52 protein-coding genes, 1 pseudogene and 1 riboswitch (2 of these 54 running past the window's edge) are annotated in these 56,235 nt (G+C 73.1%); of the genes and pseudogenes, 23 read left to right on the top strand and 30 right to left on the bottom strand.

Annotated elements, in window-relative coordinates; translation table 11 throughout:
• Window positions 1–396, bottom strand: the 5' portion of a protein-coding gene (locus ABZ354_RS16970; protein WP_358657387.1) for a C40 family peptidase. Its footprint begins 78 nt before the window's first position; 396 of the gene's 474 nt are visible here — the first part of the coding sequence; it begins with the start codon at window positions 394–396; its stop codon lies off the left edge, out of view.
• Between the two features lie 3 nt (window positions 397–399).
• Window positions 400–612, bottom strand: a riboswitch (cyclic di-AMP (ydaO/yuaA leader).
• A gap of 1,511 nt (window positions 613–2,123) precedes the next feature.
• Here ABZ354_RS16970 and ABZ354_RS16975 point away from each other — a divergent pair.
• Window positions 2,124–3,722: an alpha/beta hydrolase gene (locus ABZ354_RS16975; protein WP_358657389.1), complete on the top strand. Its 1,599-nt coding sequence runs from the start codon at window positions 2,124–2,126 to the stop codon at window positions 3,720–3,722.
• Window positions 3,723–3,825: 103 nt separating this feature from the next.
• On the opposite strand, the gene ABZ354_RS16980 is transcribed toward ABZ354_RS16975, so the two are convergent.
• The 5 genes from ABZ354_RS16980 to ABZ354_RS17000 all read right to left on the bottom strand — a co-directional run bounded on the left by ABZ354_RS16980 (window position 3,826) and on the right by ABZ354_RS17000 (window position 10,275).
• On the bottom strand, window positions 3,826–4,563 hold the full coding sequence (locus tag ABZ354_RS16980; protein WP_358657391.1) for a lysophospholipid acyltransferase family protein: 738 nt from the start codon (window positions 4,561–4,563) through the stop codon (window positions 3,826–3,828).
• Window positions 4,564–4,754: 191 nt separating this feature from the next.
• Window positions 4,755–7,340 carry a SpoIIE family protein phosphatase gene (locus ABZ354_RS16985; RefSeq protein ID WP_358657392.1) on the bottom strand — a complete coding sequence of 862 codons (2,586 nt, stop codon included), beginning with the start codon at window positions 7,338–7,340 and terminating at the stop codon, window positions 4,755–4,757.
• Between the two features lie 251 nt (window positions 7,341–7,591).
• Entirely contained in the window at window positions 7,592–8,809 is a 1,218-nt protein-coding gene (gene rocD, locus ABZ354_RS16990) for an ornithine--oxo-acid transaminase (protein ID WP_358657394.1), read from the bottom strand.
• Window positions 8,806–9,636 carry a dimethylargininase gene (ddaH, locus tag ABZ354_RS16995; RefSeq protein WP_358657396.1) on the bottom strand — a complete coding sequence of 277 codons (831 nt, stop codon included), beginning with the start codon at window positions 9,634–9,636 and terminating at the stop codon, window positions 8,806–8,808. Before ddaH ends, rocD begins: the two co-directional genes overlap by 4 nt.
• Before the next feature lie 123 nt (window positions 9,637–9,759).
• Window positions 9,760–10,275 (bottom strand): Lrp/AsnC family transcriptional regulator, encoded by a 516-nt coding sequence (locus tag ABZ354_RS17000; protein ID WP_358657398.1) that lies wholly within the window; start codon window positions 10,273–10,275, stop codon window positions 9,760–9,762.
• Between the two features lie 112 nt (window positions 10,276–10,387).
• Between ABZ354_RS17000 and ABZ354_RS17005 the strand changes: the two genes are divergently transcribed.
• From ABZ354_RS17005 to ABZ354_RS17020, 4 genes are read left to right on the top strand one after another with little or no spacing between them, the layout of a single operon-like run.
• Window positions 10,388–11,149 (top strand): LytTR family DNA-binding domain-containing protein, encoded by a 762-nt coding sequence (locus ABZ354_RS17005; protein ID WP_358657400.1) that lies wholly within the window; start codon window positions 10,388–10,390, stop codon window positions 11,147–11,149.
• A gap of 12 nt (window positions 11,150–11,161) precedes the next feature.
• On the top strand, window positions 11,162–11,521 hold the full coding sequence (locus ABZ354_RS17010; protein ID WP_358657402.1) for a hypothetical protein: 360 nt from the start codon (window positions 11,162–11,164) through the stop codon (window positions 11,519–11,521).
• 10 nt (window positions 11,522–11,531) lie between these two features.
• Window positions 11,532–13,259 (top strand): cation acetate symporter, encoded by a 1,728-nt coding sequence (locus ABZ354_RS17015; RefSeq protein ID WP_358657403.1) that lies wholly within the window; start codon window positions 11,532–11,534, stop codon window positions 13,257–13,259.
• Window positions 13,256–14,458: a histidine kinase gene (locus tag ABZ354_RS17020; protein ID WP_358657405.1), complete on the top strand. Its 1,203-nt coding sequence runs from the start codon at window positions 13,256–13,258 to the stop codon at window positions 14,456–14,458. The genes ABZ354_RS17015 and ABZ354_RS17020 overlap by 4 nt, the downstream gene beginning before the upstream one ends.
• 99 nt (window positions 14,459–14,557) lie before the next feature.
• Here ABZ354_RS17020 and ABZ354_RS17025 read toward each other — a convergent pair whose 3' ends face one another.
• The 5 genes from ABZ354_RS17025 to ABZ354_RS17045 all read right to left on the bottom strand — a co-directional run bounded on the left by ABZ354_RS17025 (window position 14,558) and on the right by ABZ354_RS17045 (window position 19,061).
• The gene (locus tag ABZ354_RS17025) at window positions 14,558–14,725 is read right to left on the bottom strand and encodes a hypothetical protein (protein WP_358657406.1); all 168 of its coding nucleotides are present in this window, start codon (window positions 14,723–14,725) and stop codon (window positions 14,558–14,560) included.
• A gap of 89 nt (window positions 14,726–14,814) precedes the next feature.
• Window positions 14,815–15,777, bottom strand: coding sequence for a cytochrome c oxidase assembly protein (locus tag ABZ354_RS17030; RefSeq protein WP_358657408.1), 963 nt, complete (start codon window positions 15,775–15,777; stop codon window positions 14,815–14,817).
• An 81-nt stretch (window positions 15,778–15,858) separates the two neighbouring features.
• The gene (locus ABZ354_RS17035) at window positions 15,859–16,884 is read right to left on the bottom strand and encodes a 6-phosphofructokinase (protein ID WP_358657410.1); all 1,026 of its coding nucleotides are present in this window, start codon (window positions 16,882–16,884) and stop codon (window positions 15,859–15,861) included.
• Window positions 16,885–17,075: 191 nt separating this feature from the next.
• Window positions 17,076–17,804, bottom strand: a complete 729-nt coding sequence (locus ABZ354_RS17040) for a glutamine amidotransferase (protein ID WP_358657412.1) — start codon at window positions 17,802–17,804, stop codon at window positions 17,076–17,078.
• A gap of 18 nt (window positions 17,805–17,822) precedes the next feature.
• Window positions 17,823–19,061, bottom strand: a complete 1,239-nt coding sequence (locus ABZ354_RS17045; protein WP_358657414.1) for a MurT ligase domain-containing protein — start codon at window positions 19,059–19,061, stop codon at window positions 17,823–17,825.
• Between the two features lie 170 nt (window positions 19,062–19,231).
• On the opposite strand from ABZ354_RS17045, the gene def reads away from it, so the two are divergent.
• The gene (gene def, locus ABZ354_RS17050) at window positions 19,232–19,771 is read left to right on the top strand and encodes a peptide deformylase (protein ID WP_358657416.1); all 540 of its coding nucleotides are present in this window, start codon (window positions 19,232–19,234) and stop codon (window positions 19,769–19,771) included.
• A gap of 44 nt (window positions 19,772–19,815) precedes the next feature.
• Here the strand turns inward: def and ABZ354_RS17055 are convergent, their stop codons facing one another.
• Complete coding sequence (locus ABZ354_RS17055; protein ID WP_358657418.1) at window positions 19,816–20,448, bottom strand: TetR family transcriptional regulator; 633 nt, start codon at window positions 20,446–20,448, stop codon at window positions 19,816–19,818.
• A gap of 170 nt (window positions 20,449–20,618) precedes the next feature.
• On the opposite strand from ABZ354_RS17055, the gene ABZ354_RS17060 reads away from it, so the two are divergent.
• Complete coding sequence (locus ABZ354_RS17060) at window positions 20,619–21,845, top strand: acyl-CoA dehydrogenase family protein (protein WP_358657420.1); 1,227 nt, start codon at window positions 20,619–20,621, stop codon at window positions 21,843–21,845.
• A gap of 3 nt (window positions 21,846–21,848) precedes the next feature.
• Here ABZ354_RS17060 and ABZ354_RS17065 read toward each other — a convergent pair whose 3' ends face one another.
• The 3 genes from ABZ354_RS17065 to ABZ354_RS17075 are packed head-to-tail and all read right to left on the bottom strand — an operon-like array spanning window position 21,849 to window position 24,665.
• Window positions 21,849–22,370, bottom strand: a complete 522-nt coding sequence (locus tag ABZ354_RS17065) for a cupin domain-containing protein (protein ID WP_358657422.1) — start codon at window positions 22,368–22,370, stop codon at window positions 21,849–21,851.
• Window positions 22,371–22,377: 7 nt separating this feature from the next.
• Window positions 22,378–23,592, bottom strand: coding sequence for a cytochrome P450 (locus ABZ354_RS17070; protein ID WP_358657424.1), 1,215 nt, complete (start codon window positions 23,590–23,592; stop codon window positions 22,378–22,380).
• Complete coding sequence (locus ABZ354_RS17075) at window positions 23,589–24,665, bottom strand: type III polyketide synthase (RefSeq protein ID WP_358657426.1); 1,077 nt, start codon at window positions 24,663–24,665, stop codon at window positions 23,589–23,591. The genes ABZ354_RS17070 and ABZ354_RS17075 overlap by 4 nt, the downstream gene beginning before the upstream one ends.
• A 256-nt stretch (window positions 24,666–24,921) precedes the next feature.
• Between ABZ354_RS17075 and ABZ354_RS17080 the strand changes: the two genes are divergently transcribed.
• Window positions 24,922–25,620 carry a transcriptional regulator gene (locus tag ABZ354_RS17080; protein WP_358657427.1) on the top strand — a complete coding sequence of 233 codons (699 nt, stop codon included), beginning with the start codon at window positions 24,922–24,924 and terminating at the stop codon, window positions 25,618–25,620.
• Window positions 25,621–25,854: 234 nt separating this feature from the next.
• Here the strand turns inward: ABZ354_RS17080 and ABZ354_RS17085 are convergent, their stop codons facing one another.
• The 6 genes and pseudogenes from ABZ354_RS17085 to ABZ354_RS17110 form a co-directional block, all read right to left on the bottom strand.
• The gene (locus ABZ354_RS17085) at window positions 25,855–26,382 is read right to left on the bottom strand and encodes a DUF488 domain-containing protein (RefSeq protein WP_358657429.1); all 528 of its coding nucleotides are present in this window, start codon (window positions 26,380–26,382) and stop codon (window positions 25,855–25,857) included.
• Between the two features lie 98 nt (window positions 26,383–26,480).
• Window positions 26,481–27,716: a vanadium-dependent haloperoxidase gene (locus ABZ354_RS17090; RefSeq protein WP_358657431.1), complete on the bottom strand. Its 1,236-nt coding sequence runs from the start codon at window positions 27,714–27,716 to the stop codon at window positions 26,481–26,483.
• Window positions 27,717–27,961: 245 nt separating this feature from the next.
• Entirely contained in the window at window positions 27,962–28,198 is a 237-nt protein-coding gene (locus ABZ354_RS17095) for a DUF6213 family protein (protein ID WP_358657433.1), read from the bottom strand.
• 25 nt (window positions 28,199–28,223) lie between these two features.
• On the bottom strand, window positions 28,224–29,609 hold the full coding sequence (locus ABZ354_RS17100) for an NADP-dependent succinic semialdehyde dehydrogenase (protein ID WP_358657435.1): 1,386 nt from the start codon (window positions 29,607–29,609) through the stop codon (window positions 28,224–28,226).
• A 141-nt stretch (window positions 29,610–29,750) separates the two neighbouring features.
• Window positions 29,751–30,221 carry an NUDIX domain-containing protein gene (locus tag ABZ354_RS17105; protein ID WP_358657437.1) on the bottom strand — a complete coding sequence of 157 codons (471 nt, stop codon included), beginning with the start codon at window positions 30,219–30,221 and terminating at the stop codon, window positions 29,751–29,753.
• 92 nt (window positions 30,222–30,313) lie between these two features.
• A pseudogene (locus ABZ354_RS17110) lies at window positions 30,314–31,828 on the bottom strand (ATP-dependent DNA ligase); the annotation flags it as partial.
• 363 nt (window positions 31,829–32,191) lie between these two features.
• On the opposite strand from ABZ354_RS17110, the gene ABZ354_RS17115 reads away from it, so the two are divergent.
• The 6 genes from ABZ354_RS17115 to ABZ354_RS17140 all read left to right on the top strand — a co-directional run bounded on the left by ABZ354_RS17115 (window position 32,192) and on the right by ABZ354_RS17140 (window position 37,678).
• Window positions 32,192–32,770, top strand: a complete 579-nt coding sequence (locus ABZ354_RS17115) for an XRE family transcriptional regulator (protein ID WP_358657439.1) — start codon at window positions 32,192–32,194, stop codon at window positions 32,768–32,770.
• 150 nt (window positions 32,771–32,920) lie between these two features.
• Window positions 32,921–33,895, top strand: a complete 975-nt coding sequence (locus ABZ354_RS17120; protein ID WP_358657441.1) for an NADPH:quinone oxidoreductase family protein — start codon at window positions 32,921–32,923, stop codon at window positions 33,893–33,895.
• Window positions 33,892–35,073, top strand: coding sequence for an acyl-CoA dehydrogenase family protein (locus ABZ354_RS17125; protein WP_358657443.1), 1,182 nt, complete (start codon window positions 33,892–33,894; stop codon window positions 35,071–35,073). Before ABZ354_RS17120 ends, ABZ354_RS17125 begins: the two co-directional genes overlap by 4 nt.
• A complete protein-coding gene (locus ABZ354_RS17130) occupies window positions 35,070–36,257 on the top strand; it encodes an acyl-CoA dehydrogenase family protein (protein WP_358657445.1) in 1,188 nt (395 codons plus the stop codon). Before ABZ354_RS17125 ends, ABZ354_RS17130 begins: the two co-directional genes overlap by 4 nt.
• Window positions 36,258–36,473: 216 nt before the next feature.
• Window positions 36,474–37,337 carry a phosphatidylinositol-specific phospholipase C/glycerophosphodiester phosphodiesterase family protein gene (locus ABZ354_RS17135; protein WP_358657447.1) on the top strand — a complete coding sequence of 288 codons (864 nt, stop codon included), beginning with the start codon at window positions 36,474–36,476 and terminating at the stop codon, window positions 37,335–37,337.
• A 146-nt stretch (window positions 37,338–37,483) separates the two neighbouring features.
• On the top strand, window positions 37,484–37,678 hold the full coding sequence (locus tag ABZ354_RS17140; protein WP_358657449.1) for a hypothetical protein: 195 nt from the start codon (window positions 37,484–37,486) through the stop codon (window positions 37,676–37,678).
• A gap of 19 nt (window positions 37,679–37,697) precedes the next feature.
• Here the strand turns inward: ABZ354_RS17140 and ABZ354_RS17145 are convergent, their stop codons facing one another.
• The 5 genes from ABZ354_RS17145 to paaI form a co-directional block, all read right to left on the bottom strand.
• On the bottom strand, window positions 37,698–38,867 hold the full coding sequence (locus ABZ354_RS17145; RefSeq protein WP_358657494.1) for a phosphodiester glycosidase family protein: 1,170 nt from the start codon (window positions 38,865–38,867) through the stop codon (window positions 37,698–37,700).
• 474 nt (window positions 38,868–39,341) lie between these two features.
• The gene (locus ABZ354_RS17150) at window positions 39,342–39,920 is read right to left on the bottom strand and encodes a hypothetical protein (RefSeq protein WP_358657451.1); all 579 of its coding nucleotides are present in this window, start codon (window positions 39,918–39,920) and stop codon (window positions 39,342–39,344) included.
• 181 nt (window positions 39,921–40,101) lie between these two features.
• Window positions 40,102–41,610 (bottom strand): carboxylesterase family protein, encoded by a 1,509-nt coding sequence (locus tag ABZ354_RS17155; protein ID WP_358657452.1) that lies wholly within the window; start codon window positions 41,608–41,610, stop codon window positions 40,102–40,104.
• Window positions 41,611–41,892: 282 nt separating this feature from the next.
• Window positions 41,893–43,248 (bottom strand): phenylacetate--CoA ligase PaaK, encoded by a 1,356-nt coding sequence (gene paaK, locus ABZ354_RS17160; protein ID WP_358657454.1) that lies wholly within the window; start codon window positions 43,246–43,248, stop codon window positions 41,893–41,895.
• Window positions 43,245–43,676, bottom strand: a complete 432-nt coding sequence (gene paaI / locus ABZ354_RS17165) for a hydroxyphenylacetyl-CoA thioesterase PaaI (RefSeq protein WP_358657496.1) — start codon at window positions 43,674–43,676, stop codon at window positions 43,245–43,247. Before paaI ends, paaK begins: the two co-directional genes overlap by 4 nt.
• Before the next feature lie 296 nt (window positions 43,677–43,972).
• On the opposite strand from paaI, the gene paaA reads away from it, so the two are divergent.
• From paaA to ABZ354_RS17195, 6 genes are all read left to right on the top strand, one after another.
• On the top strand, window positions 43,973–44,959 hold the full coding sequence (gene paaA, locus ABZ354_RS17170) for a 1,2-phenylacetyl-CoA epoxidase subunit PaaA (RefSeq protein ID WP_358657455.1): 987 nt from the start codon (window positions 43,973–43,975) through the stop codon (window positions 44,957–44,959).
• Window positions 44,956–45,258, top strand: a complete 303-nt coding sequence (paaB, locus tag ABZ354_RS17175) for a 1,2-phenylacetyl-CoA epoxidase subunit PaaB (RefSeq protein ID WP_358657456.1) — start codon at window positions 44,956–44,958, stop codon at window positions 45,256–45,258. The genes paaA and paaB overlap by 4 nt, the downstream gene beginning before the upstream one ends.
• A gap of 32 nt (window positions 45,259–45,290) precedes the next feature.
• Window positions 45,291–46,223, top strand: a complete 933-nt coding sequence (paaC, locus tag ABZ354_RS17180) for a 1,2-phenylacetyl-CoA epoxidase subunit PaaC (protein ID WP_358657457.1) — start codon at window positions 45,291–45,293, stop codon at window positions 46,221–46,223.
• Window positions 46,217–46,807 carry a 1,2-phenylacetyl-CoA epoxidase subunit PaaD gene (paaD, locus tag ABZ354_RS17185; RefSeq protein ID WP_358657458.1) on the top strand — a complete coding sequence of 197 codons (591 nt, stop codon included), beginning with the start codon at window positions 46,217–46,219 and terminating at the stop codon, window positions 46,805–46,807. The genes paaC and paaD overlap by 7 nt, the downstream gene beginning before the upstream one ends.
• Complete coding sequence (gene paaE, locus ABZ354_RS17190; RefSeq protein WP_358657459.1) at window positions 46,807–47,946, top strand: 1,2-phenylacetyl-CoA epoxidase subunit PaaE; 1,140 nt, start codon at window positions 46,807–46,809, stop codon at window positions 47,944–47,946. Before paaD ends, paaE begins: the two co-directional genes overlap by 1 nt.
• 223 nt (window positions 47,947–48,169) lie before the next feature.
• Window positions 48,170–48,952, top strand: a complete 783-nt coding sequence (locus tag ABZ354_RS17195) for a DUF899 family protein (RefSeq protein WP_358657460.1) — start codon at window positions 48,170–48,172, stop codon at window positions 48,950–48,952.
• A 24-nt stretch (window positions 48,953–48,976) separates the two neighbouring features.
• On the opposite strand, the gene ABZ354_RS17200 is transcribed toward ABZ354_RS17195, so the two are convergent.
• On the bottom strand, window positions 48,977–49,594 hold the full coding sequence (locus ABZ354_RS17200) for a TOPRIM nucleotidyl transferase/hydrolase domain-containing protein (RefSeq protein WP_358657462.1): 618 nt from the start codon (window positions 49,592–49,594) through the stop codon (window positions 48,977–48,979).
• A gap of 312 nt (window positions 49,595–49,906) precedes the next feature.
• Here ABZ354_RS17200 and ABZ354_RS17205 point away from each other — a divergent pair, with 312 nt between their 5' ends.
• Entirely contained in the window at window positions 49,907–50,734 is an 828-nt protein-coding gene (locus ABZ354_RS17205) for an SAM-dependent methyltransferase (protein ID WP_358657464.1), read from the top strand.
• 163 nt (window positions 50,735–50,897) lie between these two features.
• On the opposite strand, the gene ABZ354_RS17210 is transcribed toward ABZ354_RS17205, so the two are convergent.
• From ABZ354_RS17210 to xylB, 3 genes are all read right to left on the bottom strand, one after another.
• Window positions 50,898–51,146, bottom strand: coding sequence for a hypothetical protein (locus ABZ354_RS17210; RefSeq protein WP_358657466.1), 249 nt, complete (start codon window positions 51,144–51,146; stop codon window positions 50,898–50,900).
• 58 nt (window positions 51,147–51,204) lie between these two features.
• The gene (locus ABZ354_RS17215; protein ID WP_358657467.1) at window positions 51,205–52,413 is read right to left on the bottom strand and encodes an ROK family transcriptional regulator; all 1,209 of its coding nucleotides are present in this window, start codon (window positions 52,411–52,413) and stop codon (window positions 51,205–51,207) included.
• Between the two features lie 190 nt (window positions 52,414–52,603).
• Window positions 52,604–54,043 (bottom strand): xylulokinase, encoded by a 1,440-nt coding sequence (xylB, locus tag ABZ354_RS17220; protein ID WP_358657469.1) that lies wholly within the window; start codon window positions 54,041–54,043, stop codon window positions 52,604–52,606.
• A 180-nt stretch (window positions 54,044–54,223) separates the two neighbouring features.
• On the opposite strand from xylB, the gene xylA reads away from it, so the two are divergent.
• Complete coding sequence (xylA, locus tag ABZ354_RS17225) at window positions 54,224–55,387, top strand: xylose isomerase (protein ID WP_358657471.1); 1,164 nt, start codon at window positions 54,224–54,226, stop codon at window positions 55,385–55,387.
• Window positions 55,388–55,832: 445 nt separating this feature from the next.
• Window positions 55,833–56,235 carry the 5' end (the start) of a Gfo/Idh/MocA family oxidoreductase gene (locus tag ABZ354_RS17230; RefSeq protein ID WP_358657473.1) on the top strand. 644 nt of this gene lie beyond the right edge of the window, so the window shows 403 of its 1,047 coding nt (coding positions 1–403); its start codon is at window positions 55,833–55,835; its stop codon lies beyond the right edge, outside the window.

The following is a 56,235-nucleotide window of genomic DNA, read 5'->3' on the forward strand; positions in this document are numbered from 1 at the left end:
CCAGATCCTGTTCCCGCCGGCGTAGATGCCGACGTGGTAGATGTAGCGGCCGGAGTGGAAGAACACCAGGTCACCGGCCTTGCGACTGCTCGCGGAGATGTGCCGGGTCCGGTTGTACTGCTGGGCCGCCGTACGCGGAAGTTTCTTGCCGGCCTTCCGGTACGCGTACAGCGTGAGCCCCGAGCAGTCGAACCTGTGCGGGCCCGTGGCGCCCCAGCGGTAGGGGGCGCCCTTCTTGGAAGCGGCGATCCGGAGCGCCTTGTGGGCCGAGGAGGCGGCGACCGCCTCGGAGCCGGCGCCCGGGATCACGAGGGAACCGATCACGACGGAGAGGGTGAGGGCCGAGGCCGTACCGGCCCGGACCAGGAGAGACGGGACACGATTGAGCGCGGTCATGCGCAACCCTTCGTCAGCCGCCTGTGAAGGATGACCTGTCGGATTCGGGCTGGCGAAGTAGCCCGGCCGCTGCTGCGGCTTCACCCCAAGGGCTGCTCGGAACGGCTGTCGTGCCGGTCCGGCGGCCCGTCGTGCTCGGGTCCTCCACTCCTGCCGATCCATCCTCTTCTGTCGACCGGGCATCCGGGCGGCGGCAGGATTCGGCGTCCGCCCGGACCGCCCCGCCGCGGTGGCGGGGGCTTGTCGTCAGTGAAGGATCTTGACCGTCGGCAGTATGAATATCCCCATGCGCAGGGCTTTGTGGCGTTGATCACCCTTCGCCCATTCGGGTGGACAGAGGGGTCTCGGAGTCCTTCGTCCATTACCTCGACGAGCCCCGGACCAGCGGCGGAGCACCGCTCGGCGCCCGCACGCCCCACGCCGGCGCGCAACTGCGCCGGGCCCGGAAAAGGACGCGCGTCTACGCCGACAGGGGGTACGCCGTTCGGCCCGTTTCACCCCCGGCCCTACGTGCGGTCCGACCCGCCGGAGTCCCGTCACCCGGGGGCGCGGCAACCGCCGGACTGCGGCGGAAGGGTGACCCGGGCGGTGCGTCGCCCGCCGTCCAGCACCCGCGGCGCGGGGCCGGGGCACCACCGGCAACCGCGGCGGGGGCAGCGCCGGGGGCCTACCCTCCGCACCGGGCCAAGCCGCACCTGCCGCCATGGCTCGGCGTCGTCGGCGTCGCCGGGTCCGGCGCGAACCCGAGGTTGGCCGGACCCTTGGTGCCGGCGTCGTCCGCCCCTGCGCCGGCGAGCGCTGGCGCAACGGCACCGGCGGCAGTGGCCAACGAGCCGAGCAGCTCGCTGGCCACGCGCATCACGAATCCGCGGCGACCCGAAGAGTTCCCCCCGGGCCCAAGGGTCGCCGGCCGGGCCGCCGCGGGCCCTCCTGCGGCAGCCGCTCGCCCTCCGCAGCCTCCACTGCCCTGTCCGGCCCGGAAAGTCTCTCCGCGGGCAGCAGACGCGCCCCTGTCACCTCCCCGGGAGGCTCGATCGCGGCCGGTCCCCTGCCCAGTACTCGACGTGTCACAGGGTGATCATTCCGCAGCATGGGCGCGTCGGGGCGAAGAACAACGAAGGCCCGCCACCGGTGAGCGAACGTCACCCCGTGTGCGAGCCCGCGTCGTCGCGACCGCGGCTGCCTTTGCCCGTCGCCTCCTGGCCGTGTGAGATCCCCTCACCGCTGAGAGGATCGCGGGAGGATCGGCCGGACAAAGGACCTTCGGGGCAGTCGGCGGCCACCCCCGGTCCGGCCTCCCGCCCATCCGTGCCGGTTGTCGTCGGGCGGCGGGCCCCAGGCACTGCCGGGGCGCGGCCCAGGATTCTGGCAGCGGTGCAGCGGCGCTTTCCCTCCCGCGGGGCCGGAGGACTTGGACGTCATCTCGGCAGCGACTTCGGCCGAGGGCATGGGACCGGGCACCTTCGGCACCGGAAGGTCGACGTGGGCTCTGACGGGCACGGACTGCCTGTGAGTGCTGGGGAGCTTCGGCACCGGAACGTTGGCCTCGGCCTCGGACGCGGCGGGTCCGGCCTGCGGAACACCCGCTGCCTCGGGTGGCTTTCCGACGAACGGACCTTTCGTTCCGTTTATCGGATTGGCAAAGAAGTCCCTTGACCCCTGTTCCCGGAGATCGCACAGCCGCGAGGATCCCCGTACCCAATCGCAAGAATGTACGGGAGACCCACTTGAGGAAGAGAAAACTGAACCGGCGGGTGACCGTCTTGGGTTCGGCGGGTGCGCTCGTCACCGCCACACTGCTGGCCGGGGCCGTCACGGCACCCACGGCCAGCGCGAGCCCGGCCGGTTTCGGCCAGGACCGTGAGGCCCGGGGCGCCGCCCTCGCGGCGGCGCGCGCGGCGCACACCGGCATCGACTGGCAGGACTGCCCCGCCGACTGGGGGCTCGAGAAGCCCATCCAGTGCGGCTGGGTCACCGTCCCGCTCGACTACGCCAGGCCGAACGGCAAGCAGATCAAGCTCGCCGTCGACCGCATCGGCAGCACGGGCACGAAGGCCGAGCGCCAGGGCGCCCTCATCTACAACCCGGGCGGCCCCGGCGGCTCCGGCCTGCGCTTCCCGCGCCGGGTCACCACCAAGAGCGCGGTGTGGGCGAAGACGGCGAAGGCGTACGACTTCGTCGGATTCGACCCGCGCGGCGTCGGTCACTCGGCGCCCATCTCCTGCGTCGACCCGCAGGAGTTCGTCAAGGCTCCCAAGGCCGACCCGGTGCCCGACACCGAGGCGGACAAGCTCGCCCAGCGCAAGCTGGCCCGCGAGTACGCCGAGGGCTGCTACGAGCGCAGCGGCGAGATGCTGCCGCACATGACCACGCCGAACACCGCGCGCGACCTCGACGTCGTCCGCGCCGCGCTCGGCGAGCAGAAGCTCAACTACCTGGGCGTCTCCTACGGCACCTACCTGGGCGCCGTGTACGGCACGCTCTTCCCGGGTCACGTGCGCCGCATGGTCGTGGACAGCGTCGTCAACCCCTCCCGCGAGAAGATCTGGTACCAGGCCAACCTGGACCAGGACGTCGCGTTCGAGGGACGCTGGAAGGACTGGCAGGACTGGGTCGCCGCCAACGACGCCACCTACCACCTCGGCGCCACCCGTGCCGAGGTCCAGGAGAAGTGGCTGGAACTGCGCGCCGCCGCGAAGAAGAGCCCCCTCGGCGGGGTCATCGGCCCGGCCGAGCTCATCTCCTTCTTCCAGAGCGCGCCGTACTACGACTCCTCCTGGGCGCCGGTCGCCGAGATCTTCAGCAAGTACGTCGCCGGAGACACCCAGGCGCTCGTCGACGCCGCCGCACCCGACATGTCCGACACCGCGGGCAACGCCTCCGCGGAGAACGGCAACGCCGTCTACACGGCCGTCGAGTGCACCGACGCCAAGTGGCCCACCAGCTGGCAGACCTGGAACCGCGACAACACGCGGCTCCACCAGGACCACCCGTTCATGACGTGGGCCAACGCCTGGATGAACCTGCCGTGCGCCACCTGGCCGGTCAGGCAGCAGACCCCGCTGAACGTGAAGACCGGAAAGGGGCTTCCGCCGGTCCTGATCGTCCAGTCGGAGCGCGACGCCGCCACCCCGTACGAGGGTGCCGTCGAACTGCACCAGCGCTTCGCGGGCTCCCGCCTCATCACGGAGAAGAACGCGGGCTCCCACGGCGTCACCAGCCTGACCAACCCCTGCATCAACGAGCGGGTGGACGGCTACCTGCTCACCGGCAAGCTGGACGCCGCCGACGTGACGTGCGACCCGCACGCCACGCCCACGCCGTAACCGACGGCAGCGGCACGAAAGTGACACAAGGGGCGGCGGGAGAAACATTCCCGCCGCCCCTGCTCTCCTTGCTTCCCCTCGCCGCCGACCGCTCCGGCTTCGGTCACCTCAGCGGCACGCGCGGGAAACGGCGGCCCTTCCCGGCCTGCGCCGCCTTCTGCGCAGCGGTCTCCTCCGCCTTCACCACGGCCGCGTACCGGTCGACGTACTCCTGCTCGGACAGCGTCAGGATCGCGTACATGATCTCGTCGGTGACGGCGCGCAGGATGGCCTTCTCGTCCTCCATGCCCTCGTAGCGGGAGAAGTCCAGCGGCTTGCCGAAGCGGATGACGACCGGATGGACACGGGGCACCACCTTGCCGGGCGGCTGCGCCTCGAACGTGCCGATCATCGCGCACGGAATCACCGGCACCTTGGCCTTCAGCGCCATCACGGCGACACCGACCTTGCCCTTGTAGAGCCGGCCGTCGTGCGAGCGCGTGCCCTCCGGGTAGATGCCCAGCAGCTCGTCCTTGCCCAGCACGCCGAGACCCTCACGGATCGCGGCCTGACCCGCGTCCTTGCCCGACCGGTCCACCGGGATCTGGCCCGCGCTGTGGAAGAACGCCGCCGTCAGCCTGCCCTTGAGCCCGGGGCCGGTGAAGTACTCGGCCTTCGCCAGGAACGTGATGCGCCGCTTGAGTATCGCCGGCATCACGAAGTGGTCCGCGAAGGAGAGGTGGTTGCCCGCGACGATGGCCGGCCCCGACGACGGCACGTGTTCCAGGCCCTCGATGCGCGGCCGGAACACCAGGCGCAGCAGCGGGCCCAGCAGCACGTACTTGAGCAAGTAGTAGAACAAGGCGTCGCTCCTCAACTTGGCGATCGGCACAACCGCCGCGTTCCAGCTGGTCAACCCGGCACAACGTGGGGGAACAGTCTAGGCGCGGGCCCCGCCGCCCGAAACCGCTGGCACAGGGCCTGCCCGCCGCCCGCCGTGTTCCTGCCCATCCGGTTCCCTCCGGGCAGTGCGCCACGCCGTTCGACGCGGCGTCAGGACAGCGGGTCCGTCAGCGGCTGCTCCGCCCAGATGATCTTCCCGTCGGGCACGAACCGGGTGCCCCAGCGCTGGGTGACCTGCGAGACCAGCAGCAGCCCGCGCCCGCCCTCGTCGGTGGTGCGCGGGTGGCGCATGTGGGGTGCGGTGGCGCCATGGTCGAACACCTCGCAGACCAGCGTCCGTTCCCTGATCAGGCGCAACCGGATGGGGCCCTCGGAATACCGGATCGCGTTGGTCACCAGCTCGCTCACGACCAGTTCCGTCGTGAAGACGAGCTCGTCCAGGTGCCAGCGCGCGAGCTGTCCGGCGGCCCGGTGGCGGGCGTCGGCCACCACCGCGGGGTCCGAGGGCAGCTCCCAGGCCGCGACCTGACCGTCGCCGAGCCGCCGGGTACGGGCCATCAGCAGCGCCACGTCGTCGTGCGGCCTGGCCGGCACCAGCGCGTTCATCAGGTCCTGACAGCGCAGGGGGAGCGGGGCGTCGGACTCCTCGAGGGCGTGGCGCAGCCGGTCCCGGTCGGCGTCCACCGACCAGGCGTTCCCGCGGGCCAGCAGCCCGGCGGTGTAGAGCACCAGCGTGCTGCCCTCCTCCACGGTCAGCTCGACCGACTCGAACGGCGGCCCGCCCGCGCCCAGCGGGGGCCCCTGCGGCAACTGGACCAGCGTGACCGCGCCGTCGGGTGCGACGATCACCGGGGCGGGGTGACCGGCGGCGGCGACGGCGCACCGGCCGTCGCTCGGGTCGTAGACGACGTACGCGCACCCGGAGCCGATCGGCATGGGCAGGTCGGCGCCCGCGGAGTACATCTCGATGCCCTCCTCGTGCGCCGACTGGGCCACCAGGTCGTCCAGGTGAGCGAGGACCTCCTCGGGCGGCAGGTCCAGCGCGGCCAGCGTCCGCACCGCGGTGCGCAGCCGCCCCATCGCGGCGGCCGCCGCGATACCGTGCCCGGGCACCTCGCCCACCACCAGGGCGACGCGCGCGCCGGACAGCGGGACGAGGTCGTACCAGTCGCCGCCGACGCCGGTCAGCTCGTCGGCGGGGAGGTAGCAGGCGGCCACCTCGACCGCGTCCTGCTCGGGCAGCCGGTGCGGGAGCAGACTGCGCTGCAGGACGAGGGCGGCGTTGCGCTCACGCGTGTAGCGCCGGGCGTTGTCGACGCAGACGGCGGCGCGCGCGACGAGGTCCTCGGCCAGCCGCAGGTCCTGCTCGTCGAAGCGCCCCTGGCGCTCGCCGCGGAAGAAGGTGGTGACGCCGAGGGTGGTGCCGCGGGCGCGCAACGGCACGATCATCGCGCTGTGCGGGCCCCGGGCGGCGGCGGACCCGCGGCCGTCCAGGCAGTACCCGGTCCAGTCGTGGGCGAGCGGATCGAGCTGCGCCTCCCGCCAGGACAGGCCGGTGGCGAGGCAGCGTACGGGGGGCGAACCGGCGGGGTAGGTGGTGAGTGTGCCGGTCCCGCCGGTCCCGCCGGTCCCGCCGGTCCCGGCCGTTCCGGTGGTCCCGGTGGTCCCGGTTGTCCCGGTGGTCCCTGCCGTTCCGGCGGTTCCTGCGGTCCCCGTGGTTCCGGCGGGCGCCGTGGGGGCGTCGCCGTCGTCCGGGTCCTCCGGTTCCGGCGACCGCCGCAGGCCCGCGCGGCGCAGTCGTACGCCGCGGGTGTGCACGACCGGCGCCGCCGCCACCTCGTCGCCGCGCAGCACCGGCTCCAGCAGGTCGACGGCGACGAAGTCGGCGAACTCCGGCACCACCACGTCGGCGAGTTCCTGCGCGGTGCGCTCGATGTCCAGGCTGCGGCCGATGTGCTCACCGGCCCGGTCGAGGAGGGCGAGGCGGCGGCGGGCGCGGTGACGTTCGGTGATGTCGAAGAGCGTGTAGTACACGCCCATCGGGTGGCCCGCGTCGTCCTCCAGTCGGAAGAACGACATCATGAACGCCGACTCGTGGTACGGGTCGGACAGTACGCGGCCGATGTGCTCGTAGCCGACGACGGGCTCGCCGGTGGCCAGTACCCGCCGCATCTCCTTCTCGATGGCCGCGGCGTCCAGACCCGGCTGGACATCGGCGATCCTCCGCCCCAGACGGCCGGCCGCCGGGCCGCCGCCGAACTGCTCGAGGGCGGCGTTGGACCATACGAAACGCAGGTCCGTGTCCACGATCGCGAAGCCCACCGGGGACCCGGAGACCATCTGCTCCAGCACCGTGCGGCTGATGCCCCGGCCGGGGGTGTGCACCGCCTCCGACAGCAGCACCAGCCAGTGCGGTCCGGCGTCGCCGCCCTGCAGCGGCGCGATCCGGGCCACGACCCCGACGCGGCTGCCGTCCTTGCGGCGCGCGATCAGCGGGCCGGTCCAGCCGCCGTCCCTGCGGCAGGCCTCGACGAGGTCCGGCACACGGCGGGCGTCCGGCTCGGCCAGCAGATCGGCCAGCCGGGTGCCGACGGCCTCGGACGCGGGGTACGCCAGCAGCGCCTCGGCGTTCCTGGTCCAGCTCGTCACCACACCCTGGGCGTCGAGCATCAGGGGCGCGGCATCGGCCACGTCGAGCCGCTGCCGGGCCCCGTCCCGCTCCTCGTCTGCGCCCACGGCCGACCTCTCTGTCGCGGAGAGTGGTCTACCACCACTTGTCCCCATCTTGACCCATACCGCCACCGGCGGCCGGACTGGGCGGGGCAGGCCGGGGGAGGCGCGGCGTGCGGGGACCGGTCCCGGGCGGCAGGGGCGGGGGCCCGGTGCGGGGCTCCTGCCGGAGGCCGAGTACGCCCGGGGCGCAGGACGCAGCGTGGGGCGGGGGCGCCCTCCGGCGCCCCCGCCCCACCGTGCCGAGACCGCGCTAGCTAGCTCAGCACCTTGCCAAGCGTGGCCACGGCCTCCTGAAGCTCCTGCGCCGTGATCGTCAGCGGCGGCGCGAGCCGGATCGTGGAGCCGTGGGTGTCCTTGGCCAGGATGCCCTCGCGCATCAGGCGTTCGCTGATCTCACGGCCCGTGCCGATGGCCGGGTCGACGTCGACGCCCGCCCACAGGCCGCGTGCGCGGAAGCCGACGACGCCCTTGCCGACCAGGCCGGACAGACCGTCGCGCAGCAGCACGCCCAGTTCGTCCGCCCGGCGCTGGAACTCGCCGGTCTCCAGCAACTTCACCACCGCCGTGCCCACGGCGGCGGCCAGCGGGTTGCCGCCGAACGTCGAACCGTGCTCGCCCGGCCGCAGCACCCCGAGCACGTCCCGGCGCCCGACCACCGCCGACACCGGCACGATCCCGCCGCCCAGCGCCTTGCCGAGCAGGACCACGTCCGGGACGACCGACTCGTGCTCGACGGCCAGCGTGCGCCCGGTCCGCCCGAGCCCGGACTGGATCTCGTCCGCGATGAACAGACAGCCCTTCCGGCGGGTCACCTCGCGCACCCCGGCCAGATAGCCCTCGTCGGGGATCAGCACCCCGGCCTCGCCCTGGATGGGCTCGAGGAGCACGGCCGCCGTCGTCTCGTCGATCGCCGCCTCCAGCGCGGCCAGATCGTTGTACGGCACGATCCGGAAGCCCGGTGTGAAGGGGCCGAAGCCCGCCCGCGCCGTCTCGTCCGTGGAGAAGCTGACGATCGTCGTGGTACGGCCGTGGAAGTTGTCCGCCGCCACCACGATCGTCGCCCGGTCGGCCGGGACGCCCTTCACCTCGTACGCCCACTTGCGGGCCACCTTGATGCCGCTCTCCACCGCCTCCGCGCCGGTGTTCATGGGCAGCACCATGTCCATGCCGGTCAGCGCCGTGAGCCGCTCGGCGAACTCGGCCAGCTGGTCGTTGTGGAACGCCCGGGAGGTGAGCGTGAGCCGGTCCAGCTGGCGGTGTGCGGCCTCCAGGAGCGACGGGTTGCGGTGGCCGAAGTTGAGCGCCGAGTAGCCGGCCAGCATGTCGAGGTACCGGCGGCCCTCCACGTCCTCGACCCAGGCACCCTCGGCGCCCGCCACGACCACGGGCAGCGGGTGGTAGTTGTGCGCCAGGACCGGTTCCTCGGCCCGGATCAGGTCGGCGGACGAACGGACACGGACGGGAGCGGTCATGAGCGGATCTCCTGGGTGCAGCACTTGATGCCGCCGCCTGCCTTCTGGAACTCGGACAGGTCGACGGGGACGGGAACGTAACCGCGCTCGGTGAGCCGGGCGATGAGGTCGGTCGCCCCCGGCGCGACGAAGACGTGACGGCCGTCGGACACGGAGTTCAGGCCGAACGCCATCGCGTCCTGACGGGTGGCGATCACCGCGTCCGGGTACAGCCGGGCGAGCACCTCGCGGCTGCCCGGCGAGAACGCCTCGGGGTAGTACACGATGTTGCCGTCCGACCCGTCGCCGCCCTCGTCGAGGACGAACAGCGCGGTGTCCAGGTGGTAGAAGTACGGGTCCACCAGCGTCAGGCCGATCACCGGGACGCCGAGGAACTCCTGCGCCTCTCGGTGCGCCTCACGGGTGGTACGGAAGCCCGTGCCCGCCAGGATCCAGCGGCCGGCCGGCACGAAGTCGCCCTCGCCCTCGCACACCGACTCGGGGTGGTAGACGTCGTAGCCCGCCGCCTTGAACCACGCCTCGTAGGGCACGGACTCGGGCCGCCGCTCGGGAGCGTGGAAGAGGGAACCGAGGACACGGCCGCCGACGACGACCGCGGCGTTCGCGGCGAAGACCATGTCGGGGAGCCCGGGCACGGGTGCCACGGTCTCGACGGTGTGTCCGTGATCGCGGTAGACGTCCATCAGCGTCTGCCACTGGGCCTGGGCGCGTCCCACGTCGACCGGCGCGTCGGGATGCATCCAGGGGTTGATCGCGTACTGCACGGCGAAGTGTCTGGGTTCGCAGACCAGGTAGCGCCGCCGGCGCGGCACACGGGATTCGGTCACAGAGGGGTTCCTCCGCTTCCTGGGCGTGGTGTCAGGGTTGACACCACGGTAAGAAGAAGGCCAGACGATGGACAAGCGATGAAGGCTGCGCATTGACGCAGGATTGCTGCGCAGTCCGACGGATCAACGCACGGTCGCTGCGCCCGCTGAGGTTTCAACCGGTGCCGGCTGGTTGGCGCCCGCCTCCGGGCTGTCCGGAAGGAGGTGGGACAGCACCATGACGCTGATCGTCTTGCGGATGAAGGGCTCGGCGCGGATCCGCTCCAGCACCTCCTCGAAGTGCTGTACGTCCCGCGCCCGCACGTGCAGCAGCGCGTCCGCGCCCCCCGTCACCGTCATCGCCGCGGCGATCTCCGGATAACCGCGCACCACCTCCGCCAGCCGCCGCGGCGGCGCCGCGCCCTCGCAGTACACCTCGACGTACGCCTCCGTGCGCCAGCCCAGCGCCGACGGCTTCACCGTCGCCGTGAACCCCGTGATCACACCCGTGTCGCGCAGCCGGTCCACCCGGCGCTTGACAGCCGTCGAGGACAGCCCGACGGCGGCGCCGATCTCGGCGAAACTCGTCCTGGCGTTCGCCATCAGAGCCGTGATGATCTTCCGGTCGAGCTCGTCGAACGGCGTGGGACCACTGTTCATGGCCGCACTGTATCCACCACCCCGTCCACCGCGGCGCCGGGCGCCGCGGCCCGCGAGAATGCCCCTCCCGGACCGTGTCCGGACGTCCGGATAACACCTACACTCCACGTTCATGCTGCGCGCCCTGGCTGTCGACGACGAACGCCCCTCACTGGAAGAACTGCTCTACCTCCTCACCGCCGATCCGCGCATATCCAGCGCCGAGGGCGCCGGCGACGCGACCGAGGCCCTGCGCCGCATCAACCGCGCCCTGGAGTGCGGACCCGACGGCCCCGAGGCGATCGACGTCGTCTTCCTCGACATCCAGATGCCCGGTCTCGACGGCCTCGACCTCGCCCGGCTGCTCGGCGGCTTCGCACAGCCGCCCCTCGTCGTGTTCGTCACCGCGCACGAGGACTTCGCCGTCCAGGCCTTCGACCTCAAGGCCGTCGACTACGTCCTGAAACCGGTCCGCAAGGAACGCCTCGCCGAAGCCGTCCGCCGGGCCGCCGAACAGCGCGGCACCACACCCAGCCCCCGCATCCCCGTCCACGAACCCGACCCCGACCACATGCCCGTCGAACTCGGCGGCGTGACCCGCTTCGTCCCCGTCGACGAGATCACCCACGCCGAGGCCCAGGGCGACTACGCCCGCCTCCACACCGACCGGGGCAGCCACCTCGTCCGCATCCCGCTGTCCACCCTGGAGGAACGCTGGCGTTCACGCGGCTTCGTCCGCATCCACCGCCGCCACCTCGTCGCCCTGCGCCACATAGGGGAACTCCGCCTCGACGCGGGCACCGTCAGCGTCATCGTCGGCTCCGAGGAACTCCAGGTCAGCCGCCGCCACGCACGGGAACTGCGGGACCTGCTGATGCGCCGCACCACCAACTAGGGGGGAAGGCCCATGCCCCAGGACCCCGCCGAACGCCGCGTCACTGTCACCGGCCCGCCCCGCCGCACCGGCCCCACCTCCGGCTACTACCGCCCGCGCACCGAGATCGACGAGCAGACCACCCTCGGCCACACCTACGTACGCTCCCTGATGCGCACCCAACTGCGCGCCGCCCTCGGCGTGTTCACCGTCCTCGTCCTCCTCGTCGGACCCCTCCCGCTGGTGTTCGCCGCGGCCCCCGACGAGCGCCACCCCGAATGGCTCGTCCTCGGCTTCGGCCTGTACGCCCCCATGGTCCTGCTCGCCCGCTGGTACGTGCGCCGCGCCGAACGCAACGAACGCGACCTCGTCCGCCTGGTGGAGGACCGCTGAGCCCGCGCCCATGAACTCCGGTTACACCGTCCCCGCCGTCGCCCTCGTCGTCGTCGCCACCGTCCTCGTCGGCGCCTTCGGCCTGCGCATCTCCCGCACCACCTCCGACTTCTACGTCGCCTCCCGCACCGTCGGACCCCGCCTCAACGCCGCCGCCATCAGCGGCGAGTACCTGTCCGCCGCATCCTTCCTCGGCATCGCCGGACTCGTCCTCGTCCAGGGCCCCGACATGCTCTGGTACCCGGTCGGCTACACCGCCGGATACCTCCTGCTGCTGCTGTTCGTCGCCGCCCCGCTGCGCCGCTCCGGCGCCTACACGCTGCCCGACTTCGCCGAGGCCCGGCTCGCCTCCCAGGCCGTACGGCGGCTCGCGGGCGCCTTCGTCGTCGGCGTCGGCTGGCTCTACCTGCTGCCGCAGCTCCAGGGCGCCGGGCTGACCCTGGCCGTGCTGACCGGCGCGCCGCACTCCCTCGGCGGCGTCATCGTCGCCGTCGTCGTCACCGTCACGGTCGCCGCCGGCGGCATGCGCAGCATCACCTTCGTCCAGGCCTTCCAGTACTGGCTGAAACTCACCGCCCTGCTCGTCCCCGCCCTCTTCCTCCTCCTCGCCTGGCAGGCCGACGGCGCCCCCCGCGACGCCTTCGACGAACCGGCCGCCTTCCGCGAGCAGCGCGTCGTCCGCGTCGAGGACAACCTGGAGATGACCCTCGACAGGCCGCTCACCGTCACCGTGACCGGCACCGTCGACGGCCGCGCGCACGCCGGCACCCGCCTCACCCTGCCCGTCGGCCCCCACCGCATCGACAGCGGCACCCGCCTGACCTTCGCCAAGGGCACCCCCGTCCCCGAGACCGGCCGCGGCGCCGACGACGCGCTGTCACCGTCACGGGCCGAGAGCCACACCGAACGCCCCCTGTACGCCACGTACGGACTGATCCTCGCCACGTTCCTCGGTACCATGGGCCTGCCGCACGTCGTCGTCCGCTTCTACACCAGCCCGCACGGCGTGGCCGCCCGCCGCACCACCGTCGCCGTCCTCGGCCTGATCGGCGCGTTCTACCTGCTGCCCCCCGTCTACGGCGCCCTCGGCCGTCTCTACGCCCCCGAGCTCACCCTCACCGGCGACGCGGACGCCGCCGTCCTCCTGCTGCCCGACCGCGTGATCGGCGGGCCCGGCGGCGACCTGCTGGGCGCCCTCGTCGCGGGCGGCGCCTTCGCCGCCTTCCTGTCCACCGCCTCCGGACTGACCATGGCCGTGGCCGGCGTCCTCACCCAGGACGTCCTGCCCTCCTGGGGCGTACGGCACTTCCACGTCAAGCACTTCCGGCTCGGCACCGTCCTCGCCATGGCCGTGCCGCTCGCCGCGAGCGTCCTCGTCGGCGGGCTGCCCGTCGCCGACGCCGTCGGACTCGCCTTCGCCGTGTCCGCGTCGTCGTTCTGCCCGCTGCTCGTGCTCGGCATCTGGTGGCGCCGGCTCACCCCGCCCGGGGCCGCCGCCGGCATGCTCGTGGGCGGCGGCTCCGCGCTGCTCGCCGTCGCCGCCACCATGGCGGGCATGCCCGGCCACGGCACCCTGCACGCACTGCTGGCCTGGCCGGCGCTGTGGTCGGTGCCGCTCGGCTTCCTCACCATGGTGCTCGTGTCCCTGGCCACGCCCGGCAAGGTGCCCGGCGGCACCGAAGCGATCCTGGCCCGCTTCCATCTGCCCGAGGAACTACGGACGGAGGTGTCGCCGTGAGCGGATTCGTGGCCGGCCTGTGCGTGGCCGCCCTGCCGCTGCTGGCCGCCGGATTCTGGCTCGGCCGGCGCACCGCCCGCCCGCCGAGCCTCGCCGGACTCGGCAGCCCCGTCGAACACGCCACCTTCCAGACCCTGCACACCGCCTCCCTCGCCGCACCCCCGCTGCGCGCCGGCCTGACCGAGGAGACGGCCCGCAAATCGGCCCGCAAACTGCGCTCCCTGCTCGGCACGGACGCGCTGTGCCTGACCGACCTGGAAGAGGTCCTCGTCTGGGACGGGGTGGGCTCCCACCACCGCTCCGAGATCATGGAACGCCTCGCCGGGCCCCTGGACACCGGCCGCGGCGAGGCCTTCCCGCTGACCTGCGACACCCCGGACTGCTCGGTGCGCTGGGCCGTGGTCGCGCCCCTCACCGTGGACGACCGGGTGCACGGCGCGCTCGTCGCCTGCGCGCCCCGCGAGTCCGCCGTCCTGGTCCGCGCCGCCGGGGAAGTCGCCCGCTGGGTCTCCGTACAGCTGGAACTCGCCGACCTCGACCAGTCCCGCACCCGCCTCATCGAGGCCGAGATCAAGGCACTGCGCGCCCAGATCTCCCCGCACTTCATCTTCAACTCGCTCGCGGTGATCGCGTCCTTCGTGCGCACCGACCCCGAGCGCGCCCGCGAGCTGCTCCTGGAGTTCGCCGACTTCACCCGCTACTCGTTCCGCCGGCACGGCGACTTCACCACCCTCGCCGACGAGCTCCACGCCATCGACCACTACCTGGCGCTGGTGCGGGCCCGCTTCGGCGACCGTCTCGCCGTCACCCTGCAGATCGCGCCCGAGGTGCTGCCGGTCACCCTGCCCTTCCTGTGCCTGCAACCGCTCGTGGAGAACGCCGTCAAGCACGGCCTGGAGGGCAAGGCCGACAAGTGCCACATCCAGATCACCGCGCAGGACGCGGGCGCCGAGGCCCTCGTGGTCATCGAGGACGACGGCGCCGGAATGGACCCCGGTCTGCTGCGCCGCATCCTCGCCGGTGAGGTCAGCCCGTCCGGCGGCATCGGACTGTCCAACGTGGACGACCGGCTCCGCCAGGTCTACGGCGACGACCACGGCCTCGTCATCGAGACCGCGGTCGGCGCCGGTATGAAGATCACCATCAGGCTGCCGAAGTACCAGCCCGGAGTGCATTCGGCCGGACCGGTCGCCCCCTGACCCGCCCGGCGGGCCGCCCGTGCGTCGGCGCGGGGCGGGCCGCCCGGGGTGAGACCCGGCGGAAGGGCCGGGACGGTGCGGTGGGCCGCCGGGGCGGCGTCACCCGTCGCTGAGGACCATGCCGAGCGTGAGCAGTCCGAGGACGACCCAGCCGAACCACAGCCATCCGTTGCTGCCGAGAGCCACCGTGTAGGCGGTCACCGTCACGAGACCGCCGACAGTGAGCACCCCCATCGCCTTCGTGGAACCGTCCGTGGAACCGGCCATCGCGGCACCCTCCTCATGGTCCGTCCCCTCCATGGTGCCCCGTTCCGGCGCATCCGGATCAGAAACGGCGGAGAGTCGTCGCTCGGGGCTCAGGCGTGGCCCCGGTTGCCGCGAGCGTTCAGCGAGGCGAGATAGGCGTTGTACGCCTCCAGTTCCTGGTCGCCGTCACGGTCGGCGGCCCGGTCCTTCCGCCTGGCATGCCGCTGGTCGGAGGCGTACCACTGGAACAGCAGCGCGATCAGCACCAGCACCGACGGGATCTCACTGAAGGCCCAGGCGATACCGCCGGCCGCGTTCTGGTCGGAGAGCGCGTCGACGCCGAGCGACGACGGCGGGTTCTCGAACGTCTCCACCATGGGTGCCGACGCCATCATCAGGGCGATGCCGAAGAACGCGTGGAACGGCATGCCCGCGAACAGCTCCAGCATCCGCATCAGATAGCCCGGCCGGTTCGGCCCCGGGTCCACGCCCATGATCGGCCAGAAGAAGACCAGGCCCACGGCGAGGAAGTGCACCATCATCGCCGCGTGGCCCGTCCTCGAGCCCATCAGGAAGTCGAACAGCGGAGTGAAGTACAGGGCGTACAGGCTCGCGATGAACAGCGGGATCGTGAACACGGGATGCGTGACGATCTTCATGTAGCGGCTGTGCAGCAGCATCATCAGCACCTCCCGCGGACCCTTGTGGCCGCGCGCGGCCGGGGACAGCGCCCGCAGGGCCAGCGTGATCGGGGCGCCCAGCAGGATCAGGATGGGCGACAGCATGCTGATGACCATGTGCTGCACCATGTGCACGCTGAACATGACCATGCCGTAGTCGTTGAGCCCGGTGCACATCATCAGCGCGACGGACAGCACACCGACGACGTACGCGACCGTCCGCCCGACGGGCCACTTGTCACCGCGCCGGGCCAGCCGGGCGACGCCCCAGCCGTACAGCGCGAGGCCCAGCAGGCAGGCGACCAGGAAGAACGGGTCCGCCGACCACTGAAGTCCGCGCCCCAGCGTGAACGGCGGCAGATCCATGACCATGCCGTGCCCGCCGTGATCCATCCGCCGGCTCCAGGTTCGTGGGGGTAAGTACCGAACCAGAGTAAGACCGGCGCAGGTCACCCCCGTGACCGGGGTGCACCCCTACAGAACGCACTCCGCTTCGGTGTACCGCTCCGCCGGCACGGTCTTCAGCCTCTCCACGGCCTCCGCCAGCGGCACCGTCACGACGTCCGTCCCGCGCAGGGCCGTCATCCGACCGAACTCACCCCGGTGCACGGCCTCCACCGCGTGCCACCCGAACCGCGTCGCCAGCACCCGGTCGTACGCGGTCGGCGTGCCGCCCCGCTGCACGTGCCCGAGGATCACCGGCCGGGCCTCCTTGCCGAGGCGCTGCTCCAGCTCGAGGGAGAGCTGGCGGGCTGTCCCGGCGAAGCGCTCGTGGCCGTAGACGTCCTTGCCGCCCTCGTCGAAGTCCATGGTCCCGGCCTTCGGCTTGGCGCCCTCGGCGGCGACCACGATCGCGAACCGCTTGCCCGCCGAGAACCGCGCACCGACCTTCGCGGTCAACGCGTCGATGTCGAAGGGCCGTTCCGGTACGACCACGGCGTGCGCGCCGGCCGCCATGCCGGAGTGCAGCGCGATCCAGCCGGTGTGGCGGCCCATGACCTCCACGATCAGCACGCGCTGGTGGGACTCGGCGGTGGTCTTCAGCCGGTCGAGGGCCTCGGTCGCGACGGTGACCGCCGTGTCGAAACCGAAGGTCACGTCCGTGCCCGCGATGTCGTTGTCGATGGTCTTGGGCACGCCCACGATCGGCAGGCCGCTGTCCGAAAGCAGCCGGGCCGCCTTCAGCGTGCCCTCGCCGCCGATCGGGATGATCGCGTCGAGACCGAGCTCCTCGACATGGCCGCGGGCCCGCTCCACGCCGTCCCGCAGATGCTCGGGACGGACTCGGGAGGAGCCGAGGATCGTGCCGCCACGGGCCAGGATGCCGCTCACCGCGTCCAGGTCGAGCTTGAGGTAGTCGCACTCCAGGAGGCCTCTCCAGCCGTCCCGGAAACCGATGACCTCGTCGCCGTGGTCGGCGACCGCACGGTGCACGACGGACCGGATGACGGCGTTCAGGCCGGGGCAGTCGCCGCCGGACGTGAGGACACCTATGCGCATAGCCCGAATTACCTTCTCGACGTGGGCCGGATCCGGACCACGTTGTCCGGTTCGAAATCCCCGCCACCCTAGCGGCACCGGGGGGCGGGGCCGAAGCATGCGTCCGCCTGCTGGACGGCCCCGCTCACCTGTGCGGAAGGGGCGTCAGACGGGCCGGTTCCCGGTGCCCGGACGGGCGGTGCGCGCCGGGGTCACGCGGGCTGCTGGGCGGCGGCGATCCGCTCGTTGCGCAGCGCGTCGTACCAGGTCTCGTCGACCGGCGGCAGCGCGTTCACGTCGAGCGCCAGCTTCAGCAGCAGGTCCGCGATCAGCGGGTTGCGGGCCAGCACCGGGCCGTGCATGTACGTCCCGAAGACCGTGTCGTTGTACGCGCCCTCCGTGCCGTCGCCCGTGCCGTTGCCGTTGCCGAAGCGCACCCGCGCGAGCGGGCGGGCCGTCGGGCCGAGGTGGGTGACGCCCTGGTGGTTCTCGAAGCCGGTCAGCGGGGGCAGGCTGAGGCGCGGGTCGACGTCCCCGAGGACGTCACCGACGCACCGGGCGCCCTCGCCGCGCACCGAGACCACGTCGAGCAGGCCGAGGCCGGGCTCGCGCTGCCCGAGGTCGTTGACGAACTCGTGGCCGAGGATCTGGTAGCCGGCGCAGACGGAGAACACGATGGCGCCGTTCTCCACGGCCCGGTACAGCCCGCCGTCGCGGCGCAGCCGCTCGGCCGCGAGCCGCTGCGGCCGGTCCTCGCCGCCGCCGATCAGATAGATGTCGCCGGACGTCGGGATCGGCTGGTCGCTGCGTACGTCGAGCCGGGTCACGTCGAGGCCGCGCTGCCGTGCCCGGCGCTCCACGACGAGGGCGTTGCCCTGGTCGCCGTAGGTGCTGAGCAGGTCCGGGTAGATCCAGACGAGCCGCAGGCTGTTGTCGCTCACGAAAGTCCCCTGAGGTGTCTAGTTGCCGACGCGGCGGCGCAGGTCCTGGAAGGCGGTGTAGTTGGCGATGACCTCGATGCGGCCGGGCGGGCACAGCTGCACCGCCTGGTCGACGGTGTCGCACACCTGGAAGTGCTGGTTGGCGACCTCCAGACGCACCGCGAGGTCCAGCTTCCGGTCGCCGATCACGAAGATCGGGTGGCCGGTCAGGCGCGTGTAGTCGACGTCCCACAGCCAGGAGGTGTCGGTGCCGTCGGCGCCGCGCGCGTTCACCGAGAGGATCACCGGGGTGGGCGGCGGGTCGATCAGGGAGAACGTCTCCAGCCAGCCTGCCGGGTTCTTCGCGAGCAGCAGTCTGAGGTCGCGGCCCTGGAACTGCACGACGTCATAGCGTCCGGCGACGGCCTGCACCTGGTACATGCGTTCCAGGGCGACCTGCGGCGGCACCCCGAAGACGGCGGCGACGGCGGCCGAGGACGTGGCGTTGGCCTTGTTGGCGCGGCCCGGCAGCTGGAGGTGGATGGGCCAGGCCGAGCCGTGCGGGTCGAGGACGTGGTCGCCGGAGAGCGCCCAGGTCGGGGTGGGCCGGCGGAAGCCGCACTCGCCGCAGAACCAGTCGTTGCCGGGGCGCTGCATCACGCCGCCGCACGACGGGCAGGACCAGGCGTCGTCCTTCCACATCTGGCCCGCGGCGACCCAGATCACGTTCGGGGAGGACGAAGCGGCCCACACCACGAGCGGGTCGTCGCAGTTGGCCACGACGACGGCCTTCGATCCGGCCAGTCCCTCCCGCCAGTTCTCGGCGAGCATGCGAGTCTCGGCCGCGCGGTCGAGCTGGTCGCGGGAGAGGTTCAGCAGGGCGATGCACTTCGGGTCGGTGTCCCGGGCGACACCCGCCAGGTACTTCTCGTCCACCTCGATCACGCCGTACCGCGCGTCCGAGTTGCCCGCGAGCGCCGAGGTGATGCCGGCGGGCATGTTCGCGCCGAGCGCGTTGGAGACGACCTGGCCCGCCGCGCGCAGGGCCTCGGCGATGAGCCGGGTGGTGGTGGTCTTGCCGTTGGTCGCGGAAACCAGGATCACGTCCAGGTTCTGGGCGAGCCGGGCGAGGAGGTCGGGGTCGAGCTTGAGAGCCACACGGCCGCCGATCACCGAACCGCTGCCGCGTCCCGCGGCGCGCGACGCCGCTGCGACCGCCTTGCCCGCGGTCACGGCCAGCTTGGCCCGCGGCGTGAGCGGGTCCGAGTTGCCTGCCATCAGTTCTCGATCCTCCTTGCGTACGCGCCGCGCCTGGGGCCTGACGGCAACGTGGTGGTGAAGGTCAGCCTATCGAGATCCATTCGCACTCCCGAATCATGGCACCGCCCGGGCGTCCGTGGGGGAGGCGAGGCGGGGCGCGTTCACGGTCGGACCGTACTCTTGCCGCCATGCCACACGTCTCCATACCGGGCGCCCGCGGGCGCGTCCGGCCCCTCTCCCTGCTCGGCGACCCGGTGCTGCACGCGCCGTGTGCGGAGGTCACCGACTTCGGCCCGGGACTGGCCCGCCTCGTGGAGGACTTGTTCGCGACCATGTACGCGGCGCAGGGCGTCGGTCTCGCCGCGAACCAGGTGGGCGAGGCGCTGCGGGTGTTCGTGTACGACTGCCCGGACGACGATGACCTGCGTCATGTCGGCCATGTCGTGAACCCGAGGCTGGTCGAGGCGGACGGGCTGGTGCTGCGCGGGCCCGAGGGCTGTCTGTCGCTGCCGGGCCTGGAGGCGGGCACGGAACGCCACGACCACGCGGTGGTCGAGGGCGTGACGGCCACGGGTGAGCCGGTCACCGTGCACGGCACGGGTTTCTTCGCGCGGTGTCTGCAGCACGAGACGGACCACCTGGACGGCACGGTGTACGCGGACCGTGTGACGGGCTGGCGCCGCCGCCGTCTGACGCGGCAGGTCGCCCGGGCCCCCTGGCACAGGTGACCGGGCGCCGGCACGGGGACCCGGGGGCCCGCGCGGGTGAGGCCTCAGGACTTCCGGTCCGCGACGGCGGCCAGCCGCCCCCACAGCAGGTCGGCGAGGCTCGTCACCAACTCCGCCCGGGAGCACGGGCGTTCGCCGAGCCACCAGTCGCCGGCGGCGTGCATCATGCCGACGATTCCGTGCCCCCACACCCGCGCCAGCCGCGCGCCGTCCGGCCCGAGGTCGATGCGGTCCTCGATGACCTGCGCCAGTTCCTCGCCCATGCGCCGCAGCAGCGGAGCCGAGTGCTTGCCGATGTCGAAACCGGGCTCGCCGCTCTGGCCGGTGTCCGCCGGATGCATCAGGAAGCGGTAGACCTGTGGGCGGGACTCGATGGCCGCGAGGTAGGTGTCGAGGGTGGACTCCACGCGCCTGCGCCGCTCCGCCGGGGCGTCCAGGGCGGCGCGCAACGAGTCCAGGAGGGCGTCCGTGTGCCGCTGGGCGAGGGCGGCGTACAGTCCGCCCTTGTCGCCGAAGTGTCGGTAGAGGATCGGCTTGGTGATGCCGGCCTCGGCGGCGATGGCGTTCATCGACGCCTGCGGACCGTCGCGCAGCACCACGCGGTCGGCGGCTTCCAGCAGCTCGCGCCGTCTGCGGTCGGCGGACCGCTGCTGCTCGGTCGGCTGCGTGGTGTCCATGGTGCTCTCCCCACCCGTGCTGATTCGGTGACGCCTGGGCAAACTAGCACTTCAGAGTCCCGGGGGATCGAACGGGCAGCCGAGCGGTGGTCAGGAGTTGACTTTTCCTACCCGTGGGTAACACACTCGCGTTACCGTTAGTAACACGCATGTGGGCAGCTGGAGGGGACATGGCCGAGTTCACCATGGAGCTCAACGACGAACAGAAGGAAGTCCGGGACTGGCTGCACGGCTTCGCCGCCGATGTGATCCGCCCCGCGGCCGCCGAGTGGGACGAGCGCGAGGAGACCCCCTGGCCCGTGATCCAGGAGGCCGCCAAGGTCGGCATCTACTCCCTCGACTTCTACGCCCAGCAGTACTTCGACCCCACCGGGCTCGGCATCCCGATGGCCATGGAGGAGCTGTTCTGGGGTGACGCGGGCATCGCCCTGTCCATCGTCGGCACCGGCCTCGCCGCCGTCGGCGTCCTCGCCAACGGCACCGACGAGCAGATCGGCACCTGGATCCCCCAGATGTACGGCGACGCCAGTGACGTCAAGGTCGCCGCGTTCTGCTCCTCCGAGCCCGACGCCGGCTCCGACGTGGCCTCCATGCGCACGCACGCCGTGTACGACGAGGCCAACGACGAGTGGGTGCTCAACGGCACCAAGACCTGGGCCACCAACGGCGGCATCGCCAACGTCCACGTCGTCGTCGCCGTCGTCGACCCGGACCTCGGCTCCAAGGGCCACGCCTCCTTCATCGTCCCGCCGGACACCCCCGGTCTGTCCCAGGGCCAGAAGTTCAAGAAGCACGGCATCCGCGCCTCGCACACCGCCGAGGTCGTCCTCGACGGCGTGCGCGTGCCAGGCTCCTGCCTGCTCGGCGGCAAGGAGAAGCTGGACGAGCGGCTCGCCCGCGCCCGTGAGAAGGCGAAGGCGGGCGGCGAGCGCGTGAAGAACGCGGCGATGGCCACGTTCGAGGCGTCCCGCCCCGCCGTCGGCGCCATGGCGGTCGGCACCGCGCGCGCCGCGTACGAGGTCGCCCTCGACTACGCCAGGACCCGCGAGCAGTTCGGCCGCCCCATCATCGACAACCAGGGCGTCGCCTTCCAGCTCGCCGACATGCGCACCTCCATCGACGCCGCCCGCCTGCTGGTGTGGCGCGCCTCCTGGATGGCGGTCAACGGCAAGCCGTTCACCGCGGCCGAGGGCTCGATGTCCAAGCTGTTCGCGAGCGAGACCGCCAAGAAGGTCACCGCCCAGGCCGTCCAGATCCTCGGCGGCAACGGCTACACCCGCGAATACCCGGTCGAACGCATGCACCGCGACAGCGCCATCTACACGATCTTCGAGGGCACGAGCGAGATCCAGCGCCTGGTGATCGCCCGGACGCTGGCCGGGATGCCGATCCGCTGACACTCAGCGGTGTCTGAGCGGCGTCAGCTGTTCGATGTCGTACTTCGTCCGCAGGGCCTCGATGGCCTTCTGGTCCGGTGGGGCACCGCTTCCCAGGATGTCCAGCAGCTCCTCGAAGTAGTGCTCGTGGTCCGGGGGCGGAGACGCCTGGAAGAACATCTTCGCCGGGGTGTCCGTCGGGTTCGCGAAGGCGTGCGGGCAGCCCGGGGGGACCACGATGACGGTGCCGGGCGTGGCCCGTACGACCCGACTGCCCGAAGGCGACTGCCACGTCCGCCAGTTGTCGGGTGTGCGCACGCGCGGCTCGAAGGCGAGGACGTCCAGCTCGCCCTCGAGGACGTAGAACAACTCCTCGCTGCGCGTGTGCACGTGGGCGCCCACGTCGAAGCCCGGCGGGACGAGGACCTCGAAGGTGGAGGCCGACCGGGAGTGGGAGCCGGTCACCTTGAAGGTGACGTGCTGGGCCGGCGCCGCCACGACCCGGCCGTGACCCGGCGGCACCAGCAGTCCCTCCGTCGCCGTCATCGGGGCCTCACCACGTCACCGGAAGGGCCTCCGGGCCGCGGATCAGCGCGCCCTTCCGGAAGGGGACGTCCTCGGGCGGGACCGCCAGCCGCAGCGTCGGCACGCGGTCCAGGAGCGTACCGACCAGCAGTTCCGACTCCAGGCGGGCCAGCATGGAGCCCGGGCAGTAGTGCGGGCCGAAGCCGAAGGACACGTGCGGGTTCGGGCTGCGCGAGATGTCGATCGCGTCGGGATCGGCGAACACCTCGGGGTCCCGGTTCGCGGCCAGGTACGACACGTAGACCGCGTCGCCGGCCCGGATCCGCACGCCCCTGATCTCCACGTCCTGCAGGGCGATCCGCGACAGGCCGACGGCGTTGCGGTGCGGGATCCAGCGCAGCAGCTCGTCCACCGCTTGCGGCCTGATCCCCGGATCGTCCCGCAGCCGCCGCGCGAGCTCCGGGCGGGTCAGCAGGACATGGATCATCTGGCCGCTGTTGTTGGTGACCGCCTCGCCGCCGATCTGCAGCAGCAACGCCAGTCCCACCGCCTCGTCCAGGGTGACCTCGCCGCGCCCCACGGCCGCGCCCAGCAGCGACGCGACGTCCTCGCCCGTGCCGGACTCGCGCAGGCCGATCAGGTCGGAGAAGTACGCGCCCATCTCCTGCTTGGCCCGCTCACTGACGTCGGCGCCGTGCGCGGACGACAGGATCAGCTGCGTCCAGGTGTGCATGGCCTCCCGGTCGGCGGCCGGCACGCCCATCAGCTCGCAGATCACGGCGATGGGGAACGGGCTCAGCACCGCCGACGTGAGGTCGGCGGGCGGACCCTGCGACAGCATCGCCGAGATCAGTTCCTCCAGCACGCGGCGGGACTTCTCCCTCACCCGCTCCACGCCGCGCGCCGTGAAGGCCGCGGCCACCGTGCGGCGCAGGCGGGTGTGGTCCGGCGGGTCGAGGAAGCCGACCGCCCCGGGCGCCGGGATGAAGTGCGGGGCGAGACGGGTGACCTGGCGGTCCATCACGGGCTCGCGGCCGAAGCGCGGGTCGTTGGCCACCAGGCGCACGTCGTCGTGCCGGGTCACCAGCCAGGCCCAGCCGTCGCCGTTGGGCAGCTTGATCCGGGTCACCGGGCCCTGCGCCATCAGCTCCCGCAGCACGGGGTCGAAGTCCGTGCCCGGCAGGTCGAGCGCCGGCCATGTCCGGACCGGTGGCAGGGGCCCGGTGAGGGTCTTCTCCGTCATGCCGTCCCCACCTTCGACCTGGTGTCGGCACACTGCCAGCGGCCCAGCGACATCTCCGCGGTGATGCCGGGCCCGAACCCGGCGAGCATTCCGCAGGCCCCGTGCTCGACGCCGCCTTCCTCGAACAGCCGCCGCAGCGCGTCCAGGACGACGGCGCTGGCGATGTTGCCGTACTCGGTGAGTGTCGCCCGGCTGAACCGGAACGCGTGCGGGTCGACCTCGAGGAAGGTGCTCAGATCGTCCAGGATGCGCGGCCCGCCCGCGTGGATGATGTAGAAGTCCAGGTCGGAGGCGTCCCAGTCGTGTCGCGACGCGAGGCTCCTGAGCGCGGGCGCGAGGGGTTCCATGGTGCCCGGCACCCGCTTGTCCAGCAGGAAGTGGAAGCCGGTGGCCCGCACGTCGTACATGATCCACTCCTCGGTCTTCGGGATCAGGTACGAGCCGTTGCGCTCCAGCCGGATGCCCTCGCCGCCCCGCCCGCGGACCACGGCCGCGGCGATGCCGTCGCCGAACAGACCGTTGGACAGCAGCGAGCCGACGCCGATGTCGCTGGGCTGGTAGCACAGCGAGCAGAACTCGCAGGCGACGATGAGCGCGTTGGCGTCCGGGTACGCGGTGCAGAAGTCGTGCGCCCGATTGATCGCGGCGCCTCCCGCGGCGCAGCCCAGCTGGGCCATGGGTATCTGCCGGGTGGTGCTGTTGAAGCCCATGGAGTTGATCAGCCAGGCCGTGAGCGAGGGCATCATGAAGCCCGTGCACGACACGTAGATGATCATGTCTATGTCCGTGGTGAGCAGCTCCGCGTCGTCCAGGGCGCGCTGGACGACCGCCGGGACCCGCGCCTTGGCCTCGGACTCGTAGAGCTTGTTGCGTTCCTCGAATCCGGGGTGCTTCAGGGTTTCCTCGATGGGCTGCACGATGCGCCGGGTACGCACCCCGGTGTTCTCGATCAGCCGGAGTGCCAGCGGGAGTTGGGGGTGGCCGGCGTGGCGGATACGCGCCAGCTCGAGCGTTTCCTCCATCGTGATCACGTGCTCGGGAACCGACACCGAAGGTCTGCACAAAATCGCCATGAACCGTGCCTGCTTTCGCGTCCAAGCCCTTGCGCCCCCGGTTCGGGAGAGGGCGGGATCGGATGGGTCCCTCCTACGATCACCCGCCGGGGCGGCGAACTCGCGCCGGAGTACTCCATCCCGGGGTCCCGTGCCGCGGAGGGCGCGGCAGGGCCGCCCTCGCCCGCCGCGCCGGGGTCCGGACGGCGGGGCGGCGTCCTTCGTGCCAAGGTCGGAACGCAGGCCCCTGCCCGTACCCGGCCCGACGGAGGCAGCGATGACACGTGACGCCCGGCAGCTGCTGGAGTCGGCCACCCGCCAGCTCGCGCCCGACGCGGAGGCGAATCCGTTCGTGTCGCTGGTCGCCCGGGGGGCGGCCGGAGGGACCGCGCTCGCGGCACTGGCCCAGGAACAGCACGGCGTGATCGCAGCGGACCGACGCTCGTTCCTCCACCTGGCGCAGCGGTCCGCCGCCGACGAACCGGACGCCGCCGCCTTCTTCGCCGGCCTGGCCGAGGGCGAGGCACTGGCGGGGGAGCGGCTGGAAACGTTCGCCAGGGCTTGCGGTGTGGACGGGACCCGGGCCCGCGAGCACGAGCCGCTGCCGGGCTGCCAGGCCTATCCGGCCTACGTCGCCTGGCTCGCGCTGAACGGCTCACCGGCCGACGTGATCCTGGCCCTGACCGCCAATTTCGCCGCGTGGGGTGGCTACTGCGCCACCCTCGCGGGCGCCCTGCGCGAGCACTACGGCTTCACCGACGAGCAGTGCGCCTTCTTCGACTTCTTCGCCGGTCCGGCCCCCGACCTGGACCGGCAGGCGACGGCGGCCGTGCAGCAGGGGCTGGACACGGGTGACCTGGACGAGCGCCTGGCACACCGGTACGGCCGCCTGCTGCAGCACTGCGAGGCGATGTTCTGGGCGACGCTGGCGGGGACCGCCCAGCGTCGTCTCCTGGCCCGCGGCGGGTCCGGATGAGGATGCCCGCGAGGCGGAGAGCGGCCTGGTGGGCGAGCGCGAGCGTGTCGGTCGGTGTGGCCCCGGCCGCCCCATCCGCCCGGGCTGCCCAGTGCCGGAGCGGCGCCAGGGGCGGCCCCGGTCCGGCGGAGGGTGCCGGACTCGCCTGCCCGCCGGTCCGCGCGGCCCGGCCGTTCTCCACCGCGTCCGCCGACGGGCCCTCCGGACACGCCGGCGCGCGGCCCCGAGCGCACGTCAAGGAGGCGGCGGGTAGACCAGGTGCCCGTCGCGGACCTGCGCGTGCTCGTTCAGCACGGCCGGCTTGGACGTCGTGGTGGACATGATGTGCACCACCTCTGCGCCGGCGACGGTCAGGGCGTCGGTGATGAGCCGCCGATGGCAGCGCCAGGGCACCGCCTCGCTGCACATGATCGCCGGCCGTTCGAGTTCGGCGAGTCGCAGGAGTTCCCCGAGACCCGCCGCGAACTCCTCGCCGGCCATGTAGTCGGCGTAGTCGCGGAAGGCCTTGACCCGCCACGCGCCGTTCTCGCTCGGCACGCCCTTTGGAGTGTGCCGGCGGCCGCCGAGGCGGCGGATCCAGCGGTACCCGATGTCGGACGGCAGGGACTCCTCGATCGCGGACCGGTTCCACTGCGGGTACTTCCGGGACGACGGAAACGAACGGACGTCGACCAGGCAGGTCACGTCATGGACCCGCAGCATCTCCAAGACCTCGTCGAAGCCGCGCGTCGAATGCCCGACGGTACAGATACGGTTCGTCATCCAGCCGGCACACCTCGTCAGCGATCCTCAGACCGCGATCCACTTCGCGGGCATCCTCATCCGGACCCGCCGTCGGCCGTCGGCCGGGGAGACAGAACCTAGCGGCGAAGGAAGTGACGTTCCAGGGCCCATGTCGCCACCCGCTCACCCGTGGCGCTGCCGACGACATCCGCGGTCCTGGTGTGGATTCCGGCCCATACCCGCGCGTCGATGACGTCGCGGACGTAGTCCTCGGCGTTCTCGTAGTGCCGGACGGTGCCGGTGCCGGCCGAAGGGATGTCGAGGTCGACGCGGGAGGTGCCGAACAACGTCTCCAGGGCACGCATCAGTGCGCCTCCCCACGTGGCGTGGCCGCTGAGGTAGTCGGGGTGCGGGGGCGTGGGGATCAGGGGTTCCCACGCCGGGTCTGCCCGGGTCGCGGGGTTGCCGTCGGTGTCCGCCTCGCGGATGGCGGTGATCGGCCGCCAGCTGCCGTAGTGGAACTTGGCATCCCAGGCGGCGATGACGGCGTCCGTCACGACGGTGTTCGCGGCCGCGTACAGACGAGCCGTGTCGGTGATGTCGAAGGCGTGCCGGGCGGCGTGGTCGCCCAGTGCCTGCTGGATCTCCACGCGAGCCACGAACTGCGCCGTCTCCGTCTGCAGGGCGCTCCGACGCGAGCCGGTCTTCGCGCCGTACGCCTTCACCTCCGCCAGGTCCCGCGCGTACGACGACGAGGTCAGTGCGGGGGGCGGTCCGGGGCGGAACTGGCTGGGTTCGTCCAGGAGGAACGGGCGCAGCCGGGCGATCCACCCCGTGGTGAAGCCATGGTGGTCGGGCGGCGTCGGCCGCCACACCCCGGGCGCGGGAGAGGGGGTGAACGGCACCGAGGCGTCTCGCCCGTCATGGGCGCGCAGTTCCATGATGTGCTCCGCCGACCGCTTACCGAACGCCACCCCCGACTGCTCGGCGGGTCCGTCCGGGACGTTCGCCAGGGACGCCGTCCATGCCTGCCGCAGCGCGGGGCCCGCCTGCGGGAACCCTGACAGCAGCACCCGGTACGCCGCCGTCGCGGCAGCCGCTTCGGCCGACGCGCCGCGCGGGGCACGTTCCTGCCACCGGTACGGGACGTACCGCCCCTCGATGCCCACCACCGCGTTGTACATGGCCAGTGAGACATACGCCTGCCACACCGCCTCCTCCGGAAGGGTCAGCGTTCCTTCCGGGTCCACGGTCCCCGACACCCGCTCCGCCCACTGCGAGATCACCGACGATGCGGCCTCCGCCCGAGGGGCGTCGGTCTCCGCCCCGGCGGGCTGCCCGCCCGCCACTCCCACCAGCAGCAAGGCCGCCACCACCGCACCGCATCGGCCTTTGCCCAGCGATTTTCCCCTACGCACCGGATCCTCCTCCTGCCCACGTGCCTCACGACGTTCCACCGACACCTACGGCGCCCCGGGCGAGGGGGGCAGTCGCCGCGCCGGGCCGACCGGCTGTCCGGGCGTCCTTTTCACCCGGTCGACGGCCCGGCGACTGGAGTGCGCGGGGGCAGCCGGGGCGCCGCGGCGCGTCAAGCGTCCGGCGTCGCTCCGGCAGGGCGTCAGGGCGTACTGCCGCTGCTGTGCGCGATGCAGACCACGTCGATACGGTCGGCCAGTTTCGCCAGCTCGATCGTGAGGGCGGCCACCGTGTCCTCGTCGAGGTTCTCCGCGCCGGACTCCACCAGGCGCAGCCACCGGCCGCCCACCGTGCGCAGCAGTTTGCTCACGTCGCACGCGGCGACCTGCAAGGTACCGCGGTGGTCGACGATCAGCGGCAGAGTCACTTCGCGGTTCACACAAGCGATCGTAGTCGCGGAGAGCTCACGCACCGTGCCATACCGTGGTGATGTTGCAGAACTCCCTGATTCCGTGTCCGGACAGCTCACGCCCGTACCCGGAGCGCTTCACCCCGCCGAACGGGAGCGCCGGGTGGGACGCCGTCATCCCGTTGACGTACACGCTGCCCGCCTCCAGGTCCCGGACGAACCGGTCCACCTCGGTGTCGTCGCGCGTCCAGACGTTCGAACTCAGCCCGAACGGCGTGTCGTTGGCGAGCAGCACGGACTCGTCCAGGTCGGCCGCCCGGTACAGCGTGGCGACCGGGCCGAAGGCCTCCTCGCGGTGGACGCGCATCTCGCGCGTGACGCCGGCGAGGACGGTCGGCGGGTAGTACCAGCCGGGACCGTCGGGACGTTCGCCACCGCACAGCACCTCGGCGCCGGCGCGCACCGCGTCGTCCACCAGCTCCTCCAGGTCGGCCCGGCCCCGCTCGCTGGAGAGCGGCCCCACCTCCGTCTCCTCGTCGGCCGGGTCGCCGACCTTGAGAGCCTTCATGCCGGCGACGAACCGCGCGGCGAAGGTGTCGTAGGCATCGGTGTGCACGATGAACCGCTTGGCGGCGATGCAGGACTGCCCGGTGTTCTGCACGCGCGCGGTGACCGCGACCTCCGCGGCCCGGTCGAGGTCGGCGGACGGCATCACGACGAACGGGTCGCTGCCGCCGAGTTCCAGCACCGTCTTCTTGACCATCTCCCCGGCGGTGGAGGCGACCGCGCGGCCCGCGGGCTCGCTGCCGGTGAGGGTGGCGGCCTTCACGCGCTCGTCGCGCAGGATGTCGTCGACCGCCGCCGAGCCGATGAGCAGCGTCTGGAAGCAGCCCGCGGAAAAACCCGCCCGGTGGAACAGGTCCTCCAGGTAGAGGGCGGTCTGCGGGACGTTCGAGGCGTGCTTGAGCAGGCCCACGTTGCCCGCCATCAGCGCCGGGGCCGCGAACCGCATCACCTGCCAGAGCGGGAAGTTCCACGGCATCACCGCGAGCACCGGGCCGAGCGGCCGGTAGCGGACGCGGACGTGGGAGGCTCCGGAGTCCCGTACGTCGTCGTCGGCGGGCTGCTCGTCGGCGAGCAGTTCCGCGGCGTGGTCGGCGTACCAGCGCATCGCCTTGGCGCACTTGGCGATCTCGGCGCGGGCCTGCTTGACCGGCTTGCCCATCTCGGTCGTGACCAGCCGGCCGAGGTCCTGCTCGTCCTGCTCCAGGAGGTCGGCGGCCCGCCGCAGCAGCCGGGCGCGCTCGTCGAAGCCGGTCGTGCGATACGTACGGAAGGTGGCCTCGGCGAGCCGGAGCCTGCGCTCGATCTCGTCCCCGCCCATCGCCTCGTACGTCCTGAGCGTCTCGCCGTTCGCCGGATTCACCGTTGCGATGGGCATGACCGTCCTCCCTGGGAGCGAACCGTGTTCCGACCTTCGCGCGCGGCCGTGTGCGCCGCAACGCGGTGCGGCTGGTAGAGGGTGTCCGCGGACCGGCCGAGGCCGGGGGCCGGGGGGCAGGGACACCTGTTTCTCTGCGCTCTACGGCGAGTGCTCCGCGAGCCGGTCGAGAAACGCCGCCTGTGCCGTGACGATCACCTCGCGCGCACGCTCCAGGCCGAACCACGCCACCCGGTCCAGTTCCGGGAAGGCCTGCGTCCGGCCCGATCTCGGCGGCCATTCCATCGTGAAGGTGCCGGGCACCACCGTCGCCGGGTCGAGGTCCGCCTCCACGGCCCACACGGTGACCGTCTTGCCGCCGCGCTGGCGGACCTCGCCCAGCGGGATGCCGGGGCCGTCCGGGGGCGGCACCCCCAGCTCCTCACGGAACTCGCGCCGGGCCGCGTCCCGGGCGGCCTCGGCCGGGCCGTACTCGCCCTTCGGGACCGTCCACGCACCGGCGTCCCTTCGGGCGAAGAACGGGCCGCCCATGTGGCCGAGGAGCACCTCGGTGCCCGCTGTGGAGTGCCGGAACAGCAGCAGTCCGGCACTGCGGGCGCCGCGGCCCGTCACGGCCGCACCGGAGGGTCCGCCTGCGGGTCCGCCCGGGAGGCCGTCCGCGGGGGAGGCTGCGGGTCCGCCCGGGGGGCCGTCCGCCGGTGCGTCGCGAGCAGCGCGTCCACCGTGTCGGCCTCCGCCGGGCGCTTGTCCTCGCGGTAGCGGAGCACGCGGGCGAAGCGGAGGGTGACGCCGGCCGGGTAGCGGGTGGAGCGCTGCAGTCCGTCGTAGGCGATTTCGACGACGAGTTCGGGGCGTACGGTCACGCCCCAGCCGTGTTCCTCGACGGTCAGCTCGCGCAGCCGCCCCGTCTGCCAGGCGAGCATCGCGTCGGTCATGCCCTTGAAGGTCTTGCCGAGCATGACGAGGCCGCCGTCGGCGGTGCGGGCACCCAGGTGCAGGTTGGACAGCTTGCCGGTGCGGCGGCCGTGGCCCCATTCGGCTGCCAGCACCACCAGGTCGAGGGTGTGCACGGGCTTGACCTTCAGCCAGGACGCGCCGCGCCTGCCCGCGCTGTAGGCGGCGTCGAGCCCCTTGACGACGACGCCCTCGTGGCCGCGCTCCAGCGTCCGGGCGAGGAACTCCTCGGCGGCCCCGACGTCCTCGGGTCCGACGACGAGGGCGCGGCGCACCCGCATCGGCGCGGGCACCAGCCGCGCCAGCTCGGCGTGCCGCTCGGTCAGCGGCAGGTCCAGCAGATCGCGGCCGTCGACGGACAGCGCGTCGAAGAAGACGGGGGAGACGGGCACCTGGCGGGCGGCGGTGGCGACGTCCGTGCGCGAGCCGACGCGTCCGGCGGTCTCCTGGAAGGAACGCGGCCTGCCGTCCGCGTCGAAGGAGATGACCTCGCCGTCCAGGATGAATCGCTTCCCGCGCAGCTCCAGCGCCGCGGCCCGCACCTCGGGCAGCCGGTCGGTGATGTCGTCGAGGGTGCGGGTGTGAACGCGCACGATGTCGCCGTCCCGGTGCACCTGGACGCGGATGCCGTCGAGTTTCTCCTCGACCGCGCAGGCGCCCAGCTTGCCGACGGCCTCGGCGACCGAGGACGCGGAGTGCGCCAGCATCGGCAGCACCGGGCGGCCGACCGTGAGCCGGAACCGTTCCAGGGCGGCCGGACCGTCCGCGAGCAGCGCCCCGGCCACCGTCTGGAGCGAGCCCGCGAGCATCACCGCCCGCCGCACGTCCGCCGACGGCGCCCCCGTCGCCCGCGCCAGCCCTTCCACGGCCACGGCGTCCAGCGCGCCCTGCCGCACCTCGCCGGTGAGCAGCCCGGTCAGGAACCGCTGCTCGCCCTCGGTGGCGGCGCCCATCAGCTCGCCCACCAGCCGGGCCCGTTCCGCCTGGGAGCCGGCACCGGAGACCGCGCCCAGTCCGGTGAGCCGCGCGTCCACCTCCCGCACGGTCAGCGCGGGCTCGGCCGCCGGGGCCACGCCCCGGCTCAGCACCTTCCAGCCGATACCGATCCGCCCCTGCGGAAGCCGTCCCGCCAGATACGGGATCACGATCGGCACGTCGTCGGGTTCCGCCTCCCGGAACAACTGCGCGAGCAGCGCGATCTTCCGGGACCGCGCCGAGGTGGCGGCGACCTCCCGGGACACGTCGGCGAGCCGGGTCAGCAGCATGCAGTCAGAGTGCACCGAAGGAGGTCGGGTCACACCCGGACCGCGCATCCTGGGCGGCCGGGGTGCGGAGCGTTACCCGCTCGGGCACCGGGTGACGGAGCACCACCGGCTCGCCGGGGCAGCGGTGCGGCCGAGTGCCACGGCGCACACCTCGGCGGCGGACCCGCGTCCCGTGCTTCCGGCAGGAGCAGGGAGCCGAGGTGGGCTGTGAGGGCTGCGTTTCCCGGCCGACTCGCGACGAGATCCGGTGCGTGCGGCGGTGAAGCCGGAGGGGGAGAAGGAGGGGGAGCGCCGACCCCGCCCGCGCCGGTCACCGACGGAGGTCGTATTGACAAACATGTTTGCCGAAACTGCAATGGCTGGATGACGGACGAGACGGAAGAGGTCCTCGCGGGCGTCGGGCCCCGGCTGCGGCGCATCCGCAAGGAGCGCGGGGCCACCCTCGCCGGGTTGTCCGAGGCGACCGGTATCTCGGTGAGCACGCTCTCGCGGCTGGAGGCCGGGCTGCGCAGGCCCAGCCTGGAACTGCTGCTGCCGATCGCGCAGGCCCACCAGGTGCCGCTGGACGAGCTGGTCGGCGCCCCGCCCGTAGGTGACCCGCGCGTGCGGTCCCGGCCCATCGTCCGGCACGGCCGCACCCACTGGCCGCTCACCCGCCGGCCCGGCGGACTCCAGGCGTACAAGGTGCTCGAACCGCAGCGCCGCCCGGAGCCCGATCCCCGTACCCACGAGGGCTACGAGTGGCTGTACGTGCTGTCCGGGAGACTCCGCCTGGTGCTGGGCGAGCACGACGTGGTGCTGGCGGCCGGGGAGGCCGCAGAGTTCGACACCCGCGTCCCGCACTGGTTCGGGTCGACGGGGGAAGGGCCGGTGGAGTTCCTCAGCCTGTTCGGCCCGCAGGGCGAGCGGATGCACGTACGGGCCAGGCCGAAGCCGTCGTGACCGGCGGCCGGGTCCGGGAGGCCTCGCCCGGCCCGCGGACCTGCCCGGACCGTCGCCCGCCCCGGCGGTTCCCCCATGGGCAAGCGACCGCTTAGTATGCGAGGGACCGGTCGGACGACACACTCGACGCAGTTCCGTGGGAGGCCCCGCATGCAGGCATGGCAAGTGCACGAGAACGGCGAGCCGGGCGAGGTGATGCGCCTCGCGGACGTGGCGCCGCCGACGCCGGGCGACGGCCAGGTCCTGCTCAGGGTGCGCGCCGCCAACGTCAACTTCCCCGACGCGCTGATGTGCCGGGGGCAGTACCAGGTCAGGCCCCCGCTGCCGTTCACGCCGGGCGTGGAGATCTGCGGTGAGACCGAGGACGGGCGCCGGGTGATCGCCAACCCCGCGCTGCCGTACGGCGGCTTCGCCGAGTACGCCGTCGCGGACGCCGCCGCCCTGCTGCCCGCCCCGGACGCACTGGACGACGCCGAGGCCGCCGCCCTGCACATCGGCTACCAGACGGGCTGGTTCGGCCTGCACCGCCGGGCCGGTCTGGAGGCCGGCGAGACACTGCTGGTGCACGCCGCCGCCGGAGGGGTCGGCAGCGCGGCCGTGCAGCTCGGCAAGGCGGCCGGCGCGACCGTCATCGGTGTCGTCGGCGGTGCCGGGAAGGCCGCCGTGGCCCGCGAACTGGGCTGCGACGTGGTCGTCGACCGGCGCTCCGAGGACGTCGTCGCCGCCGTCAAGGAAGCCACCGGCGGCCGGGGCGCGGACGTGATCTACGACCCGGTCGGCGGCGAGGCCTACGCCCAGTCCGCCAAGCTCGCCGCGTTCGAGGGCCGCATCGTCGTCGTCGGTTTCGCGAGCGGCGCCATCCCCAGCCCGGGGCTCAACCACGCCCTGGTCAAGAACTACTCGATCATGGGCTTGCACTGGGGCCTGTACGCCACCAGGAACCCCAAGCTGATCCTGCGCTGCCACGAGCAGCTCACCGAGCTGGCCACGCGGGGCGCGATCAGGCCGTTGGTGAGCGAGCGGGTGCCGCTGGAAGGCGCCGCAGCGGCCGTGCAGAAGGTCGCCGACGGCCTCTCCACCGGCCGGATCGCCGTCCTCGCCGGGGGGACGGAGGGAACGGCATGACCGACGCCGCCGAACTGCGAAACCGTACCCGGGAGTTCCTGGCCGCGCACCCGCCCGCGACGACCGGCCGCCTCGACTTCCTGCGGGCCCGGTTCGACGCCGGACTCGCCTGGGTGCACTTCCCGGAGGGCCTGGGCGGCCTCGGCGCCTCCCGGTCGCTGCAGGCCGTCGTGGACGCCGAGCTGGAGGCCGCCGGGGCGCCCGACAACGACCCGCGGCGCATCGGCATCGGCCTCGGCATGGCCGCGCCGACCATCCTGCGCTACGGCACGGAGGAGCAGAAGCGCACCTTCCTGCGGCCCCTGTGGACCGGCGAGGAGGTGTGGTGCCAGCTGTTCAGCGAGCCCGGCGCCGGCTCCGACCTCGCCGCGCTCGGCACCCGCGCCGTCCGCGAGGGCGACACGTGGGTGGTCAACGGTCAGAAGGTGTGGACGTCCAGCGCCCACGTCGCCCGCTGGGCCATCCTCATCGCCCGCACCGACCCGGACGTGCCCAAGCACCGGGGCATCACCTACTTCGTGTGCGACATGACCGACCCCGGCGTCGAGGTCAGGCCGCTGCGCCAGATCACCGGCGAGGCCGAGTTCAACGAGGTCTTCCTCACCGGCGTCCGCATCCCCGACGCGCGCCGCCTCGGCGAGGTCGGCGACGGCTGGCGGGTCGCGCAGACCACGCTCAACAACGAACGCGTCGCGATCGGCGGCATGCGGCTACCCCGCGAGGGCGGCATGATCGGCCCGGTCGCCCGGACCTGGCGCGAACGCCCCGAACTGCGCACCCACGACCTGCACCAGCGGCTGCTGACGCTGTGGGTCCGGGCCGAGGTCGTCCGCCTCACCGGCGAACGCCTGCGCCAGCAGCTCGCGATCGGGCAGCCCGGCCCCGAGGGCGCCGGCATGAAGCTCGCCTTCGCCCGCCTCAACCAGGAGATCAGCGGCCTGGAGGTGGAACTGCGCGGCGAAGAGGGCCTGTTGTACGACGACTGGACCATGCGCCGCCCCGAGCTGGTCGACTTCACCGGCCGCGACGCCGGCTACCGCTACCTTCGCGCCAAGGGCAACAGCATCGAGGGCGGGACCAGCGAGGTCCTGCTGAACATCGTCGCCGAGCGCGTCCTGGGCCTGCCCGGCGAGCCGCGCACCGACAAGGACGTCGCCTGGAAGGACCTCGCCCGATGAGCACGCCGAGCACCACCGGTACCGCCGCTGCCGCGCGTACGACGAGCGTCCCGCTCGACCTGCTGTACTCCGAGGAGGAGGACGCGCTCCGCGCCGCCGTGCGCGATCTGCTCACCGACCACTGCGACCCGGCCGGCGTCATCGCGCGCACCGAGTCGGACACCCCGCACGACCTGGCGCTGTGGAAGTCCCTCACCGAGGGCATGGGCCTCGCCGGACTGCTGGTGCCCGAAGAGCTGGGCGGTCAGGGCGCCACCCACCGCGAGGCCGCGGTCGTCCTGGAGGAACTCGGCCGCGCCGTCGCCCCCGTGCCGTACCTGACCAGCGCCGTCGTCGCCACCGAGGCCCTGCTCGCGGTCCGGACCGGTGCCCCGCCCGGCGGGCGGACCGACGCGGTCGTCGGCACCGGGGGCCTGCCGGCGGCCGACGCCCTGCTCGGTGAGCTGGCCTCAGGGCGGCGTGTCGGCGCCCTCGCCGTCGGCCTGCACATCGCCCCGGGCGGCGCCGTCAGGACCGCACGGGTGGAGAACGGCACGCTGCACGGCGAGCTGACCGGCGTCGCGGACGCGGCCGTCGCCGACGTCCTCCTCGTACCCGCCGACGACGGCGGCCTGTACGCGGTGGAGCCGGGCGCCGTGACCGTCACGCCGCAGGTGTCGCTCGACCTGACCCGCCCCCTCGCGACGGTCACCCTCGACGGCGCCCCCGGACGCAGGCTCGGCGACGCCGTGCCCGCCGTGCGCCGCGCCCTGCGGGCCGGGGCCGGACTGCTCGCCTCCGAACAGCTCGGCCTCGCCGAGTGGACCCTGACCGAGACGGCGCGCTACCTGAAGGAACGCACGCAGTTCAACCGGCCCGTCGGCGGTTTCCAGGCGCTCAAGCACCGGCTCGCCCAGCTCTGGCTGGACGTCGTGGGGCTGCGCGCCGCCGCCCGCGCCGCCGCCGACGCGCTCGCCACCGGCCGGGACGCCGACCTGGCGGTCGCCGTGGCGCAGGCCTACGCCGCACCCGTCGCCGTCCGGGCCGCAGAGGAGGCGGTCCAGCTGCACGGCGGCATCGGCATGACGTGGGAACATCCGGCCCACCTCTACCTGAAGCGGGCCAAGGCCGACTCGATCGCCCACGGCACCTCCGGCGCCCACCGCGCGGCGCTGGCCGAACTCGCCGACCTGCAGGCTCCCTGACGCACCCCGGCCGCCGACCGGCCGACGACCCGGAAAAGCCCGTCCCACCTGGGGCGGGCTTTCCCGGTCGCTCCCGCGCGCGCCGTTCGCGCCCCGCCCCGCCGAGGTGAACGCGCGAGGTCCGTCCGGACAACTCCCGTCCCGCCACTGCTCCTTGGCCACCCCGGAACCCCATACTCACAGAGGTTCCGTACGGCACGATCAGGGAGGCAGCGCATGGCCCTCACCACCCGACGCACTCTTCTCACCACCTTCGGCGCCGCCCTCGCGGGGACGGTCGCCCTGCCCGCGCCCCGCGCGGCCGCCGAGGGCGACCGACGCGGCCCGCGTCCGCTGTGGCGCGCCCACGCCCACAACGACTACGAGCACACACGCCCCCTCCTCGACGCCCTGGACCACCGCTTCGGCAGCGTCGAGGCCGACACCTACCTCGTCGACGGTCAACTCCTCGTCGCCCACGACCCGGAGGACCTCGACCCGGCCCGCACGCTGGAGTCCCTCTACCTCGCCCCGCTCGCCGCCCGCGTCCGCGCCAACCGCGGCGCGGTGTACCGCGGCCAGCGGAAGCCGCTCCAACTGCTCGTCGACATCAAGACCGAGGGCGCCTCCACCTACCTCGAACTCGACCGGCAGCTCGCCCGTCACCAGCACCTGTTCACGGCCTGCGTCCACGGCCGCGTCGTCCCCGGCCCCGTCACCGCCGTGATCTCCGGCGACCGGGCCGCCCGCGCCCCGATGGAGGCCCAGACCCGCCGCCGCGCCTTCTACGACGGCCGCCTCACCGACCTCGGCACCGCGGCGCCCGCCTCCCTCATCCCGCTCATCAGCGACAACTGGACCAACCACTTCACCTGGCAGGGCACCGGCGCCTTCCCCGCCGCCGAACGGCAGAAGCTGCACGCCATCGTCGGGGACGCGCACGCCCGCGGGCAGCGCATCCGGTTCTGGGCCACCCCCGACACGCCCGGACCCGAGCGGGACGCGCTGTGGGCCGAACTGGTCGCCGCCGACGTCGACCACCTGAACACCGACGACCTCGCGGGCCTCGAGGCCTTCCTCGACGCCCACGACGCGTCGTAGGAACCGACGCCCACACGCTGCCGGGGACCACGGGCCCGTCGAAGAACCACACGTTCGGCGGACAGGTCAGCCGCCCTGATGAACCCTCCGTTACGCCACACTTGCGGCCGAACGCCGCGAAACGGACGTGGCGGAGGAGGTTCGCGATGGCCGTGTCCATCTCTGTGGTGCTGTTGCTGCTGATCCTGGCGGTGATCTTCCTGCGCAACGGGGGACTGAAGCTGTCCCACGCGCTGGTGTGCCTGCTGCTCGGCTTCTACCTGGCCGGCACCAGCATGGCCCCCACCATCCACGAGGGCCTCACGGCCACCGCCGACATCGTCAGCAGCCTGAGGCCCTGAGACCGGTTCCGTACGACTGTCAGGGCGTCGAGAAGACGCCGATGCCGTTCGGGACCGGGCGCTGCGCACCGCCGCTCGGATGGTTGCGCACCGAGACACCGGCCGCCCCCGGCTCCCGTGCGACCAGTGTCGTCGAACCGCCGCCGTCCAGGCTGAACGCGTCCTGTGCGCCCAGCCCCCGCATCGTGTCCGCCACTTCGGCCACGGTCAGACCACTGCGGTACTCCACCGCGCCGTCCACCGCGAGCAGCAGCAGACGCCGTCCGCCGTCCGTGACGCCGACGGCGGTGCGCACCGCCGACGTCCGGGCGTCCAGACCCGGCAGCGGCTGCCCGCCCACCAGCACCGGGTAACCACCGAGGGCGAAGCGGTACGGGACCCCGGACGTGGCCGCCACCAGCCGGTGCCGTACGTGGACCGGCTCCCCGGGTGACAATGCGCGCAACTGCCGCGCGCCCGCCTCCCGGCCGACGAGCACGGTGGTCCCCGGCCCGACGGGTCCGCTGCCCGGGGTGTCGGCGGCCGACACGACCCTGCCGCCCCGGACGGTCACCTCGTACGTGTCCGTGCTGCACGGCGCCGCCCGGTCGGTGTCCGTGCCGCAGGTGGCGCGCACCCGGGAGGCGCTGCCCCACGCGGCGGTGAACGCGCCGACCGAATCCACCGGCAGCGCGTACTGGTTGAGGCCGCCGAGCGGTAGCCGGCCCTCGCTCGTGCGGACGGACCCGTCGAGCACCAGCCGGCCCGGGCGGGCCCTGCCGTCCGCGCCCACGCCGATCACGTCCCGCGTGGACGTGCCGGGTGGCAGGGCCGGGCCGAACCGCTGGCCCTCAGGCACCGCCGCCTTCAGCGCCCGCCCGTCCGAGATCACCGGGCCCACGCTCGCGCCGGTCGCCTCCACGCCCGGGTGCTGTGCCTCCGAGATGTCGAAGAAGTCGCCGTTGACGCCGCCGACCGCGCCCTGGGCGTCCGCCATGACGGACACGGGGGCACGGGCGGAGACCGCACCCGGGTGCAGCAGGCCGACCCGTACGTGCGGATCGCGCAGGTCGACGCGGAGTACGTGCGCGTGCGTCGGCCCGTGGGACGCCGGGATGTCGAACTCCTCGTACCCGACACCGGACGCGAGGACGGCCCCACCCGGTGCGGCGCCATCCGTCGCGGCGCCCGCCGCCGGCGCGCCCGCCAGGCTCGCGACCGTGAGCGCGCCGAGCGCCGTGAGCACCGTCAGTGCCCCTCCGCCCCGTCCCCCGGCGACGCCGCCACTCCGGATGCCTCCGGATCTCCCACCTGTCCCCGACCGCCCACGCCGACGCGTCACAGCACCCCCTGAGGTCCCGTCAAATGTCGCAGGCGAGGGGCGGAGTGCGCCAGACGGCGATGGCCCGTCCGGGTGGGCCGCGCTGACGGTGACTGGGTGACTGGTCGGCGATCACGCGCGGACCGAGGGAGGTGAGGGTCCGTCGGACGAGCCGGCCGGACCCGCCGGACGCGGCGGTGCCCGCCCCGGACGACGAGCCGGGCACGCGCGCGGCACCATGGCACGGCCGGCCGACGGCCGACTGCCCGACCGCCGACCCGGTGCGGTGCGGTGCGGTGCGGTCGCCGGTCGGCTGGGTGCGGTCGCCGGGCGACCGCACCCAGCACGGCCCGCCCCCGGGGGTCACCAGCTGTGGGCGACGTCCACCACGATCCGGTCCGTCAGCGCCAGCACCCGGAACGGCAGCCGGGCCCGGACGCCCAGCCCGATCTGCGTCTCGCCCTCGAAGCTGCCGGCGAAGCGGGTGTCGCGGAACGTGCGGTACCCGGCGAGGTCGATGCCCGGCAGCGCACGGCCGACCCGGCCGGGGTAGGTCGGCTGCCCGTTCTCGTCGTGGGCGGCCGCAGCAACCCGGACCTCGAGGACGGCACCGCCGCCGACGGCGATCTGCTGTCCGGCGCCGTCCTGCTGGAGCCGGCCGACGTACCGCACCCGGTGGCCGACGCCGCTGCCGGCGCCCGGGACGTCGATGACCATCCGGTCGAAGCAGTCGTGCCGGCCGGTCCTGATGTTCTTCAGCGGTTCTGACGTCGGGGCGGCGCCGCTCTTGTCGAGGCTGCCCCAGCCGGTGGTGCACGCCGTGCTGTGCGTGACGCCGCCCTGCGTGGCGCCGGCCGGTGCGGCTCCGGCCGGGACGGCGGTGAATGCCAGCGCGGCACTCATGAGCGCGGCCGTGGTGAGCGCTTTCCTGGTTCGTCCCATGGTGTCCCCCCGGGGCGTCGATGTACTGGTATGTCGTGAGACACCCGGGTTGGCCGAATGGTTGTGGTCACTGGCGCAGTTCGTCACTCCCCGGGCGGCGCCGTCATGGCTGGACCGCTCGGAGGGAGGGGAGGGCGACCGGCGGCGGCGCGATCACAGGAGATCCCGGCGGTGGGCGGTCTCAGTGCCGGTCGCTCGCCGCCGGGCCGGGCAGGAGGGGTGACCAGATGGCCCGCAGCGGGCGCAGGGGGTCGCTCTCGGTGCGGGGCGTGGCGTCCCAGATCCGGGTCGAGCGGTCCCGGTTCGTGTGGCGGGGCCAGTCGGGGCCGGGATCGAGGTCCCGTACGAAGGCGACCCAGGCTCCGTGCACGGCGTCCGCCAGGTGCTGCGGCGGATGCGCGCCGAGGACGGGCGTGACGCCCTCGGCGTCGAGGAGGTCGAAGGCGAACGGCAGGTCCGCGCAGTGGTGCGCGAGGCCCGCGAACACCGGCGCGGCGGACGGCCACCGGAACTCGTAGAGCCACGTGGGTTGTCCGCGCCGGGCGCGTGCCTCGGCGACGGCGACGGCGGGGAACCGGAAGGTGATGTCGGTGACGGCCTGGTTCAGCAGCTCGCCGGGGCCGCCGTCGTGGCCGCCGTAGGTGTCGAGGAAGCGGCGGATGCGGGCCTCGTCGAGGCCGTGCGCGGCGAGCATCACCCGCAGGCCCTCGGGCGTGGCGTCGGGCTGCGGGATGCCGTGGAACTCGTGCGCGGTGCAGCCGAGGAGCAGCGGGACGTCCGCCCCCGCGTCACCGCGGACGAGGACGTCCGGCACCGGCTCCGGGACGAGCTCGCCGTCGGCGAACGGGGCGAGCGCCATCATGGGGAGCGCCGTACGGTCCGGCCCCGGCGCGTTCAGCCGGTCCTGGTGGGCGAGGAGTCCGGTGTCGGTGAGGTCCCGGAGCGCGGCGGCCGTGGCGGGGACACCGGTGCGGGCGGCGAACAGACGCCGCACGGCGTGGGCCACGTCCCGCCCCTGCGGACGCATCACGGCGCCGGACGCGCAGATGCCCGCCCGGAAGAGGCCCCGGGCCGACGGCGTCGCCATCAGGGTCAGTACGGCGCCGCCGCCCGCCGACTGCCCCGCGACCGTGACCTTCGCGGGGTCGCCGCCGAACGCGCCGATGTTGTCCCGTACCCACTCCAGGGCGGCGACCCAGTCCCGCACCCCCCTGTTGTCCGGCGCGTCCGGAAGGCTGAGGAAGCCCTCGACGCCGAGCCGGTAGCCGACGGTGACGACCACCACGCCGTCCCGGTTGAACGCGGCGCCGTCGTACCAGGGGCTGGCCGCCGACCCGGCGACGAACCCGCCGCCGTGGATCCACACCAGGACGGGCAGGCCGGCTCCGGGGGAGGGGTCCGGTGTGAACACGTTGAGGTTGAGGATGTCCGGTCCCGGGACGGTCGGCTCCGGGATCGTCGTGACCTCGGAGAACGCCCGTCGCTGCGCGGTCGGCCCGTACGCCGTCGCGTCCCGTGTCCCCCGCCACGGCTCCGGCGGCACGGGCGCCGCGAACCGCAGCGCGCCGACGGGCGGCAGCGCGTACGGCACACCGAGGAACCGCACCCCGGTGGCGCGGCGCTCACCACGGACGGCGCCGTGAACCGTGCGCACGACCGGGTGCGGCGGCGGGGCGGAGCGGCGCGTCATGGGACCTTCCGGTGCGGGGGTGCGGGGGTGCGGGGGTGCGGGTGCGGGTCGCGGGGCGGTGAGGGGGGTGTGGATACCAGTCAGGGCGGGGAGGCGAACCTTCCTCGGAAACGAGCGGTCAACGGCCCCGGTACGGCAGACCGCCGGCACCTGCCGGGCTCTGGCCCTCCTCATCCGGACGAAGAATGCCGACGGCGGGTCGACGGCAGGCCGACGCCGGGACGCCGACCGCCTTCCCCGCGCCCGTCCTCTCCATCCCCCTCAATCCTGGCAGAACTCCTGTCAGCCCTCGTGAACGTCCTCGCGCAGGTCCTTCACCCGCCGCAGTTTGCCCATCGACCGTTCCAGGGTCTCGGGGTCGACCACCGCCACCTCGACGCTCACGCCGACGCCGTCCTTGACGCCCCGGGCGACGGCGCGGGCCGCCGCCTCCCGCTCGGCGGTCGCCGCGTCCGCCCTGGCCTCCACCCGCACGGTCATGTGATCCATACGGCCGCGTCGGGTGAGGTGGATCTGGAAATGCGGGGCGACACCGGGCGTGCGCAGCACGATCTCCTCGATCTGGCTGGGGAAGACGTTCACCCCGCGCAGGATGATCATGTCGTCGCAGCGGCCGGTGATCTTCTCGATGCGGCGGAAACCGGGCCGGGCCGTGCCGGGCAGCAGCCGGGTCAGGTCGCGCGTGCGGTACCGGACGACCGGCAGGGCTTCCCTGGTGAGCGTCGTGAAGACGAGTTCGCCGCTGTCGCCGTCGGTCATGATCTCGTCCGTGACGGGGTCGACGACCTCGGGAAGGAAATGGTCCTCCCACACGTGCAGACCGTCCTTGGTCTCCACGCACTCCTGCGCGACACCGGGGCCCATCACCTCGGACAGGCCGTATATGTCGACGGCGTGGATGTCCATGCGGTCCTCGATCTCGCGCCGCATCTCCTCGGTCCACGGCTCGGCGCCGAAGATGCCGACGCGCAGCGAGGTGGAGCGCGGGTCGACACCCTGCCGCTCGAACTCGTCGAGCAGGGTGAGCATGTAGGACGGCGTGACCATGATGATCTCGGGCTCGAAGTCCCGGATGATCTGCACCTGGCGGGCGGTCATGCCGCCGGAGGCGGGAATCACCGTGCAGCCCGCGCGTTCGGCGCCGTAGTGCGCGCCGAGTCCGCCGGTGAACAGGCCGTATCCGTAGCTGACGTGGACCTTGTGGCCCGCCCGGCCGCCCGCCGCCCGGATCGAACGGGCCACCAGGTCGGACCAGTTGGACAGGTCGCGCTCGGTGTAACCGACCACGGTGGGCCGCCCGGTGGTGCCGCTGGAGGCGTGCACGCGGCGTACGTCCGCCATGGGGACCGCGAACATGCCGAAGGGATAGGTGTCGCGCAGGTCGGCCTTGGTGGTGAACGGGAACCGGGCGATGTCCTCCAGCGTGCGGCAGTCCCCGGGCGCGACACCGGCCTCGTCGAACTTCGCGCGGTACAGCTCCACGTTGTCGTACGCGTGCCGGAGCGTCGCCCGCAGCCGCCGCAGCTGGAGGTCGCGCACCTCCTCGCGGGTCATCCGCTCGGCGTCGTCCAGCAGGTGGGCGGGCAGCGGTTCTCCACGGCGGGGCGCGGCAGCCGTCCGGGTGGGTTCGCTGCTCATGACGACTCCTCACGTTCCGTGGACCGCGCGGGCCGGGGTTGCGTGGACGGCGCGGGTGGCGTGGTCCGGAGAGTGCGGCTCCGGCCGCGGAACTCCGCGACGACCGTGTCACCGCGTACGACACTCACGTCGTATATGCCGCTGCGGCCGAACCGGGTGCGCTCCCGGGCCGTGGCCACCAGGACGTCGCCCTCGTGGGCGGGCGCGACGAAGTCGATGTCGGCGCCGGCCGCCACGGTGACGGGACCGTGGCTGTTGCAGGCGCAGGCGAAGGCGCTGTCGGCCAGCAGGAACACGTAGCCGCCGTGGGCGATCCGGTGGCCGTTGACCATCGCGGGCGTCACGGTCATGCGCAGCACGGCCGTCCCCTCGCCGTGCTCCAGCAACTCGATGCCGAGGCCGCGGGACGCCTCGTCCGCGGCGAGCATCCGCTCCACCGGCCCGGGCCTCGGCACCGCGCCCGGCGCCGCGTCCGTCCTCTCCGTCACTGCGTCTGCCACCCCTGCACCTCTGTTTCCCGACCGAACATTCGGTTATCGTGCGGCGCAGTCAGGAAATCCGCCGCGCGAGGGGCCTGTCAAGAGGGTGTCCGGGTGTCGGCACGCGGTGCGCCGGCAGGGTGGGCCGGTCGAGCGCGGAGGGCCTGTTGCCGTCGGGCGGGGTGCTCGGCATAGTATGGACCGAACGAATGGTCGGTTGGGTTCGGTAGGGTTAGGTGGTACGGATGACCGCAGCGCACACCCGCTCCACGACGGAGGACGAGGCTCCGCCGGAGCTCCAGGAGCAGTTCGACCGCACCATCGCGCGCGACCAGCGCGTCGAGCCGCGCGACTGGATGCCCGAGGGCTACCGCAGGACGCTGATCCGGCAGATCGCCCAGCACGCCCACTCCGAGATCATCGGCATGCAGCCCGAGGGGGAGTGGATCACCCGCGCGCCCTCGCTGCGCCGCAAGGCCATCCTGTTCGCCAAGGTCCAGGACGAGGCCGGTCACGGGCTGTACCTGTACTCGGCCGCCGAGACCCTCGGCGCCGACCGCGCCGACCTCACCCGCCGTCTGATCGAGGGCCGCCAGAAGTACTCGTCGATCTTCAACTACCCGACGCCGACCTTCGCCGACGTCGGCGTCATCGGCTGGTTCGTGGACGGCGCGGCCATCTGCAACCAGGTACCGCTGTGCCGCAGCTCGTACGGCCCGTACGCGCGCGCGATGGTGCGCATCTGCAAGGAGGAGTCCTTCCACCAGCGGCAGGGCTACGAGCTGCTGATGACGATGATGCGCGGCACCGACGCCCAGCGCGAGATGGTCCAGGACGCGGTGAACCGCTGGTGGTGGCCGTCCCTGATGATGTTCGGCCCGCCCGACGGCAACTCGCCCAACTCCGCCGCCTCCATGGCCTGGAAGATCAAGCGGCACAGCAACGACGAACTGCGGCAGCGCTTCGTCGACATGACCGTCCCGCAGGCCGACAAGCTCGGCGTCACGCTGCCCGACCCGGAGCTGCGCTGGAACGAGGAGCGCGGGCGGCACGACTTCGGCACCCCCGACTGGACCGAGCTCCAGCGCGTCATCTCCGGCGACGGCCCCTGCAACGCCGAGCGGGTCGAACGCCGCCGCACCGCACACGAGGAGGGCGCCTGGGTGCGCGAGGCCGCCGCCGCGCACGCCGCCAAGCAGGCCGCCCGCGCACGGAAGGAAGCCGTCGCATGAGCGACACGCAGGCATCGAAGGCCGACTGGCCGCTGTACGAGGTGTTCGTGCGCGGCAAGCGCGGGCTGAACCACGTCCACGTCGGCTCGCTGCACGCGGCCGACGACCGGATGGCCCTCACCCACGCCCGCGACCTGTACACCCGGCGCAACGAGGGCGTCAGCATCTGGGTGGTCCGCTCCGAGCACATCGCGGCCTCCACGCGCGACGAGAAGGACCCGTTCTTCGCCCCCGCCGCCGACAAGGTCTACCGGCACCCCACCTTCTACGACATCCCCGACGACGTCCCCCACATCTAGGAGCCGGGCATGAGCGACTCCAGGAGCACGGCATGAGCGACGACCACGTCTACCTGTCCCTCGCCGAGGACCACGAGGACGGTGACGCGCGCTGGGCCTTCGGGACCGGCTTCGAAGACCCGCTGCACGGTGTGAGCACCGACGTGCCCGACGGTGTGGACACCGCGGAGCTGGCCGCGATCTGTCTCGCCCTCGGCGACGACGCCCTCGTCTCGGCGCAGCGCCTCGCCGAGTGGACCACCCGCGCTCCCGAACTGGAGGAGGAGGTCGCGCTCGCCAACATCGGCCTCGACCTCCTCGGCCAGGCCCGCATGCTGTACGCCCGCTGCGGCCAGGTCGACGGCACCGCACGCGGCGAGGACGCCTACGCGTACTTCCGCGACGCCGGCGACTTCCGCAACGTCCGCCTCGCCGAACTCCCGACCGGCGACTTCGCGTTCAGCATGGCCCGGCTGCTCGTGCTGTCCAGCTGGCGGCTCGCCCACTTCCAGCACCTCGCCGGCCACGCCGACCCGGTGCTCGCCGCCGTCGCCGCCAAGGGCGTCAAGGAGCTGACGTACCACCGGCAGTACGCCGCCGAGTGGGTCGTCCGGCTCGGCGACGGCACCGACGAGTCGCACCGGCGGATGACAGCCGGTCTGGTGCAGGTCATGCCGTACACCGGCGAGCTGTTCGCCGCGTACGACGCCGGTCCGGAAGTCGTCGCCGTACTGCGGCAGGTCACGGAGGCCGCGGGTCTGCCGCTGCCGGGGCCGGAGTCCATGCCCGGGACGGAGTCCCCGTCCGGGACGACGGGTCTGCCGCTGCCCGGGACGAAGCCCCTGCCCGAGGCCGCGGCTCTGCCGGTGCTCCCGGCGGCGTCGCTGCCCGGCTCCGGACGGGACGGCGAGCACACCGAGCACCTGGCCCCGCTGCTGGCCGAACTGCAGAGCGTGGCCCGCGCCCACCCGGAGGCGACATGGTGACCACCCTTACCGACGCCCGGCGCGCCCGGCACGTCGCCGAGCGCGTCCCGGACCCCGAGCTGCCCATGCTGACGCTCGCCGACCTCGGCGTCCTCAGGGACGTGCGTGTCGAGGCCGACGGCACGGTGGTCGCCGATCTCACCCCGACGTACTCCGGCTGCCCCGCCATGGCCGAGATGCGGGCCGACACGGCCGCGCGGCTGCGGGCCGCCGGGTTCGCCCAGGTGCGGGTGCGCACGGTCCTCGATCCGCCGTGGACCACCGACTGGATCACCCCGGAGGGCCGGCGCAAGCTCGCCGAGCACGGCATCGCCCCGCCCGGCCCCGCCCCGCGCCGGGCACCCGGACCGGTGCCCCTGGTCCTGTCCACCACCCGGTCCACCACGGCCGGGTCCCCCTCCGGGGCCACCCCGGGGACCACCGGGGGGCCCGCCTCCGGGCCGGTGGGCCGCCGTGCCGTGCCCTGCCCGCGCTGCGGCTCCGCGGACACGGAGGAGACCTCCCGCTTCGGCGCCACCTCCTGCAAGGCGCTGTGGCGCTGCCTGGCCTGCCGCGAACCCTTCGAGTACGTCAAGGAGATCTGATGCAGGACGTGCCGGCCCCCACCGCGGCGGCCCCCACCGCGGCGGCCCGCCCCGGGGCGCTCGCCCCGCGCCCGCGCCGCCGCCCGGCGTTCCACGCCCTGCGGGTGGCCACGGTCCAGCGGCTGTGTGAGGACGCGGTCGCCGTCGGCTTCGACATCCCCGCCGGACTGGCCGACGAGTTCGCCTTCGCGCCGGGCCAGTCGCTCACGCTGCGCCGCCGGGTGGACGGGCGCGACGAGCGGCGCTCGTACTCCATCTGCTCCCCGGCCGGCTCGCCCCCGCGGATCGGCGTACGGGAGGTGCCCGACGGGCTGTTCTCGTCCTGGCTGGTCCACGAGGTGCGGCCCGGTGACACCGTCGAGGTCATGGGCCCCACCGGCGCGTTCACGCCCGACCTGAGCACGCCGGGCCACCACGTCCTGATCGCCGCCGGCTCCGGCATCACGCCCATGCTGTCCATCGCCGAGTCCGTCCTGGCCGCCGACGACCGGTCCCGGGTCACGCTGTTCTACGGCAACCGCCGTACCGGCACGGTGATGTTCGCCGACGAACTGGCCGACCTGAAGGACCTGCACCCCACCCGGTTCCAGATCGCCCACGTCCTGTCGCGTGAGCCGCGCGAGGCCGACCTGCTGTCCGGACGGCTCGACGCCGACCGGCTCGCCGCCCTCGTCGACGGCCTGGTCGAGGTGCGCGGCGCCGACCACTGGTGGCTGTGCGGGCCGCACGGCATGGTGCGCGACGCCCGCCGCGTACTCACCGGCCTCGGCGTGCCCGAACAGCGCGTCCACCAGGAGCTGTTCTACGCCGACGACGAACCGGTGCGGCAGTCCCGCCACGAGGAACCGGCCGCCGACGGCCCGGTCAGCCAGGTCACCGTCGTCCTCGACGGCCGCTGCACGACCTCCGTGCTCTCCCGCGAGTCCACCGTCCTCGACTCGGCCTCCCGGGTCCGTCCCGACCTGCCGTTCGCCTGCAAGGGCGGCGTGTGCGGCACCTGCCGCGCCCTGGTCACCGAGGGCAAGGCCGACATGCGCCGCAACTACGCCCTGGAGCGGTCCGAGGTCGACGCGGGCTACGTCCTGACGTGCCAGAGCTTCCCTGCCTCCGAGACGCTGACGGTCGACTACGACAGCTGAGCCCGGCCGGCCCGGGCGGCGCCGCGCGCGGAGCGAGTGAGCGGTGACGACGCGCCGAGCGAGGGGGGCGCGTGAACGGACGGGGCGCCCGGCCACGGCCGGCCGGGCGCCCCTGCGTCACGGGGTCCGCGATGAGTTCCGACGGCGGCGCGAGTCTGTACTGGTGACCGACCGCCGCAGGCGTCCTCCGACGCCGTCGGCGCACGACACCGCGGAGGACACCATGACGACCACGCCGGACGATCCGACCACCGCCGCGCCCGGCCGCCCGCCCGTGGTCGACCTGGCCACCTGGCAGGCCGCCCGCGACGAGCTGCTGGTGCGCGAGAAGGCCCACACCCGGGAGGGCGACGCCATCGCCGCGGCCCGCCGCCGGCTGCCGATGGTGGAGCTCGACGGGCGGACCGAGGTGGTCGGCCCCGACGGCCCGGTGCCGTTCCTCGACCTGTTCCAGGGCCGCGACGAGCTCGTCGTCTACCAGCACATGTGGTACGACGGCGCGCCGCACCAGGGCCAGTGCGAGGGCTGCACCACCACCGCCTGGCACCTGAAGGACGCCGTCTACCTCAACGCCCGCGGTGTCTCGTACGCCGTCCTGACCACCGGCCGCTGGGAGGAGGTGGCCGCGTACGTCGCGTTCATGGGCTACACCGAACCCTGGTACTCGGTGCGCGACGCGGACGCGCCGATCGGCGGCGGGATGGGGCACCTCGCCTGCTTCCTGCGGGACGGCGACCGCGTGTTCCTCACCTACTCCACGACCGGCCGCGGCAACGAGCGGGTCAACGCGTCCCTCGGTCTGCTCGACATGACGCCCTACGGCCGCGGCGAGGCGTGGGAGGACAACCCCGACGGCCGGCCCGAGGGACGCGAGGCGTGCTGGTCCTGGCGCTCGGACGTGGACGGCAACCCCACCTGGGGCCCGACCAGCCGCCCCGTGCCGCAATGGACCCGCCCGGGCGCGACCGCCGTGGAAACCCTCGGCCGACACGGCCCGCACCGCTGACGCCACGGCGCGGCGGGCGCCGGTTCAGAGACGGGAGAGCAGTCCGTCGAGCGGGGCGGGCACACGACCGGGTTCGAGGGCCTCGACGAGCACCCGGCCGTAGTGGATCTTGCGCCCCGACTTCGTCCCCAGGAAGCGCCGGAACTGCTGCTGCGGGCTACGCCCCTGCTGCGCGGGCTGATGGAGAAAGGTCTGCAGGGCACGCACCTCGCCCTCCTCCCGGACGAGCTCCGCCACCCGCGCCACGCCCAGCGCGCGGATGAGCTCGTCCTCCAGGTCCGCCGCGCAGACGAAGAAGCCGTGCCGCTCCGCACCGGCCCGTTCGAAACCGCGCGCGTAATAGGGCCCCTCGGCCAGGTCGCACAGCCCTGTGAGCCGCAGGCCCAGACCGGGCGCGCCGAGGAGCCGGGCGTATCGCCCGACGCTCATCGCACCGCCGATCGACAGGACACAGACCCCCTCGGCCGCCAGGTCCCGCCCATGGCGCGCCGCCAGCGCGTCGACGGCGGCCACGTCGCTCAGCCCCTCGAGCAGGACGGCCGCCCGGACGGACAGCCGCGCGGCCAGTTCCTGTGCGGTGGCGCCGGACCCGCCCGCCGCCCACGCGTTGACCGCGTCCCGGAACGCCCCCATGTCAGCCATGAGCCGAGTGTCGTCCAGTTCCGTGGGAGGCGCGAGGGAATAAGGACCGCCGAACATCTCGTGGCTGTGGCTGTGGCTGTGGCTGTGGCTGTGGGCGCGGGCGCGGGCTGGGCGTGGGAGTGGGCGCGGGGTTGCGGGTGTTGTCCTGGCCGTCGTCGGGGCGGAGCGCCGGACGGCAGCGGCGCCGACCCGCACCGGCAGACGGTGGCGGCGCCGGCCGGATCGCGGATGGTCACCGAGGCGATCACAAACCGGTATCGGGCGATCACACGCGGCCAAGACGCGGGGCACCGGCGGACGTTGTGAGGAAGAATGACCGTCATGACGGATGACGGTTCCTCCATCGATTCCACCAAGCCCAGCATCGCGCGCGTCTACGACTACTTGCTCGGCGGCAGAGACAACTACGCCGTGGACCGGGAGATCGGCGACGTCTTCAAGCGTGACCTGCCTGGTTCGGTGGCCATCGCCTTCGCCAACCGCGCAGCGCTGACTCGCGCGGTCCGGGAGATCACGAGGACCACCGGCGTACGGCAGTTCATCGACCTGGGCAGCGGCCTCCCGACCGCCGACAACGTCCATCAGGTCGCGCAGCGGCACGCTCCGGAGAGCCGGGTCGTGTACGTCGACACCGACCCCCAGGTGCTGGTCCACGGCCGTGCGCTGCTGGAGGAGAACGACCGGACCCGCGTCATCATGGCCGACGTGCGCAACCCCGCGGCCGTCCGCGCCCACCCGGACACCGTGGAACTGATCGACTTCGACCGCCCGGTTGGCGTCATCTTCAGCGCCATCCTGCACCACGTCAACGACGACGAGGACCCGGCACGCATCGTCCGCTACTGGCGCGACCAGGTGCCGGCCGGCAGCTACTTCTTCATCAGCCACTTCCGCTCCGGCAACAACCCCGAGACCACCCAGGCCGAACAGATCCTCCAGCAGACCTTCGGCCGCGGCCGGTGGCGTACCGACGAGGAAATCGCGGCCCTGCTCGACGGCCTGGACATCCTCGAACCCGGAGTCGTGCCCACCCCCCTGTGGCGCCCCGATCCGGTCGACAACCGCTGGAACAACGGCGAGAAGGAGCTCACTGTCTGGGAGCATCTCATCGCCTCGGTCCTGGCCCGAAAGCCCGAGTAGGGCTTCCCGGCGGTTCCCCTCGACGGGGCAGCGCTCCTTGAACGACGCCCGACCGGGCGCCCCGCCCGGTCGGGCGCCCCCCTTCGTGCCAGCTGCCCGGTGGCCGGAAGAGGGCGTGGAGTGCCGGCCTCCGCGGGGAAGACGAGACCGGACGACGCGGAGTTCAGCCCGCCGCACCGGGGCTCGAGCAGGATTTCACCGCGTGGAGGGTGAGCACGCCTTCGAGGCGGACCGTCACCTCGCCGGCCGTGGTGCGCAGCAGCAGACGGCCGTCGGTGACGCCGCGGGGGTGGCCGCAGAAACCACCGTCGGGGGTGACCACCTCCAGTTGCGGCCTGGACTTGTCCGGCCCGTACCACGTCACGGCGACGGTCGCGGTGAGCGCGGCGGCGCACAGCACCGTCAGCACCACGCCCCGCGTCAGCGCCCTCGCCGCGCGAGAAGAGCCGCGTGCGAAGTGTCGTGCGCCGTCAGTCCCGGTTCGCCACCGACGCCGGGTCGTCGAGCACCGTCCGCACCACGGAGTGCGCCGCGCCCAGCAGCGGACCCTGCGGACCGAGCCGGGACACGGCGACCGGGCAGGCCGGGCCCGCCGTGCGCCGGGCCAGTTCCTCCCGCAGCGACGGCAGCAGCCAGGGCGCGAGCCCCGCCAGCGCGCCGCCCAGCACCACGCCCTGCGGATCGAGTAGGTTGACCGCTCCCGTCAGGGCGATGCCGAGCGCCGTACCGGCCTCGCGCAGGGCACGGCGTACGTCCCTGTCGCCCGCCGCGGCGCGGTCCGCGAGGAGTCCGACACGGTCCTCTCCGGGTTCCAGGCCGGCCGCGCGCAGCACCGCCTCCTCACCGGCGTACTGCTCCAGGCAGCCACGCCCGCCGCACGGGCAGGCCGGTCCGTCGGGCTGTACGGGCACGTGGCCGAGTTCGCCCGCGAAGCCGCGTGTTCCGCTCAGGGGCTGTCCGTCCACGACCACGGCGCCACCGATGCCGATCTCGGCGGACACGTGCAGGAAGTCCCGCGGGGTGCCGTCCCCGAGCCACAGCTCGGCGAGCGCGCCGAAGGTGGCCTCGTTGCCCACGGTCAGCGGGAACGCGGTGGGCAGCAGGGCGGCCAGATCGGTGTCGTGCCAGTCGAGGTTCGGGGCGCGGACGACGGTCCGGGCGTCGCGCGCCACGAGGCCCGGTACGGCGACGGCGAGGCCGGCCGGCCACAGGCCCTCGTCCTCCGCCTCGGCGACGACCCGGTCCACCAGCTCGCTGAGTTCCGCGACGACCGGCCCGGGCGCCCGCCCGCGGTTGGCGCCCTGGCGCACGGCACGCGCGCGTATCCGCCCGCGCAGGTCGACCGCGCACACCGCGAGGTGGTCGACACCGACCTCGGCGCCGATGCCGGCGGGTCCGCGCCCGCTGACCGCCAGCGCGGAGCCGGGACGCCCGACCCGGCCCGGCCGTTCGGGGCCCAGTTCCTCCAGCAGCCCCGAGCGGATCAGCTCGTCCACGAGGGTCGACACGGCCGCACGGGTCAGCCCGATGCGCGAGGCGACGGCGGCCCGCGAGAGCGGCCCCTCGGCGCTGACGGCGTGCAGCACGCGGGCGAGATTGCGGCGGCGCATGCCCCGCTGGGTGTCCGGGGTCCGTCGTCCGGGACCGGCGGGATGCGCCTCGTGCAGCGGTGCGGTCATCCTTGCGTCAGTCCTCAGTCCTCAGTCCGGTGTGCGACGCCGGCAGCGCCAGTCCTCAGCAGCCTGTGTGCCGCTCGGGCACCGGGCGACCGCCGAGCGGTCCTCGGCGGTCCGTGTGCCGCTCGGGCAGCTAGCCGGTCCGGTCTCGGCGGTCCGTGTGCCGGGCGGGCAGCGGGGCCGTGCCGGTTCCTCAGCCCGTGCGCCGCTCCAGCAGCGGGGCCGCGTCGGAGAGTACCCCGGCGATCCGGGCGAGCGCCGCCTCGTCCCGCTCGATGGCGCCGAGCACCGGCCCCGCGGCCGTGTTCCAGCGCCGGGCGACGGCAGCCGGGTCCTCGCCGGTCAGCAGCCCGGCGGCCTGCGCGGCGGCGCCCAGCGCGACCAGTTCCTTCGCCTCCGGGATCTGCACGGGACGGCCCGACAGCCGCCGTACGGTCTGCTGCCAGGCGGTGCCGCGGGCGCCGCCGCCGATCAGCAGCAGCGGGGCCGAGGCGTCCGCGTCCTCGTCGAGGACCCGGCCGAGGGCGCCCAGCAGCGAGTGCACCGCTCCGTCGTACGCGGCCTGGAGCAGCTGGCTGGCGGTCGTGTCGTGGCGCAGACCGTGCAGCAGGCCGGAGGCGTCGGGCAGGTCGGGGGTGCGCTCGCCGTCCAGGTACGGCAGCATCGTGACCGACGTGCCGGGTTCCACCGCCTCGCGGTCCAGGCCCAGGAGGGTCGCGACGCGGTCGACGGCGAGTGTGCAGTTCAGGGTGCAGGCCAGCGGCAGCCAGTCGCCGCGCGCGTCGGCGAAGCCCGCCACGGTGCCGCTCGGGTCGGCCGGCCGGTGCCGCGACACGGCGTACACCGTGCCCGACGTGCCGAGGCTCATCACCGGCGTGCCGGGCCGCACCCCGAGACCCAGCGCGGCGGCCGCGTTGTCACCCGTGCCGCACGCCACCAGGGTGCCCCTGGAGAACGGCAGGTCGTGGCCGTCGCGCACCGTGCCGGCCACCTCGCCGGGACGCACCACGCGGGGCAGCAGCGCCGGGTCGAGGCCGACGTGCGAGAGGATCTCCTCGTCGTACGACTCCGTGCCGGACGCCCACCAGCCGGTGCCGGAGACGTCGCCCCGGTCGGTCGTGCCCTGCCCGGTGAGCCGCTCGGTCAGGTAGTCGTGGGGGAGGCGCACCGCCCTCGTCGCGCGAATCGCGTCCGGCTCGTGCTCGGCGAGCCACGCCCACTTGGTGACCGTGAACGAGGCGGCCGGCACCGACCCCGTCCGCTCGGCCCAGAACGTCGCCCCGCCCAGCTCCTCCGTCAGCCGGCGGGCCTGCGGCGCGGAACGCACGTCGTTCCACAGCAGGGCCGGACGTACCGGTTCGCCCCGCTCGTCCAGCGTGACCAGACCGTGCTGCTGGCCGCCGATCGACACCGCGGCGGCCTCGTGCGCCGCGTCGCCGCACTGGCGCAGCGCCTCGCACAGCGCGTCCCACCACTGGCGCGGATCGCTCTCACGGCCCGCCCCGGAGGACACGGTGTGCGGCGCCTTGCCGCTCGCGACGACCCGGCCGGTGGCCACGTCGACGACCAGCGCCTTGGTGGACTGGGTGGACGTGTCCACGCCGACGACGAGCGGACCCTCGGCTGCTGACATCGGTTTCTCCCTTTTCCGCGGCTCAGCGGGGATCTGACCTGGGGTTGTGCGGACATCCGGGCCGGTGTCGGCCCAGGGCGCCGCACCACCGGAACAGGTTGTCCCTTCCCAGAGGTGCGTCCGCATACTAATTTGTAAAGCGCCATGACGAAATAGTGTCACCGAGCAAGGAGCCGCGGCATGAGCTACCAGCCCACCCCCGAGGACAGGTTCACCTTCGGTCTGTGGACCGTCGGCTGGCAGGGACGGGACCCCTTCGGCGACGCCACCCGCGCCGCCCTCGACCCGGTCGAGGCGGTGCAGCGTCTGTCCGAGCTGGGCGCCCACGGCGTGACCTTCCACGACGACGACCTGATCCCCTTCGGCTCCTCCGACATCGAGCGCGAGGGCGTCGTCAAGCGGTTCCGCCAGGCCCTCGACGCGACCGGCATGCGCGTCCCGATGGCCACCACCAACCTGTTCACCCACCCGGTGTTCAAGGACGGCGCGTTCACCGCCAACGACCGCGACGTACGCCGCTACGCCCTGCGCAAGACCATCCGCAACATCGACCTCGCCGTCGAACTGGGCGCGGAGACGTACGTCGCCTGGGGCGGCCGGGAGGGCGCCGAGTCCGGTGCCGCCAAGGACGTGCGCGACGCCCTCGACCGGATGCAGGAGGCCTTCGACCTGCTCGCCGACTACGTCACGGGCCAGGGCTACGACCTGAAGTTCGCGATCGAGCCCAAGCCGAACGAGCCGCGCGGCGACATCCTCCTGCCGACCGTCGGACACGCCCTCGCGTTCATCGAGAAGCTGGAGCGCCCCGAGCTGTTCGGCGTCAACCCGGAGGTCGGCCACGAACAGATGGCCGGGCTGAACTTCCCGCACGGCATCGCGCAGGCCCTGTGGGCGGGCAAGCTCTTCCACATCGACCTCAACGGCCAGAACGGCATCAAGTACGACCAGGACCTGCGCTTCGGCGCCGGTGACCTGCGCGCCGCGTTCTGGCTGGTCGACCTGCTGGAGTCGGCCGGATACGCCGGGCCGCGGCACTTCGACTTCAAGCCGCCGCGCACCGAGGACTTCGACGGCGTCTGGGCTTCCGCGGCCGGCTGCATGCGCAACTACCTCATCCTCAAGGAGCGCGCGACCGCCTTCCGCGCCGACCCCGAGGTGCAGGAGGCGCTGCGCACGGCTCGCCTGGACGAACTGGCCCAGCCCACCGCCGCCGACGGCCTGGAGGCCCTGCTCGCGGACCGGTCGGCGTTCGAGGAGTTCGACGTCGAGGCCGCCGCGGCCCGTGGGATGGCCTTCGAGCGTCTGGACCAGCTGGCCATGGACCACCTGCTCGGGGCGCGCTGAGCCGTCGCCCGGTGGCTCCCGGGAGGAGTGTGGGGGCGGGGACGTGTCCCGGCCCCCACACGGGGTCAGGAACCCTACGGAACGCGCACGTACGGGCTGGTCGTCTCGGCGCTGCTGTCGACCGGCCCGCGCGTCGAACGCCGCCGCTCCGTCCGCCCTGCCGGAGCCGGGGCCGGGGCCGGGGCCGGGGCCGGGGCCGGGGCGAGCGTGTCGTGCCGACGGGGCGATGCCCTCGATCCTCCCCGGCACGCCCGCGACCGTGATCCCCCGTCCGGGACGCGGGCCCCGCCCCCATCACCGGGAACCGTCGGAGCCGGCGGAGACTACCCACGTTGGTGATGCCCCCGGCGGGCGGTGCGGGCGAGACTGATCGGACTTCGGACGAGCACGGCGTCGGCAGCCATGCCCGTCGGCAGCCATGCCGAAAACGAGGGCTGGGGATGCCATGCGGAAGCTGGAAGTGGCACTGATCGGCGCAGGACTGATAGCCCGCCTGCACCTGGACGCGTGGCTCAGAGCGGGGGCCCGCGTTCGCGTGCACTCCGACGACGGCCGTGCCGAGGACCTGGCGCGCGACTTCGGAGTGACCTCCGTGGGCTCCCTCGCCGAGGCGCTGGACGGCGCGGACGCCGTCGACATCTGCACCCCGACGGAGAGCCACCACGCCATCGCCATGGCCGCCGTCGCCGCGGGTGTGGGGGTGGTGTGCGAGAAGCCGCTGTCAGCCGACGTCGCGCAGGCGGAGGAGATCGTCGCCGCCGCGGAGCGGGCCGGTGTGCCGCTCTACCCGGCCCACGACCTGCGCTTCTCCCCGCCGTTCGCCCGCCTTCACGACCTGGTGGCGGCGG

It is taken from the genome of Streptomyces sp. NPDC005925, assembly GCF_040638805.1.
Classification (GTDB): Bacteria; Actinomycetota; Actinomycetes; order Streptomycetales; family Streptomycetaceae; genus Streptomyces.

Coding starts and splice junctions, on each gene's coding strand:
- ABZ354_RS17085 (WP_358657429.1), bottom strand. CDS start 26,382: ATGACGAACCGTATCTGTACCGTCGGGCATTCGACGCGCGGCTTCGAC.
- ABZ354_RS17195 (WP_358657460.1), top strand. CDS start 48,170: ATGACGACCACGCCGGACGATCCGACCACCGCCGCGCCCGGCCGCCCG.
- ABZ354_RS17045 (WP_358657414.1), bottom strand. CDS start 19,061: ATGGCAGGCAACTCGGACCCGCTCACGCCGCGGGCCAAGCTGGCCGTG.
- ABZ354_RS17205 (WP_358657464.1), top strand. CDS start 49,907: ATGACCGTCATGACGGATGACGGTTCCTCCATCGATTCCACCAAGCCC.
- paaC (WP_358657457.1), top strand. CDS start 45,291: ATGAGCGACGACCACGTCTACCTGTCCCTCGCCGAGGACCACGAGGAC.
- ABZ354_RS17135 (WP_358657447.1), top strand. CDS start 36,474: ATGGCCCTCACCACCCGACGCACTCTTCTCACCACCTTCGGCGCCGCC.
- ABZ354_RS17100 (WP_358657435.1), bottom strand. CDS start 29,609: ATGCCCATCGCAACGGTGAATCCGGCGAACGGCGAGACGCTCAGGACG.
- xylB (WP_358657469.1), bottom strand. CDS start 54,043: ATGTCAGCAGCCGAGGGTCCGCTCGTCGTCGGCGTGGACACGTCCACC.
- ABZ354_RS17130 (WP_358657445.1), top strand. CDS start 35,070: ATGAGCACGCCGAGCACCACCGGTACCGCCGCTGCCGCGCGTACGACG.
- def (WP_358657416.1), top strand. CDS start 19,232: ATGCCACACGTCTCCATACCGGGCGCCCGCGGGCGCGTCCGGCCCCTC.
- ABZ354_RS17035 (WP_358657410.1), bottom strand. CDS start 16,884: ATGCGCATAGGTGTCCTCACGTCCGGCGGCGACTGCCCCGGCCTGAAC.
- ABZ354_RS17115 (WP_358657439.1), top strand. CDS start 32,192: ATGACGGACGAGACGGAAGAGGTCCTCGCGGGCGTCGGGCCCCGGCTG.
- ABZ354_RS17000 (WP_358657398.1), bottom strand. CDS start 10,275: ATGAACAGTGGTCCCACGCCGTTCGACGAGCTCGACCGGAAGATCATC.
- paaI (WP_358657496.1), bottom strand. CDS start 43,676: ATGCTCGCCGCGGACGAGGCGTCCCGCGGCCTCGGCATCGAGTTGCTG.
- paaK (WP_358657454.1), bottom strand. CDS start 43,248: ATGAGCAGCGAACCCACCCGGACGGCTGCCGCGCCCCGCCGTGGAGAA.
- paaE (WP_358657459.1), top strand. CDS start 46,807: ATGCAGGACGTGCCGGCCCCCACCGCGGCGGCCCCCACCGCGGCGGCC.
- paaA (WP_358657455.1), top strand. CDS start 43,973: ATGACCGCAGCGCACACCCGCTCCACGACGGAGGACGAGGCTCCGCCG.
- paaB (WP_358657456.1), top strand. CDS start 44,956: ATGAGCGACACGCAGGCATCGAAGGCCGACTGGCCGCTGTACGAGGTG.
- ABZ354_RS17215 (WP_358657467.1), bottom strand. CDS start 52,413: ATGACCGCACCGCTGCACGAGGCGCATCCCGCCGGTCCCGGACGACGG.
- ABZ354_RS17200 (WP_358657462.1), bottom strand. CDS start 49,594: ATGGCTGACATGGGGGCGTTCCGGGACGCGGTCAACGCGTGGGCGGCG.
- ABZ354_RS17030 (WP_358657408.1), bottom strand. CDS start 15,777: ATGGATCACGGCGGGCACGGCATGGTCATGGATCTGCCGCCGTTCACG.
- ABZ354_RS17125 (WP_358657443.1), top strand. CDS start 33,892: ATGACCGACGCCGCCGAACTGCGAAACCGTACCCGGGAGTTCCTGGCC.
- ABZ354_RS17075 (WP_358657426.1), bottom strand. CDS start 24,665: ATGGCGATTTTGTGCAGACCTTCGGTGTCGGTTCCCGAGCACGTGATC.
- ABZ354_RS17140 (WP_358657449.1), top strand. CDS start 37,484: ATGGCCGTGTCCATCTCTGTGGTGCTGTTGCTGCTGATCCTGGCGGTG.
- rocD (WP_358657394.1), bottom strand. CDS start 8,809: ATGACCGCTCCCGTCCGTGTCCGTTCGTCCGCCGACCTGATCCGGGCC.
- ABZ354_RS17015 (WP_358657403.1), top strand. CDS start 11,532: ATGAACTCCGGTTACACCGTCCCCGCCGTCGCCCTCGTCGTCGTCGCC.
- ABZ354_RS17120 (WP_358657441.1), top strand. CDS start 32,921: ATGCAGGCATGGCAAGTGCACGAGAACGGCGAGCCGGGCGAGGTGATG.
- ABZ354_RS17025 (WP_358657406.1), bottom strand. CDS start 14,725: ATGGCCGGTTCCACGGACGGTTCCACGAAGGCGATGGGGGTGCTCACT.
- ABZ354_RS17065 (WP_358657422.1), bottom strand. CDS start 22,370: ATGACGGCGACGGAGGGACTGCTGGTGCCGCCGGGTCACGGCCGGGTC.
- ABZ354_RS17150 (WP_358657451.1), bottom strand. CDS start 39,920: ATGGGACGAACCAGGAAAGCGCTCACCACGGCCGCGCTCATGAGTGCC.
- paaD (WP_358657458.1), top strand. CDS start 46,217: ATGGTGACCACCCTTACCGACGCCCGGCGCGCCCGGCACGTCGCCGAG.
- ABZ354_RS17060 (WP_358657420.1), top strand. CDS start 20,619: ATGGCCGAGTTCACCATGGAGCTCAACGACGAACAGAAGGAAGTCCGG.
- xylA (WP_358657471.1), top strand. CDS start 54,224: ATGAGCTACCAGCCCACCCCCGAGGACAGGTTCACCTTCGGTCTGTGG.
- ABZ354_RS17055 (WP_358657418.1), bottom strand. CDS start 20,448: ATGGACACCACGCAGCCGACCGAGCAGCAGCGGTCCGCCGACCGCAGA.
- ABZ354_RS17155 (WP_358657452.1), bottom strand. CDS start 41,610: ATGACGCGCCGCTCCGCCCCGCCGCCGCACCCGGTCGTGCGCACGGTT.
- ABZ354_RS17070 (WP_358657424.1), bottom strand. CDS start 23,592: ATGACGGAGAAGACCCTCACCGGGCCCCTGCCACCGGTCCGGACATGG.
- ABZ354_RS17005 (WP_358657400.1), top strand. CDS start 10,388: ATGCTGCGCGCCCTGGCTGTCGACGACGAACGCCCCTCACTGGAAGAA.
- ABZ354_RS17080 (WP_358657427.1), top strand. CDS start 24,922: ATGACACGTGACGCCCGGCAGCTGCTGGAGTCGGCCACCCGCCAGCTC.
- ABZ354_RS17010 (WP_358657402.1), top strand. CDS start 11,162: ATGCCCCAGGACCCCGCCGAACGCCGCGTCACTGTCACCGGCCCGCCC.